50 protein-coding genes and 1 pseudogene (1 of these 51 only partly in view) are annotated in these 57,051 nt (G+C 72.0%); 34 read left to right on the plus strand and 17 right to left on the minus strand.

Annotated elements, in window-relative coordinates; all coding sequences use genetic code 11:
• A protein-coding gene (locus tag AB0J76_RS41965) for a hydroxyacid dehydrogenase (protein WP_352323977.1) crosses the window boundary here: on the minus strand, positions 1-617 show its 5' portion. 403 nt of this gene lie to the left of the window's left edge; only the first 617 of its 1,020 coding nucleotides appear in the window; the start codon lies at positions 615-617; its stop codon lies beyond the left edge, outside the window.
• 189 nt (positions 618-806) lie between these two features.
• Here AB0J76_RS41965 and AB0J76_RS41970 point away from each other — a divergent pair, with 189 nt between their 5' ends.
• From AB0J76_RS41970 to AB0J76_RS41995, 6 genes are read left to right on the plus strand one after another with little or no spacing between them, the layout of a single operon-like run.
• Entirely contained in the window at positions 807-1,787 is a 981-nt protein-coding gene (locus AB0J76_RS41970; protein WP_352323978.1) for an ABC transporter permease subunit, read from the plus strand.
• Complete coding sequence (locus tag AB0J76_RS41975; RefSeq protein WP_352323979.1) at positions 1,774-2,661, plus strand: carbohydrate ABC transporter permease; 888 nt, start codon at positions 1,774-1,776, stop codon at positions 2,659-2,661. The genes AB0J76_RS41970 and AB0J76_RS41975 overlap by 14 nt, the downstream gene beginning before the upstream one ends.
• Before the next feature lie 26 nt (positions 2,662-2,687).
• Entirely contained in the window at positions 2,688-4,355 is a 1,668-nt protein-coding gene (locus AB0J76_RS41980; RefSeq protein ID WP_352323980.1) for an extracellular solute-binding protein, read from the plus strand.
• A gap of 2 nt (positions 4,356-4,357) precedes the next feature.
• Positions 4,358-5,728, plus strand: coding sequence for a M1 family metallopeptidase (locus tag AB0J76_RS41985; protein ID WP_352323981.1), 1,371 nt, complete (start codon positions 4,358-4,360; stop codon positions 5,726-5,728).
• On the plus strand, positions 5,725-7,932 hold the full coding sequence (locus tag AB0J76_RS41990; RefSeq protein WP_352323982.1) for a right-handed parallel beta-helix repeat-containing protein: 2,208 nt from the start codon (positions 5,725-5,727) through the stop codon (positions 7,930-7,932). The genes AB0J76_RS41985 and AB0J76_RS41990 overlap by 4 nt, the downstream gene beginning before the upstream one ends.
• Positions 7,929-9,146 (plus strand): alpha-L-fucosidase, encoded by a 1,218-nt coding sequence (locus AB0J76_RS41995; RefSeq protein ID WP_352323984.1) that lies wholly within the window; start codon positions 7,929-7,931, stop codon positions 9,144-9,146. Before AB0J76_RS41990 ends, AB0J76_RS41995 begins: the two co-directional genes overlap by 4 nt.
• A gap of 58 nt (positions 9,147-9,204) precedes the next feature.
• On the opposite strand, the gene AB0J76_RS42000 is transcribed toward AB0J76_RS41995, so the two are convergent.
• Positions 9,205-9,963 carry an SDR family NAD(P)-dependent oxidoreductase gene (locus AB0J76_RS42000; RefSeq protein ID WP_352323985.1) on the minus strand — a complete coding sequence of 253 codons (759 nt, stop codon included), beginning with the start codon at positions 9,961-9,963 and terminating at the stop codon, positions 9,205-9,207.
• A 190-nt stretch (positions 9,964-10,153) separates the two neighbouring features.
• Between AB0J76_RS42000 and AB0J76_RS42005 the strand changes: the two genes are divergently transcribed.
• Positions 10,154-11,032: a helix-turn-helix transcriptional regulator gene (locus AB0J76_RS42005; protein ID WP_352323986.1), complete on the plus strand. Its 879-nt coding sequence runs from the start codon at positions 10,154-10,156 to the stop codon at positions 11,030-11,032.
• A gap of 47 nt (positions 11,033-11,079) precedes the next feature.
• On the opposite strand, the gene AB0J76_RS42010 is transcribed toward AB0J76_RS42005, so the two are convergent.
• The 3 genes from AB0J76_RS42010 to AB0J76_RS42020 all read right to left on the minus strand — a co-directional run bounded on the left by AB0J76_RS42010 (position 11,080) and on the right by AB0J76_RS42020 (position 12,524).
• Positions 11,080-11,418 carry a hypothetical protein gene (locus AB0J76_RS42010; RefSeq protein ID WP_352323987.1) on the minus strand — a complete coding sequence of 113 codons (339 nt, stop codon included), beginning with the start codon at positions 11,416-11,418 and terminating at the stop codon, positions 11,080-11,082.
• Positions 11,419-11,427: 9 nt separating this feature from the next.
• Positions 11,428-11,871, minus strand: coding sequence for a VOC family protein (locus AB0J76_RS42015; protein ID WP_352323988.1), 444 nt, complete (start codon positions 11,869-11,871; stop codon positions 11,428-11,430).
• A 233-nt stretch (positions 11,872-12,104) separates the two neighbouring features.
• The gene (locus AB0J76_RS42020) at positions 12,105-12,524 is read right to left on the minus strand and encodes a nuclear transport factor 2 family protein (protein WP_352323989.1); all 420 of its coding nucleotides are present in this window, start codon (positions 12,522-12,524) and stop codon (positions 12,105-12,107) included.
• A 409-nt stretch (positions 12,525-12,933) separates the two neighbouring features.
• Between AB0J76_RS42020 and AB0J76_RS42025 the strand changes: the two genes are divergently transcribed.
• Entirely contained in the window at positions 12,934-13,890 is a 957-nt protein-coding gene (locus tag AB0J76_RS42025) for a LysR family transcriptional regulator (protein ID WP_352323990.1), read from the plus strand.
• 79 nt (positions 13,891-13,969) lie between these two features.
• Here the strand turns inward: AB0J76_RS42025 and AB0J76_RS42030 are convergent, their stop codons facing one another.
• A complete protein-coding gene (locus tag AB0J76_RS42030; RefSeq protein WP_352323991.1) occupies positions 13,970-14,923 on the minus strand; it encodes a hypothetical protein in 954 nt (317 codons plus the stop codon).
• An 84-nt stretch (positions 14,924-15,007) separates the two neighbouring features.
• On the minus strand, positions 15,008-15,160 hold the full coding sequence (locus AB0J76_RS42035; protein ID WP_352323992.1) for a hypothetical protein: 153 nt from the start codon (positions 15,158-15,160) through the stop codon (positions 15,008-15,010).
• Between the two features lie 25 nt (positions 15,161-15,185).
• On the opposite strand from AB0J76_RS42035, the gene AB0J76_RS42040 reads away from it, so the two are divergent.
• Both AB0J76_RS42040 and AB0J76_RS42045 read left to right on the plus strand, forming a co-directional pair.
• The gene (locus AB0J76_RS42040) at positions 15,186-16,229 is read left to right on the plus strand and encodes a zinc-dependent alcohol dehydrogenase family protein (protein WP_352323993.1); all 1,044 of its coding nucleotides are present in this window, start codon (positions 15,186-15,188) and stop codon (positions 16,227-16,229) included.
• A 315-nt stretch (positions 16,230-16,544) separates the two neighbouring features.
• A complete protein-coding gene (locus AB0J76_RS42045) occupies positions 16,545-16,775 on the plus strand; it encodes a hypothetical protein (protein ID WP_352323994.1) in 231 nt (76 codons plus the stop codon).
• Positions 16,776-16,805: 30 nt separating this feature from the next.
• Here AB0J76_RS42045 and rph read toward each other — a convergent pair whose 3' ends face one another.
• Positions 16,806-19,403 carry a rifamycin-inactivating phosphotransferase gene (rph, locus tag AB0J76_RS42050; protein ID WP_352324001.1) on the minus strand — a complete coding sequence of 866 codons (2,598 nt, stop codon included), beginning with the start codon at positions 19,401-19,403 and terminating at the stop codon, positions 16,806-16,808.
• Between the two features lie 588 nt (positions 19,404-19,991).
• Here rph and AB0J76_RS42055 point away from each other — a divergent pair.
• From AB0J76_RS42055 to AB0J76_RS42070, 4 genes are all read left to right on the plus strand, one after another.
• A complete protein-coding gene (locus AB0J76_RS42055; RefSeq protein WP_352323995.1) occupies positions 19,992-20,522 on the plus strand; it encodes an EF-hand domain-containing protein in 531 nt (176 codons plus the stop codon).
• Positions 20,523-20,574: 52 nt separating this feature from the next.
• Positions 20,575-21,645: an isocitrate/isopropylmalate family dehydrogenase gene (locus tag AB0J76_RS42060; protein WP_352323996.1), complete on the plus strand. Its 1,071-nt coding sequence runs from the start codon at positions 20,575-20,577 to the stop codon at positions 21,643-21,645.
• A gap of 65 nt (positions 21,646-21,710) precedes the next feature.
• A complete protein-coding gene (locus tag AB0J76_RS42065) occupies positions 21,711-22,514 on the plus strand; it encodes an isochorismatase family cysteine hydrolase (protein ID WP_364393025.1) in 804 nt (267 codons plus the stop codon).
• The gene (locus tag AB0J76_RS42070) at positions 22,469-23,425 is read left to right on the plus strand and encodes an SAM-dependent methyltransferase (protein WP_352323998.1); all 957 of its coding nucleotides are present in this window, start codon (positions 22,469-22,471) and stop codon (positions 23,423-23,425) included. The genes AB0J76_RS42065 and AB0J76_RS42070 overlap by 46 nt, the downstream gene beginning before the upstream one ends.
• Before the next feature lie 205 nt (positions 23,426-23,630).
• On the opposite strand, the gene AB0J76_RS42075 is transcribed toward AB0J76_RS42070, so the two are convergent.
• Entirely contained in the window at positions 23,631-24,524 is an 894-nt protein-coding gene (locus tag AB0J76_RS42075) for a Gfo/Idh/MocA family oxidoreductase (protein ID WP_352323999.1), read from the minus strand.
• Between the two features lie 752 nt (positions 24,525-25,276).
• Between AB0J76_RS42075 and AB0J76_RS42080 the strand changes: the two genes are divergently transcribed.
• The 4 genes and pseudogenes from AB0J76_RS42080 to AB0J76_RS42095 form a co-directional block, all read left to right on the plus strand.
• Positions 25,277-26,701 (plus strand): amidase family protein, encoded by a 1,425-nt coding sequence (locus tag AB0J76_RS42080; RefSeq protein ID WP_364393028.1) that lies wholly within the window; start codon positions 25,277-25,279, stop codon positions 26,699-26,701.
• A 223-nt stretch (positions 26,702-26,924) separates the two neighbouring features.
• On the plus strand, positions 26,925-27,503 hold the full coding sequence (locus tag AB0J76_RS42085; RefSeq protein WP_352329530.1) for an RNA polymerase sigma factor: 579 nt from the start codon (positions 26,925-26,927) through the stop codon (positions 27,501-27,503).
• Positions 27,500-28,459 (plus strand): CU044_5270 family protein, encoded by a 960-nt coding sequence (locus tag AB0J76_RS42090; RefSeq protein ID WP_352329528.1) that lies wholly within the window; start codon positions 27,500-27,502, stop codon positions 28,457-28,459. Before AB0J76_RS42085 ends, AB0J76_RS42090 begins: the two co-directional genes overlap by 4 nt.
• Before the next feature lie 180 nt (positions 28,460-28,639).
• Positions 28,640-29,524, plus strand: a pseudogene (locus tag AB0J76_RS42095) (serine hydrolase domain-containing protein); the annotation flags it as partial.
• A 312-nt stretch (positions 29,525-29,836) separates the two neighbouring features.
• Here the strand turns inward: AB0J76_RS42095 and AB0J76_RS42100 are convergent.
• A complete protein-coding gene (locus AB0J76_RS42100; RefSeq protein WP_352329526.1) occupies positions 29,837-30,739 on the minus strand; it encodes an RDD family protein in 903 nt (300 codons plus the stop codon).
• Between the two features lie 216 nt (positions 30,740-30,955).
• Here AB0J76_RS42100 and lgt point away from each other — a divergent pair, with 216 nt between their 5' ends.
• Positions 30,956-31,792 (plus strand): prolipoprotein diacylglyceryl transferase, encoded by an 837-nt coding sequence (lgt, locus tag AB0J76_RS42105; protein WP_352329524.1) that lies wholly within the window; start codon positions 30,956-30,958, stop codon positions 31,790-31,792.
• A 14-nt stretch (positions 31,793-31,806) separates the two neighbouring features.
• On the opposite strand, the gene AB0J76_RS42110 is transcribed toward lgt, so the two are convergent.
• The 3 genes from AB0J76_RS42110 to AB0J76_RS42120 all read right to left on the minus strand — a co-directional run bounded on the left by AB0J76_RS42110 (position 31,807) and on the right by AB0J76_RS42120 (position 35,721).
• The gene (locus AB0J76_RS42110; protein ID WP_364393033.1) at positions 31,807-32,427 is read right to left on the minus strand and encodes a DsbA family oxidoreductase; all 621 of its coding nucleotides are present in this window, start codon (positions 32,425-32,427) and stop codon (positions 31,807-31,809) included.
• A 130-nt stretch (positions 32,428-32,557) separates the two neighbouring features.
• A complete protein-coding gene (locus AB0J76_RS42115; protein ID WP_352330726.1) occupies positions 32,558-34,543 on the minus strand; it encodes a right-handed parallel beta-helix repeat-containing protein in 1,986 nt (661 codons plus the stop codon).
• Between the two features lie 47 nt (positions 34,544-34,590).
• The gene (locus tag AB0J76_RS42120) at positions 34,591-35,721 is read right to left on the minus strand and encodes an ROK family transcriptional regulator (RefSeq protein WP_364393036.1); all 1,131 of its coding nucleotides are present in this window, start codon (positions 35,719-35,721) and stop codon (positions 34,591-34,593) included.
• A gap of 132 nt (positions 35,722-35,853) precedes the next feature.
• Here AB0J76_RS42120 and AB0J76_RS42125 point away from each other — a divergent pair, with 132 nt between their 5' ends.
• The 7 genes from AB0J76_RS42125 to AB0J76_RS42155 are packed head-to-tail and all read left to right on the plus strand — an operon-like array spanning position 35,854 to position 45,762.
• Entirely contained in the window at positions 35,854-37,131 is a 1,278-nt protein-coding gene (locus tag AB0J76_RS42125; protein WP_364393039.1) for a Gfo/Idh/MocA family oxidoreductase, read from the plus strand.
• A 5-nt stretch (positions 37,132-37,136) separates the two neighbouring features.
• A complete protein-coding gene (locus AB0J76_RS42130) occupies positions 37,137-38,432 on the plus strand; it encodes an extracellular solute-binding protein (protein ID WP_352328249.1) in 1,296 nt (431 codons plus the stop codon).
• Between the two features lies 1 nt (position 38,433).
• A complete protein-coding gene (locus AB0J76_RS42135; protein ID WP_352328248.1) occupies positions 38,434-39,384 on the plus strand; it encodes a sugar ABC transporter permease in 951 nt (316 codons plus the stop codon).
• Positions 39,381-40,274, plus strand: coding sequence for a carbohydrate ABC transporter permease (locus tag AB0J76_RS42140; RefSeq protein WP_352328247.1), 894 nt, complete (start codon positions 39,381-39,383; stop codon positions 40,272-40,274). The genes AB0J76_RS42135 and AB0J76_RS42140 overlap by 4 nt, the downstream gene beginning before the upstream one ends.
• A gap of 20 nt (positions 40,275-40,294) precedes the next feature.
• Entirely contained in the window at positions 40,295-42,640 is a 2,346-nt protein-coding gene (locus tag AB0J76_RS42145; RefSeq protein ID WP_352328246.1) for a discoidin domain-containing protein, read from the plus strand.
• Positions 42,641-42,662: 22 nt separating this feature from the next.
• The gene (locus AB0J76_RS42150; RefSeq protein ID WP_352328245.1) at positions 42,663-44,363 is read left to right on the plus strand and encodes a beta-galactosidase family protein; all 1,701 of its coding nucleotides are present in this window, start codon (positions 42,663-42,665) and stop codon (positions 44,361-44,363) included.
• A complete protein-coding gene (locus tag AB0J76_RS42155; RefSeq protein ID WP_364393045.1) occupies positions 44,356-45,762 on the plus strand; it encodes a glycoside hydrolase family 20 protein in 1,407 nt (468 codons plus the stop codon). The genes AB0J76_RS42150 and AB0J76_RS42155 overlap by 8 nt, the downstream gene beginning before the upstream one ends.
• A gap of 19 nt (positions 45,763-45,781) precedes the next feature.
• Here AB0J76_RS42155 and AB0J76_RS42160 read toward each other — a convergent pair whose 3' ends face one another.
• Entirely contained in the window at positions 45,782-46,270 is a 489-nt protein-coding gene (locus AB0J76_RS42160) for a hypothetical protein (RefSeq protein ID WP_352331306.1), read from the minus strand.
• A 2-nt stretch (positions 46,271-46,272) separates the two neighbouring features.
• Here AB0J76_RS42160 and AB0J76_RS42165 point away from each other — a divergent pair, with 2 nt between their 5' ends.
• On the plus strand, positions 46,273-46,560 hold the full coding sequence (locus tag AB0J76_RS42165) for a hypothetical protein (RefSeq protein ID WP_364393048.1): 288 nt from the start codon (positions 46,273-46,275) through the stop codon (positions 46,558-46,560).
• A 38-nt stretch (positions 46,561-46,598) separates the two neighbouring features.
• On the opposite strand, the gene AB0J76_RS42170 is transcribed toward AB0J76_RS42165, so the two are convergent.
• The gene (locus tag AB0J76_RS42170) at positions 46,599-46,775 is read right to left on the minus strand and encodes a hypothetical protein (protein ID WP_352330368.1); all 177 of its coding nucleotides are present in this window, start codon (positions 46,773-46,775) and stop codon (positions 46,599-46,601) included.
• 20 nt (positions 46,776-46,795) lie between these two features.
• Between AB0J76_RS42170 and AB0J76_RS42175 the strand changes: the two genes are divergently transcribed.
• The 3 genes from AB0J76_RS42175 (at position 46,796) to AB0J76_RS42185 (ending at position 48,141) form a co-directional block, all read left to right on the plus strand.
• Positions 46,796-46,960, plus strand: coding sequence for a hypothetical protein (locus tag AB0J76_RS42175; protein WP_352330370.1), 165 nt, complete (start codon positions 46,796-46,798; stop codon positions 46,958-46,960).
• Between the two features lie 3 nt (positions 46,961-46,963).
• Complete coding sequence (locus AB0J76_RS42180; protein ID WP_352330372.1) at positions 46,964-47,197, plus strand: hypothetical protein; 234 nt, start codon at positions 46,964-46,966, stop codon at positions 47,195-47,197.
• A 341-nt stretch (positions 47,198-47,538) separates the two neighbouring features.
• On the plus strand, positions 47,539-48,141 hold the full coding sequence (locus AB0J76_RS42185) for a TetR/AcrR family transcriptional regulator C-terminal ligand-binding domain-containing protein (protein ID WP_352330374.1): 603 nt from the start codon (positions 47,539-47,541) through the stop codon (positions 48,139-48,141).
• 6 nt (positions 48,142-48,147) lie between these two features.
• On the opposite strand, the gene AB0J76_RS42190 is transcribed toward AB0J76_RS42185, so the two are convergent.
• Positions 48,148-49,158, minus strand: a complete 1,011-nt coding sequence (locus AB0J76_RS42190) for a hypothetical protein (protein ID WP_352330376.1) — start codon at positions 49,156-49,158, stop codon at positions 48,148-48,150.
• Between the two features lie 114 nt (positions 49,159-49,272).
• On the opposite strand from AB0J76_RS42190, the gene AB0J76_RS42195 reads away from it, so the two are divergent.
• Entirely contained in the window at positions 49,273-51,072 is a 1,800-nt protein-coding gene (locus AB0J76_RS42195; RefSeq protein WP_364393054.1) for a hypothetical protein, read from the plus strand.
• Between the two features lie 151 nt (positions 51,073-51,223).
• Positions 51,224-54,760, plus strand: coding sequence for a S8 family serine peptidase (locus AB0J76_RS42200; protein ID WP_364393056.1), 3,537 nt, complete (start codon positions 51,224-51,226; stop codon positions 54,758-54,760).
• Positions 54,761-54,764: 4 nt separating this feature from the next.
• Here AB0J76_RS42200 and AB0J76_RS42205 read toward each other — a convergent pair whose 3' ends face one another.
• Positions 54,765-55,736 (minus strand): helix-turn-helix domain-containing protein, encoded by a 972-nt coding sequence (locus AB0J76_RS42205; RefSeq protein ID WP_352328209.1) that lies wholly within the window; start codon positions 55,734-55,736, stop codon positions 54,765-54,767.
• 189 nt (positions 55,737-55,925) lie between these two features.
• Here AB0J76_RS42205 and AB0J76_RS42210 point away from each other — a divergent pair, with 189 nt between their 5' ends.
• Both AB0J76_RS42210 and AB0J76_RS42215 read left to right on the plus strand, forming a co-directional pair.
• Complete coding sequence (locus AB0J76_RS42210; RefSeq protein WP_352328210.1) at positions 55,926-56,729, plus strand: NUDIX domain-containing protein; 804 nt, start codon at positions 55,926-55,928, stop codon at positions 56,727-56,729.
• 82 nt (positions 56,730-56,811) lie between these two features.
• Positions 56,812-57,033 (plus strand): DUF3072 domain-containing protein, encoded by a 222-nt coding sequence (locus AB0J76_RS42215; protein WP_352328211.1) that lies wholly within the window; start codon positions 56,812-56,814, stop codon positions 57,031-57,033.
• Positions 57,034-57,051: the final 18 nt, after the last annotated feature.

Below are 57,051 nucleotides of genomic sequence, written 5' to 3' on the forward strand. Positions count from 1 at the left end.
TCGACGGCCGTGCCGCCGAGCTCGGCGATCCCGGCGGGGTCGGCGTACGGGTCGTAGACCAGCACGTCCGCGTCGAGGCCGCCGAGCAGTTCCATGACGCGCCGGCCGATCCTGGACAGCCCGACCAGGCCGACCGTGATGCCGCGGGCGCCGAGCCAGGGCAGGCCGGAGAAGTCGCGCCGGGTGCCGCGCTCGCGGTAGCGGCGGGCCAGGGTGAAGGCCCGCTTGGCGCCGAAGACGATGGCGGCGAAGGTGAACTCGGCGACGGGCACCGCGTTGGCGTCGGCCGCGCTGCAGACCCGGACGCCGCGTTCGAGGACGGCCGGGTCGAGGAAGGTCTTGACCGTGCCGGCCGCGTGCGCGACGAGACGCAGGCCGGGGGCGTGTTCGAGCAGCCCGGCGTCGATCTTCGGGCAGCCCCAGCCGGTCACCAGGACCTCCGCCGCGGCCAGCGCGCGCAGGGCGTCCGGCGATCCGACCTCGTGCAGCACCTGGTCGTGGAGCTCGGTCAGCTCGCCGAGGCGGCGCAGGGCCGGGGGCCCGAACACCTCCTCGCGCACCCCGGGCGCCATCGCCAGCACGGCGCGCGGTCTCGGCCGGGTGTGCGGAGATCTCACCGGCGCCTCTTGTCTGCCCACGTCCATCTCCCGATAGTAAGCGCGTTCTACGCACTGCTGCGGCACGCTAGGGCGTCACCTGCGTAAAGGTCAAGAAGCCCGACTCAGAAAGGGACGACTTCCGGCCAGGGTCTTGACGAAGCATGAAAGCGCTTACTAGCTTCCTCGCCAACCGGAAGGACCCAGCGCATGACCGCTACCCTCGACGCCCCCCGTGCCGGGACAGCGTCGTCGTCCGGCGAGAGGCCGCGCAGGCTCTCGCTGTGGCGGCGCCTCCGGCGCGACCGGGTGATGCTCCTGCTGACGCTGCCCGGGCTGATCTATTTCCTGGTCTTCCACTACGGGCCGCTGTTCGGCTACGTGGTCGCGTTCAAGGACTACCAGCCCTACATCGGCTTCATCGACAGCGCCTGGGTGGGGCTGCGGAACTTCGCCGCCGTCTTCGGCGACCCCGGCGTCTGGAACGCCCTCGGCAACACCCTGAAGATCACCCTCACCCAGCTCGCGCTCTTCTTCCCCGCGCCGATCGCCCTCGCCCTGCTGCTCAACAGCGTGGTCAGCGACAGGGTGCGCAGGTTCGTGCAGAGCGTGGTCTACCTGCCGCACTTCATCGGCTGGGTGATCATCGTCTCGGTGTTCCAGCAGATCCTCGGCGGCGCGGGCGCGCTGCCGAACTTCCTGCAGAGCGCCGGCCTGCCGCGCTACGACATGATGACCGACCCCGACGTCTTCCCGCTGCTGGTGACGTTGCAGGTGATCTGGAAGGACGCCGGCTGGGCGACGATCATCTTCCTCGCCGCCCTGCTCGCCATCAACCAGGACCTGTACGAGGCCGCCGCCATGGACGGCGCGGGCCGCTGGCGCCGCCTGTGGCACGTCACGCTGCCCGGCATCACGCCGATCATCGTCCTGCTGCTGATACTCAACCTCGGCAGCATCCTGTCCGTCGGCTTCGAGCAGATCCTGCTCCAGCGCGACAACGTCGGCCCCGAGGCGGGCGAGGTGCTGGACACGTTCGTCTACTTCAACGGCGTCAAGGACGGCCAGTGGGGGCCCGCGGCCGCGGTCGGCCTGGTCAAGACCGTCGTCGGCACCGCGATGGTGCTCGGCGCGAACAAGGTGGCCCACCTGTTCGGCCACGAGGGGGTGTACCGCGGTGGCGACAAGTAGCCGGCCGGCCTGGATGGAGCGGCCCTCCACGCCCGGCCTGATCCTCAAGGGCGCGATCCTCACGACGGTCGTCCTGCTGGTGGCCTACCCCTTCGTCGGCGTCATCGGCACCAGCCTGTCGGCCGAGTCCGACATCGCGCGGGCGGGCGGGTTCGTGCTGGTCCCGTCCGCGCCGAGCCTGGCGGCGTACTCGACGATCTTCAGCGGCGGGGTGGTGACGCGGGCGCTGCTGGTCAGCGTGCTGGTGACGGCCGCCGGCACGCTCGCCAGCATGCTCGCCACCATCGGCATGGCGTACGGGCTGAGCCGCCGCGAGGTGACCGGCTCGCGCTGGATCCTGATGGTGGCCCTGCTGACCATGCTCTTCAACCCGGGCCTAATCGCCAACTTCCTGCTGGTCAAGCAGGTCGGCCTGATCGACTCGTTCGGCGCGCTGATCCTGCCGAGCCTGGTGAGCGCGTTCAACCTGGTCGTGCTGCGCTCGTTCTTCATGGGGCTGCCGCGCGAGCTGCTGGAGAGCGCCCGCATCGACGGCGCGGGCGACTTCGGCATCCTGGTCAGGATCGTGCTGCCGCTGTCGAAGGCGGTGCTCGCGGTGATCTCGCTGTTCTACGCCGTCGGCTACTGGAACGCCTTCTTCAACGCCCTGCTCTACCTCGACGACTCCGACAAGTTCCCGCTCCCGCTGATCCTGCGCACGTTCGTCCTGCAGGGCCGTTCGATGGAGACCGTGACGGCCGCCGAGGCGCCGGCGCCCGTGCAGGCGGTCCAGATGGCCGTGCTCGTGGTGGCGATCGTGCCGATCCTGCTCGTCTACCCCTTCCTGCAGCGCTACTTCACCAAGGGCGTGCTCACCGGCGCCGTCAAAGGCTGACCCCCCAACCCCCCAAGGAAGATCCCATGAGAGAAAGCGTCTCGCGCCGAGGATTCCTGCGGCTCGGCGCCGCCACGGCGGCGGGTGTCGTCGCCTCCTCCGCCCTGGCGGCCTGCGGCGGCGGGTCCGCCGCGCCCGCCGCCAAGGCCCAGGGGCTGACCATCAAGCTGCCGACGTACACGCCGCTCGCCGGCACGCTCACCCCCGACCTGCCGGGCAGCCCCACGGGCGTTCCCGAGGGCTACTTCACCTATCCGGACAAGCTGTTCAGGGCCGTCGCCAAGCCGCCCATGTCGGGCGGGACCGTGAAGATCGCGGTGCAGACGTTCCTGCCGCCGCCGCCCGGCCGCGCGCAGAACCCGGCGTGGCAGGAGGTGGAGAAGCGGCTCGGCGGGACGGCCGACGTGCAGGCGGTCTCCTCCGACGACTGGCCGACGAAGTTCAACACGATGGTCGCGGGCGGCACGTTGCCCGACATGTTCACCTACATCCAGTCGCAGGGGGTGAACAACCTGCCCGCGTTCGCGGCCAGCCAGTGCACCGACCTGACGGCGCTGCTCGGCGGGGACGCCGTCAAGCAGTACCCGAACCTGGCGGCGATCCCGCAGGTGTTCTGGAAGCAGGGCATCGTCGGCGGCAAGCTGTACGGCATCCCCATCCCGCGCAACATGGTCGGCGGCCTCGGCTTCTACCGGGCCGACATGTTCGCGAAGGCGGGCGTCACCGACCTGTCGCAGATCTCCGACATGGACCGCCTGTTCGAGCTGCTCAAGGAGGTGACCAGGCCCAAGGACAACCAGTGGGGCGTGCTCACCATGGTCGGCGGCGTGTACGGCCTGTCGATCTTCTCGCAGCTGTTCGGCGCCCCCAACGCCTGGCGGCTGGAGAACGGCAAGCTGGTCCACGCCATCGAGACCGAGGAGTACAGGGCGGCCGTCGAGTACGTCCGCAGGCTCCGCGAGGCGGGCGTCGTCTACCCCGGCTCGGAGGGCTTCGACGGCCTCAAGCGCAAGAACGAGTTCAACTCCGGCCACGCCGCGATGGTCTACGACGGCCTGCCCGCCTACCTCGGGCCCACCGGCTACCTGCAGACGTCCAAGAAGATCGACCCGGCGGCCGATCCGCGGCCGCTCACGCCGGTCGGCCCGAAGGCCAAGGCGTTCCTCAACAACATCGTCGTCTCGATCACCATGCTGAAGAAGAGCGACGAGCAGCGGGCCAAGGAGCTGCTGCGGGTGGCCGACTTCTTCGCCTCGCCGTTCGGCAGCGAGGAGTACACGCTGCTCAACTACGGCCTGGAGGGCACCGACCACACGCGCGACGCCAAGGGCGCGCCGGTGCTGACCGAGCAGGGCGGGCGGGACACCGCCGTGCCGTGGAAGTTCGTCGCCGCGCCGACGCAGGCGCTGTTCGACTCCTCCTCGAAGGAGGCCGTGAAGATCATGCACGACGCGATCGGCAAGATGATCGCCGTGGGCGTGGAGGACCCGACGGTCGGGTTGTACTCCCCCGCCAACGAGAACAAGTACGAGTCGCTGTACACCATGCGCACCGACCGCGTGACCTCCATCGTGGCCGGGCGAGCGCCGCTGAGCGACCTGGACAAGCTGGTCAAGGACTGGCGGGCGCAGGGCGGCGACCAGGCGCGCGCCGAGTTCCAGGAAGCGATCGAGCAGTCTCCGAAGGCGGGCTGACCATGAAGCGGACCGTCCTCGCTCTCGTCGCGGCCGCGCTGCTCGGCACCGCCGCCGCCGTACCCCCGTCCCCGGGCTCGCCCGGCCTCGGCGACCCGCTCTTCCCGACGCTCGGCAACGGCGGCTACGACGTGCGCCACTACGACGTCTCCTTCGACTTCACCCCGGTCACCTACGACTTCTCCGGCGTCGTACGGTTCACCGCGAAGGCCACCCAGGCCCTGTCGTCCTTCAACCTCGACACCGACGGGCACGTGATCGACGCCGTCACGGTCGACGGCCGGCCCGCCGCCTGGGCGCTGTCCGCCGGGCAGAGCGGCCAGGAGCTGACCGTCACGCCCGCCGAGCCGCTGCGCGAGCACGTCCCGTTCGAGGCCGAGGTGCGCTTCCACGGCAACGGCAAGGCGCCGCGCGCGGGCCTGACCGGCTGGCGCTTCGGCCCCGACGGCGGGTTCGCCGCCGCCGCGCAGTCCAGCAGGGCCGACACGTTCTTCCCGGTCAACGACCACCCGTCGGACAAGGCCACCTGGACCTTCCGCGTCACCGCCCCCGAGGGGTACGTCGCCACCGCCAACGGCGTCCTGACCGGCCGCGACGGCGGCACCTGGACGTTCGAGGAGCGCGAGCCGATGGCCTCGGAGCTGATCGGCCTCGCCGTGGTCAAGGGCACGTACGTGTACGGCACCGGCCCGCACGCGCTGCCGCTGCGGCACGTCGTCCCGCAGGGCCAGGAGGCCAGGTACGCGCCGATCGCCGCCGAGACCGGCGCCCAGATCGCCTGGGCGGAGGCCAGGTTCGGCCGGTTCCCGTTCTCCACGTACGGGGTGCACATCTACCCGGGGTACACCGACGCGCTGGAGAACCAGACGCTGTCGCTGTTCGGCACCGGGTGGTTCGACCGGCCCGCGTACTCCAACACGATGGTGCACGAGCTCGTCCACCAGTGGTTCGGCGACTCGGTGACCCCGGCCACCTGGCAGGACGCCTGGCTGAACGAGGGCCCGGCCGTCTACTACGCGGCCGTGTGGGCGCAGGAGCACGGCGGCCAGCCGCTGGCCGACAGGATGCGCGGCGTGTACGCCAAGCTCGACGAGGTGCGCGCCAAGGACGGCCCGCCCGGCAGGCCGAAGGGCCTGGGCGGCTACAACATCTACGACGGCGGCGCCCTCGTCCTGTACGCCCTGCGCACCGAGGTCGGCGAGGAGACGTTCGACCGGATCATGCGCCGGTGGGTGCAGCGCAACAAGGACGGCAACGCCTCCACCGAGGACTTCATCGCCCACGCCGCCGCCACCGCCCACCGTCCCGCCCTGGACGGATTCCTGCGCGCCTGGCTCTACGGACCTCAGAACCCCCCGCTGGAGGGAATGTGAACGCCGCGATCGCCCTCGCCCTGGCCCTCTCCCTGACCCCCGCGACGCCCTCCGCGACCGGCCCGGCCCCGAAGGTCTTCCACGTCGCCCCGGACGGCCGGTCCGCGGCCTGCAACCAGGTCAACCCGTGCTCCCTGGAGACCGCGCGGGACAAGGTCCGCGCGGCCCTGGCCGGCGGCATGGACCGCGACGTCGAGGTCCGCCTGGCCGGCGGCGTCTACCGGATGGCCGCGCCGCTCGTCCTGGACCGGCGCGACTCCGGCCCCGAGGGGCACACGGTGACCTGGACCGCCGCCCCCGGCGCCCGTCCGGTGCTGTCCGGCGGCGTGCCGATCACCGGGTGGCGGCAGGAGGGACGCCTTCAGGTCGCGCCCGTTCCCGAGGGCCTCTCGCCGCGGCAGCTCTTCGTCGGCGGCGTACGCGCGATCCGCGCCCGCGGCGGGTCGTGCCCGGCCTCGACCTGCGACGCGACCAAGACGGGCATGACCGGCGCGGTGAAGAGCGGGGTCGCGGGCTGGGCCCACCCGGCGAACGCCGAGGCGGTCATCAAGGTCAGGTGGCGGAACTACCGCTGCCGCATCGACCGCGTGGACGGCGACGTGATCACCTTCGTCCAGCCGTGCTGGACGAACTCCGCGAGCGGCACCGGCCGCACCGGGCCCGCGTGGGACTCGACGACGGTCGACTCCTCCCGGTACTCCAAGGTGTCCTTCTTCGAGAACGCCGCCGAGCTGCTCGACGAGCCGGGCGAGTTCGTCTTCGACCGGACCGCCCGTACCGTCTCCTACCTGCCCCGGCCGGGCGAGCGGCTGGACGACGTGATCGCGCCCGCCACCGAGACGCTGCTGCGCCTGGAGGGCGCGAGCCGGGTCAGGATCGCCGGGCTGGGCTTCGAGCACGCCGCCTACCTGCAGCCGGACACCGACGAGGGGTACGCGGGCACGCAGGGCGGCCTCACCCTGACCGGCGCGACCGGCCCCGAGGACCACGCCGGCCGCTTCTACACCAAGCCGGCCGCGGCACTCGTCGTGCGCGGCGGCCGGGACGTGACCGTCGACGCAGCCGCGTTCGCGCACCTCGGCGGCGCCGGCGTGATCCTGGAGGGCGGCGCCAAGGACTCGACGGTCACCGGCTCGACGTTCACCGACCTGTCGTCGGGCGCGGTCTACGTCGGCGACACCGAGCCCAACCCTCCGGCCGAGCTGCGCGGCGAGCGCAACACGGTGGCCCGCAACACCATCACCTGGACCGGCCGCGAGTTCACCGACGCGGTGGGCGTCTGGGCGGGCTACGAGTCCGGGTTGCGCGTGGACCACAACACGCTGGAGAAGCTGCCGTACTCGGGCGTGTCGGTCGGGTGGGGCTGGAACCAGCCGGTGGCCCAGAACCCGGACATGCGCGACAACCGGATCACCGGCAACAGGATCGTGGACGCCATGATGGTCGCCGAGGACCAGCACGACGGCGGCGCGATCTACACCCAGGGCCCGCAGCCCGGCACGGTGATCTCCGGCAACTACCTCAACCGGTCGGCGTACGGCAACACCGAGCGCGACGGCAACGGCGTCTACCTCGACGAGCAGAGCTCCCACATCACGGTCGAAGGCAACGTGATCACCCGCGTCGGCTACAAGTGGATCTCCAACTGGGCCGGGTACGGCATCGACAACCTCGCCACCGGCAACTGGACCGACACCACCGCGCCGGAGCTGTCCGGCCGCGGCTCGCGGCAGGCGGACAACCACACCGCCCTGGAACGGCTGCCCGACGCGGCGCTCGCCGTCGCCGCGGCGGCGGGCGCGCGCCCCGGCCCGGTCGAGCAGCTCGAACCCGACCTGGCCAGGACGGGCACCGCGACCCAGTCCGCCACCGAGGGCGCCGCGGCGGCCGCGAACGCTCTCGACGGCTCCACGGTGACCGACACCAGGACGACGTCCGCGCCCGGCTCCTGGTGGCAGGTCGACCTGGGCGGCCAGCACCGGATCGGCACCGTGGAGATCTGGAACGACGCGTCCATGACCACGGCCGACGCCGAGCTGCTGGTCTCGGCCACCCCCGACTTCGCGCAGGCCACGCGGGTGCCGCTGCCGGGCCGGGCGCTGCGCCCGTCCGTGGTCGCGGTGGACGCCGAGGGCCGGTACGTGCGGATCCAGCGGACCGGCACCGGCAGGATCGGTCTGTCGGCCGTGATGGTGCACCCATGAGCTGGTTCACGCAGGCCCGGTTCGGCCTGTTCGTCCACTGGGGCATCTACGCGGCGGCCGCCCGCCACGAGTGGGTGCAGTCCTACGAGAAGATGGACGACGAGCGCTACCGCCGCTACTTCGACCACTTCGACCCCGACCTCTACGACCCGGCCGCCTGGGCCGACGAGGCCGTCAACGCCGGGATGAAGTACCTGGTCGTCACGAGCAAGCACCACGACGGCTTCTGCCTGTGGGACTCCGCGCTGACCGATTTCAAGGCCCGGCGCGACCTGCTCGCCCCCATGCTCGACGCCTTCAGGGAGCGCGGCCTGCGCACCGGCCTGTACTACTCCCTGCTCGACTGGCACCACCCCGACTTCCCCAACGACCTCTACCACCCCCGCCGGGAGGAGGACCTCGGCGAACGCGACATCACGAAATACGCCGACTACCTGCACGGCCAGGTCCGCGAGCTGCTGACCCGCTACGGCCGCATCGACACGATGTGGTTCGACTTCTCCTACGCCGGGCGCGGGTTCGGCGCCAAGGGCCCCGACGAGTGGCGTTCGGCCGAGCTGGAGCGGATGGTCCGCGAGCTGCAGCCGGGCATCCTCGTCAACAACCGGCTCGGGCTCGGCGGCGGCGACTTCACCACGCCCGAGCAGGTCATGCCGCCCGGCGGCGTGCCCGGCCACCGGCCGTGGGAGGCGTGCCAGACGCTCAACGGCAGCTGGGGCTACCACCGCGACAACCAGGACTGGAAGCCGGTCGAACTGCTGGTCAAGATGCTGGTCGACACCGTGTCCAAGGGCGGCAACATGCTGCTGAACGTCGGCCCGAACGCCCGGGGCGAGTTCGAGCCGCGGGCCCTGGAACGGCTGCGCGGGATCGGCGCATGGATGCGCCTGCACGCCCGCTCCATCCACGGGGCGGGGCCCGCGGAGTTCGAGGCCCCGCCCGACTGCCGCTACACCCGGCGCGGCGACCGGCTCTACCTGCACCTGCTGTCGTGGCCGATGCAGCACGTGCACCTGCCCGGCCTCGGCGGCCGGGTGGCCTACGCCCAGTTCCTGCACGACGCCTCGGAGGTGCCGTTCGTCGAGATCGACCCGAAGGAGCCGTTCCACCACTACCTGCGCGGCCTGCCGGAGGACACCCTGACCCTGCGGCTGCCGATCACCCGCCCCGACGTGACGATCCCGGTCGTCGAGCTGTTCCTGCGGCCCGGGTGACATGCGTCCACGGGCGCGTGCGGCAGGAGCCGGGCGACGACGCCTGGCCGGGACGCTGTCACGAGGATCGGGAGAACATGGCCAGGGCCTGGGAGCGCTGCGCGACGAGCTCGTCGTAGGTGCCGTCGCGCTCGGCCCAGCGGTGCATGAGGACCCGCTCGACCAGGATCTCGTCAGGGGTCGGGTCCTGGGAGAGCAACCGCGTGACCTCCTCGGCGAAGTCGTCGAGCGGCAGTGCGTGCGGGTTCACCTTCTCCTGGCCCGCCGTGGCGACGGCCGGGGGGACGAGTTCGACGACGCCGACGCCGGTGCCGTCGAGCTGCGCCCGAAGCGCCTCGGAGTAGGCGTGCACCGCGGCCTTCGAGGCGGCGTAGGTGGGCATGGGCGGGAACGGCAGGAAGGCGATCCCGGAGGTGACGGTGACGAACGTGCCGGCGCCGCGCCGCACCAGGTGCGGGGTGAAGGCGTCGATGACCCGGATGGTGCCGAGCAGGTTGGTGTCGATCGTCGTCCGCGCGGCCTCGAAGTGGGCGGGGTCGCGCAGATCTTCCAGGAGCATGACGCCCGACATGGTCACCACGGTGTCCAGCTCGGGGTAGCGGGCGAGTACGGCGTCGCGGGCGCGTGCGACGGAGGCGTCGTCGGTGACGTCGACGGCGAACGCACCCAGACCTTCGCCGGCGAGTTCCTGGAGCGACTCGGCGCTGCGGCCTCCGACGGCCACGGTGCTGCCCGCCGCGGCGAACCGCCGGGCCAGCTCCCGCCCGATGCCCGAGGTTCCGCCCACGATGAGAACGGTGCGGTTGGAGAGGTCCACGAGGTCTTCCCTTCGGTGGGGTGCGCCGCGGCGTTCGGGCCTGCGGCGCCTTCGATGACGGACGGCGTCACCGGGCGCGGCGGTGACGTCTCGAGTGTGGACGTCCTCCTGCGGGCCTGGCAGCGCCCCCGTCTTCCCTGGTCCTGACAGGACCCCCTCTGGGACGCACGCACCGCATTACGGTGTCGGTATGAAGGGCGATAAATCCGATAATCGGCTCGGCAGCTACCTTCGCGCACGCCGTGAGCTGGTGACCCCGGAGCAGGCCGGCCTCCCGTCCGGGGGCAACCGCCGCGTCCCCGGACTGCGCCGGGAGGAGGTCGCCCTGCTCGCCGGGATCAGCGCCGACTACTACCTGCGCCTGGAGCGGGGCCGCGACAAGAACCCCTCGCCCCAGGTCCTCGAATCGCTCGCGCGCGTCCTGCGACTCGACGACGTCGAGCGTGCGTATCTGCTCGGCCTCGCCGCGCCCCGCCCGAGAACGCGCCGCCGCAGGCGACCCGAGCACGTGCCGGCACGGGTGCACGAGCTCCTCGCCCATCTCCAGATCCCGGCGTTCGTCGAAGGACGCGCCTTCGACGTCCTGGCCTCCAATCCGATGGCCGTCGCGCTCTCCCCGCGGTTGAGGCCCGGCCAGAACCGGCTGCGCTCCTTCTTCCTCGACCCCGAGGAGCAGGCCTTCCACCGGGACTGGGAGAAAGCCGCCGCCGGCTTCGTCGCGACCCTGCGCACCAGCGTCGGAGACGACACCGACGATCCCCGGTTCATCGACCTCGTCGGAGAACTCGCACTGTCCAGTCAGACGTTCCGCACCCTGTGGGCCCGGCACGACGTCCGCGCCCTCGACGGAGGGACCGCCGTCGTCGACCACCCCGTCGTCGGTGAACTACGGCTGCACCGCGACAAACTCCCCGTGGACGACGTCATCCTCGTCCTCTACTACCCCGACAAGGACAGCGACAGCGACGAGAGACTGAGGCTCCTCGCCGCCCTGTCGCACACCGCCCACCGGGAGCACCCGGAGCACGCGGAGGCAGTCCGCCCCGGTCGGCTCCATGATGACCCGTGACGCACCTGACAGACCTGGCAGGCGCTGATCGACCTGGCTCAGGTCGTTCATGCGGGGAGGGCGTCTCCGGGGAAGCCGTGGCACGGGTGCACCTCGTAGCGCATCATCCCGGCCTGCACGCAGGGGTCCCCGGCCATGATCTCCGAGGCCTCCTCGGCCGGCACGGTCATGATCGCGACGCCGGCCATGGTGTCGGAGGCGACCGGGCACAGGATCGCGATCACCCCCTCGGCGCGCAGGGACACCATGCGTCGCTGGTGTTCGAGTTCGATGGCGTCCGCGCCGTCCCTGGTGCGGTCCGGCCCCCAGTGCAGGAGCGCCAGGCTGTACGGCTTCGCGGTCGCGGCCAGAGCCTGGATCTGTTCGTCGGTCACGGTCGTGCTCATGCTGTCCCCTTACTTCTCGATGCGTTCGGCCAGCGAGACGCAGATGCCTTCGGGCCCGCGGACGTAGGCCATCCGCCACCCGCCCTCGTATTCGCCGACGCCTCCCACCAGCCCGTAGCCCTCGGCTGCGGCGTGGTCCACCGCGGCTTGCAGGTCGTGCACCTCGAAGGCGACGTTGCGCAGGCCCAGCTCGTTGGCGGGCGCGGCGGGCGAACCCGGGAGGTGGTCCGGGCGCGTGAAGCTGGAGAGCTCCAGTGTCGTGCCTCCGCCGGGCGGTCGCAGCATGACGATCTCGGTGCGGGCGCCGGTCATGCCGATCACCGTGTCCAGGAAGTCGCCTTCGACGGCCATCTTCGGATCGGCCTCCAGACCGAGGCTGACGAAGAACGCCGTCACGGCGTCGAGGTCGGCGACGGTGATGCCGACGTGGTCGAAACGCCTGATGAATGTCATCGGATGCCTTTCAGGGTTTCTTCAAGAGACGCATGAGCAAGGTAGCACTCTAGGTTCCGTAAGGGAACCCCACTTGCTGGGGACCGGCCTCGGCTTGAGATCCGATGCATTGCCCGGCCCTGATCTTCCCGGCTTCCCGGCCTCCCTTGCAGGTGCTCAACCGCGCGGACCTCGCGAACGGCGAGGAGGCGCTGGAGCGTTTCGTCCGCGGCGGCTCGCCCGGTCCCGACGGGTCAAGGGGTGGAGTGGTGGGGGAAGAGGGCGGCGGCGACGTGCTGGGTGTCGGTGTACTCGATCACCGAGGTGATCTTGCCGAGGTGAACGGTGCAGACGGCGATGCAGCGGTTGTCGTAGGCGGTGTCGTGGACGGTGGTGGCCTTGGAGGTCCATTCGGCGACCACGTGCTCACCCTCGGCGATCGTGCTGACCAGCTCGATCTGCAGAGTTCCCGGGACCAGGATCCTTCCCATGCCGCCCAGGAAGTCGTTGACGATCGCGTCGCGCCCCCGCCACACCTTCGAGATCGGCAGATCGCCGGGATAGTGCCAGGTCGCGTCGTCGGCGAAGCTGTCGTGGACGACGTCCGCATCGCCATCCCGGACGGCTTCGACGTAGCGGATGACGACGGCTCGGGGGTCGGTGACGGCGTTCATGATCTGCGCTCCTACGGTCGGGGGTCTCGTGGTGGGCAAGGGGGGCGTTCAGGGGCGCGGAAGTGGCGGATGACGGCTGGCTCGGGCCCGTCGAAGAAGGCGAGGAAGGCCGGCGGCGACGGTGTCGCGCAGCACTGCGAGCGCCGTCAACCGGCACGGCGACGCACTCCGCGCAGCCCCCCGCCATCGCGTGACCGACGACCCGCTCGATGCAGGCCGGGCCGCTGGGATCGGCTCGGGGACGTCGGCGAGCGCGACCGGTTCTGCCGGATCGCCTGCGGGAACGGGCACCTTCATCCCTCTGCCTCCCCGGTGGTTTTTGCGACCAGTTCACCGGAGGGGGCAGTGACGAGGCCAACAACGCGCCCGCCCGGCCGACAACGCCTGGTTGTCGCCTATGGTCGTAGGCGTGGATCTCGACCTGACCTTGGTCCGCGCGTTCGTCGTGACCGCCGGGACACTGCACTTCGGGCGCGCCGCCGAGCGGCTGGGGACCAGCCAGCAGGCGGTGTCCAAGCGCATCGCGCGGCTGGAGGCAGTGCTGGCGGTACGGCTGTTCGAACGCGAGGGCGGCATCCGGCTGACCGAGGCGGGCGAGCGGTTCCTGCCGGCCGCACGCGAGGCCCTGGCGGCGGCCGAACGCGCGGTCGCGGAGGTGACGGGAGCCGGACCAGTCGTGCGCATCGACACCTGGGGCCACCTGTACGCGCCGATGCGCACCGTCGCTCAAGCGGTGCAGGCGCTCAGCACGGTCCGGCTGGAGCCCGGCCCGGGACGCGACTGGCCCTCGGTCGCAGCGGCGTTGCTGCGCGGCGACACCGACGTGGGCTTCGGCCGGGTGCACCCGCTGCCGGGCGGCTCCGACGTGGGCCTCACTCAGCGGCTGGCGCGGCTGGAACCGGTCGACGCCGTGGTGAGTACGTCGCACCCGCTGGCCGCCGCCACCACACTGCGTCCGGCCGATTTGCGCGACAGCACCCTGTGGTGCCCGGCCGAGCTGACTCGCCTGGACTTCCTGCGCCGTTTCGCCGACGAGTTCCAGATCACGCGGCGACAGGACGGCCCCAATCTAGGCTTGGACCACCTTGTGCAGCACCTCCGCGCCGACGTCTCGTGCTTCACGCTCGTTCCCGCCGACGCGCCGCTCCCCGGCCACGCAGGTCTGCGCTCCATCCCGCTCGTCGAGCCGACCCCGCTGTACGCGTGGTCGCTGGTCTGGCGCACCTCCCACCGGCATCCGCTGCTCGAACCCCTGGTGCGCGGTTTCGCCGACACCGGCCGCGCCCACCGATGGCTGGACTACACGCCACAGCGGGACTGGCTCCCTGACGCCGACCACGCCAGGCTCATGGCCGAGCACGTGTGATCACTACCTCTTGGACGCGCCACACCGCGTCCAAGAGCGTCGACCCCGGTCTGACCTCGGCCGCAGCGCAGGAGCGTCCCTAGGAGAACCAGCTTCCGCCGAGTTCCTGGACGGCCTTGCCGCCCTTGGGCACCAGCACCGCCTCGCTCAGCACGTTGGTGACGCTCTTGGTGTCGTTGAGCAGGGCGAACAGGAAGAACATGCCGCCACTGGCCGTACGGAAGCCGAAGACGGAGCCGTGGCCGGCGAACCCGACGTACAACCCCTTGTTGACCTCGGGGAACGCCTTGCGGCTGTAGCTGTCCTTGGCCAGGCGGTAGCCGGAGTCGCCCTCCTTGTCCTTGTCCCCGTTCCAGAAGTTGCGGTACTCCTCGGCCACGGCGGCCGCCATCGCGTCGTCCATGTCCGTGACGTAGCCGTCGGCGTCGAGCAGCGGCTCGGGCATCCGCTGTCCCCAGTGCACCGGGGTCACGACGGCCAGCCGGAAGGACTGCCCGGCAGAGCGCAGGAACCCCAGCAGGTGCGGACGGCTGTGGCCCTTGGTGTCCCGGTAGGTCGCCTTCGCGATGAACCAGTCCCCGGCCGGTGGCTGCCGCTCCGGCCTGGGCACATAGATCGTCGGGGTGCCGGTCGGGTTGATCGGCCGGTGCGCCGGCTTCCATCCGAGCTCCTCACGGCTGCGTTCGAGCACGCCCTCGTACAGGGCGCCTTCGACGAACAGCGCGTCGAGCCGGGCGTTCGACCGCCACCACTTGCGCTTCCTGAGCGCCGCGTTGTACGTGGCCAGCCACGTGCGCATGGCCGTCCGGGCCCGGGCGACGGTCAGGGCCTGCGCGGTCGCCGTGGGAGCCGGGGTGGCGCTCGCGGACGGCGCGGCGTCCGGCGACGGAGCCCGAGACGGAGACGGTGAGGCGGCGGGCGAGGCGGCGCGACTCGGCGTCGGCGGGTCCGCGGGCCGATAGGGCAGTCCCGGGATCGCACCGCAGCCGCCCAGGCTCAGCACGAGAGCCACGATCAGCGGTAGTGCGCGCACACAACTCCCCCAACACAGCCCAAAGACCCGACAAACAAGAACATATCGGATGCATCCCGCCACACCGGAATGCGAACGACCCGTTCAGCGGGACGGATCGGTGGAGGGCGGCTCCTGGGGATGGGTGGCCGCCAGGCGTGACGCGCCCGCCCTGGCCTCCGCCTTGAGCGTGTATGGCCAGGTCAGACGGGGAGGAGCCAGGAAGCCGGGACGCTCGGGCCCGCTCGCGACCACCACGCAAGAACGAATCGGAGAACTCCTGATGCGCGCAACCCTGATGTACGGTGCCGGCGACGTCCGCGTCGAGCAGGTGCCCGATCCGGCCGTCCAACTGCCCACCGACGCGCTGGTCCGCGTCACCGCGTCCTGCATCTGCGGCAGCGACCTGTGGCCCTACGGCTCGATGAAACCGCAGGACGGACCCGCCCGGATGGGACACGAGTTCATCGGCATCGTCGAGGACGTCGGCTCCCAGGTGACCACCCTCGCCCGGGGCGACCTGGTCGTGGCGCCGTTCGCCATCTCCGACAACACCTGCCGGTTCTGCCGCGAGGGCCTGCACACCTCCTGCGCCGACCCGCAGGCCGGCTTCTGGGACGCCGAACCGGACGAGGGCGGCCAGGCCGAGGCCGTACGCGTCCCGCTCGCCGACGGCACCCTGGTCAAACTGCCCGTCGAAGCCGACTCGCCCCTCATGCCGTCCCTGCTGACACTCGCGGACGTGCTCGGCACCGGCCACCACGCCGCCGTGGCCGGCGGCGTCGGCCGGCGCACCCGCGTCACCGTCATCGGCGACGGCGCCGTCGGGCTGCTGGCCGTGCTGTCGGCCAGGCGCCTGGGCGCCGCGCAGATCATCCTCATGGGACGCCACCAGGCCCGCACCGACCTCGGCCGCGAGTTCGGCGCCACCGACGTCGTGGCCGCCCGCGGCGAGGAAGGCATCGAGCAGGTACGCGACCTCACCGGCGGCGACGGCACCCACGTCGTCCTGGAAGCCGTCGGCAACATGCCCGCCTACCAGCAGGCGCTCGGGGTCGTCCGGCCGGGCGGCGTCATCAGCCGCGTCGGCGTGCCGCAGTACGACGACGCGCCGATCGGCATGGACAGCCTGTTCCGCCACAACCTGCGCCTGGCCGGCGGCCCCGCCCCGGTCCGGGCCTACATCGAGGAGCTGATGCCCGACATCCTGAACGGCGTCATCGAACCCGGCAAGGTCTTCGACGCCACCACCGACCTCGACGGCGTCCCGGCCGGCTACCGGGACATGGCCGACCGCAAAAGCCTCAAAGTGCTCATCAAGCCCTGACCTTCCGAAGCTCCCCCGAAGCGCCGGCCGTAACAGGCAAAGCCGCGATCGACGCCGGAACGCCACCCGCGGGCGAAGCCGCTGCCAAGCGGGAGGAAGGAAACAACCCCGCGAGGAACGATCCTCAGCCCGTCACGCCACCCCGCCCGCCCCTCCCCCGCGCGCGGTCGCCATACTGCAGAAGGCGCACGGTGAAGAGCCCCCTGGTGGCCTGAGCACAGACCACCACGGCACCTCCCGCCGACCCGGTGCTCCGGAGCCGCCATCGGCCCGGAGCACCCGCGCCCACGACATCCACGACGTCGAAAGGCCCTGATGACAGCCGACCAGCCCATCTGCTGCCCCACCTGCAAGGGAGTCCTCCCCGGCCGGCAGCGCAGCGACTACACGGCCGCCCGCGGACGCCTCGTCGTCGTCAACGGCTACTGCCAGGGCCAGTGCCCGGCCCCCGAACAGCGGCCCCGCCTCCAGGCCCCCGCCGAGCACCCCGCGCCCGCCGACCACGGCACCCCGCAGCCGCTGAGCGTACCGGCGCCGGCGCTCTGACCTCGGCACGCGAGACAGGGCCGCCGCGGCTCAGTCGAGGAGCTCCACGTACCCGTCGGTCCCGTGCACGCGGATCCGCTGCCCGTCCCGGATCAGCCGGGTGGCCCCCTCCACCCCCACCACCGCCGGCAGCCCGTACTCCCGCGCGATCACCGCTCCATGCGTCATCAGGCCACCCACCTCCGTCACCAGCCCGGCGATGCCCACGAACAACGGGGTCCAGCTCGGGTCGGTGAAGGCGGTGACCAGGATGTCACCCGCCGCCAGATCGGCCCGCGCCATGTCCGGCACCACGCGGGCACGTCCCTCGACGGTCCCCGCCGACACCGCCAGGCCGGCCAGCGCCCCCGGCGGCACGTCCTCGCGCTGGTACCGGCCGGCGAGCACCTCGCCGTCCGAGGTGATCACCCGCGGCGGGCGCAGCGTCTCGTGCCACCGGAAGTCCTCCCGACGCCGCCGGACGAGCTCGCCGTCGGCCTCGCCCGTGCGCACGACCTCCTGCAGCTCCTGGAACCGCAGGTAGAAGACGTCCTCCCGGTCCCGCAACACCCCCGCCCGGACGAGCCGATCGGCCTCCCGCCACAACGCCTGCTTGTAGGCCAGGTAACGGCAGACCATGCCGTATTTGGGGAACTCCCGATAGCCCGCGAACGTGCGCACCCGGGCGATCATCCGCTCGGTCTCCGCCGCCTTCCGCTCCCCGTCGGGCAGGGCCCGCAGGCGCGCCAGCACGTCCCGCTCCTTGCGCAGGGCCTCCTGACGTCCCTGCTCGAAACGCCGCGCACCGGCACCCGCCTCGAAATTCCGGACATTGCCCAGCATCACCGGAACCAGCATGGCGGGCCGCTCACTCCAGCGCGTCCGGGTGATGTCGATCTCTCCCGGGCAACGCATGCCGTACCGCTCCAGGAAGCCCCGGACGGCCTCGGCCGCCTCCCGGCCGCCGGGCAGCTCGCCCAGCTCCTCCAGGAAGCCGTCGCCCTCCCGATCCTCCGCCGCCACCCGCTGCAGGAACGCCACCACCTCCGCGTGCGGACGGATCACGTCCGCCACGTTCAGCAGCGCCAGCCCCATCTCCGACGTGACGTTGTGCGGGACGGACTGCGTCAGCACATCGGCCACGTTCCGCTCACCCAGCCATTCCTCCAGGTGATCGTTCAGCCACCAGGCCGCCTCCATCCCCGCCATGATCGCCTGGAAGCTCCGCGGGCCGAACAGCAGCCGCCTCAGCTCCGCGATGTCGGCCAGGATGAACTCGAACAGCTCCGGCCCGGACAGCTCCTCGATACGGCGCCGCAACACGGCCACGGACTCCCGGCCGTCCCGGACCAGCTCGGCGACCAGCTCCGGATCGGTCTCGATCGGCGCGGGCGGAGCGGCGGCGGGCGCGACGCCCGACTCCTCCTCCGGCACCGCGCGGATGAAGTCGCCCCGGTCCACCACCGTCTGCAACGCGTCCCGGATGAGCGGATCGGACTTCCCCAACGTCCCGATGAGGTTCGCCCGGCCCGCCGCCGTCGCCAGAACCGGGGCCACGTCCACGAACAGCCGCCCGCCCGCCTCCGCCATCGGCCGCGACGTCGTCAACTGCCAGAAGGACAACCCCAGCGGCTTCATCGCGTCGGTCATCATCTGCTGATGCCCCACGGAGACGTAGACATGGTTGTCCTGGTCGTCGGCGACCGGGACCGGGAACAACGTCGTGATCGGCCGGCTCTGGACGACATGGAACTCCTCACCGGACAGACACCACTCGATGTCCTGCGGCCGGCCGAACCACGCCTCGATCCGCCGTCCCAGCCCCACCAGACGAACCGCCTGCTCATCGGTCAGAGCCCGCCGGACCGACCGCTCGGCCTCGACCGGCCCCTCCTCGGTGCCGCCCGCCGGCGAGGCCCGCACCACCCGCGCCTTGTCCCCGACCGACACGTCCACGACCCGCTCGTCCCGCACCGTGTAGACGTCCCCCGCGACCACGCCCGAGACCAGCGCCTCACCCAGCCCCCACACCGCCTCCACGACGGCGGTCCTGCGGTCCGACGTCACCGGATCCGCGGTGAACAGGACCCCGGCCGCGTCCGGGAACACCATCCGCTGCACGACCACCGCCATCCGCACCCCGCGGTGGTCGAACCCGTTACGACGCCGATAGACCACCGCCCGCTCCGTGAACAGCGAGGCCCAGCACCGCCGCACATGCGCAAGCACCTCCGCCGGCCCCACGACGTTCAGGTACGAGTCCTGCTGCCCGGCGAAGGACGCCGTCGGCAGGTCCTCGGCCGTCGCGCTCGACCGCACCGCGCAGGCCGCCTGCTCCCCGAGCCGGGCCAGCGACTCCCCGATCGCCGCCACCACGTCGTCGGGCACCGGCGCGCCCTCGATGACGGCGCGGATCTCCGCGCTCAGCGCGCGGACCGCCGCACGGTCGTCCGGATCCACCTTCGCCAGCAGCTCCAGCTGGGCGTCGAACGACGGCACCGCGGACACCACCCGCTGGAAGGCCTCGGTCGTGACGCAGAAGCCGTCCGGCACGCGGACGCCGTCGATCCGCGAGAGCTCGCCGAGGGCGACGCCCTTCCCGCCGACGTCCGCGATGTTCGCCGCGTTGATCTGCCCGAACTCCAGCACGTAACCCAATTCCGTCGCTCCATCCATCGTCGGGTTGGTTCGCAACGGGCAGTATGAACGACTTCTCGAGGTCTCATGAGGGGCGGGGATCCGCTATAAAGTGAAAGTGAGGGGACGTTCGTTTCCCCAGCATCCAGCCCGACCGCCGCTGCCGGACGGTCCGTGGGGCCGTTCGCCTCGGAAGATCACTTTCGCTGTCGCCTTTACATTGTAGATCTTGCCACGAGACGGCGACGACGCAATCACCTAAAAGCCGCCAAGGCTACCCCCATCCGGGCCACCCCCGCCCCCACCATCACCCGGAGACATGAAAAACTAGCTTCCGGGCTACAGAATCACGGCGCCCTCGAACCGCAAGTCACAAATCCCCATATAATCGGAAATATCCCCAGCTTCCCGGCGGTCCCCGCCTGCCACGGGTGCGAGAATCGTATGACTTCTCCACCTTTGTCGCCCATTGAGGCTTTCTGGCGAATTATTCCAAATGCGGGATTTTACGTTTCCGTCAGCGCCAAAGACCTGGTCACCCACGCGTCTGGTTCCGTTATAGAGTCTGCACCCGGACCCCGCCGAAGAAAGGTGTCAGGCATGCAAGACGCGGCCATCGACCGAGTAAAGCTCATCTTCACCCTGTTCGACGCCGACGGCACCGGTTACCTTGAGGCCGAAGACTTCGACCGCATGGCCAACCGCGTATTGGCGGCCTCCCCTCGTTCCACAGAAGCCGCCAAGAGCGCGATCAGTGACGCTTTCCGTCGTTACTGGACGACTCTTGTCGAGGAACTCGACAAGGACAAAGACGGCCGCATCAGCTTCGAGGAGTACAGCGCGTGCGTCCTGTCCCCCGAGCGCTTCGACGACGCGCTCACCGACTTCGCCGAGGCGCTGGCCGAGCTGGGCGACCCCGACGGCGACGGCCTCATCCACCGCACCGATTTCATGGCGCTCATGACCGCCATCGGCTTCAAGCGGCGCAACGTCAACACCCTCTTCGACGCGTTCGGCCCCTCCCAGGACGACCAGGTCAAGGTCCCGGTCTGGGCCGAGGGCATCAAGGAGTACTACAGCCCCGAGAAGGCGGACATCGCGGGCGACCTCCTGCTCGGAGAGTCCAGCTGACGGCCGCCACGAGCCGGCGCGTCCGGTCTTCGACGACGAAAAGGGAGCAGTAGTGGAACCAGTCATCGGACTTGCCATCGGCCGGGGAACGGGCCCCGAGCTCGCGGCCGTCTTCGAGCGGGTGCTGGCCGGGATCGCCGACGCCTGCGGCACGAAGGTGGCCCTCACCCGCTCTGAGCGGATCTATCACTCCTACGTGTCCTTGAAGGCCGGCGCGGAGGCCGAGGAGATCCGCGAGAGCACGCGGCAGGACGCCGACCACTACACGCGCTTCTGCCGCTCGCTGGCGGCCGCCGGCGTCCCAGCCGTCTTCCGCACGGCGATCAACGCCCAGTCGCTCTACCTGGTCCGCCAGCGCCTCCAGGCGGTGAAGATCGACGCCATCACCACGGCCGGGGCCTCGCTGCTGCTGGTCAGAGACCAGGCCCAGGGCTTCTACACCGGCGAGAACGTGCATCTTCCCGGCGCGCTCGTCCGCACGATGACCTTCAGCAGGGAGATCACCGAGAAGGTCATCGCGCTGGCCGTGCGCCGGGCGCGCCAGGAGTGGCCCGACGGCCGCATCGACGAGATCGTCATGGCCTACAAGTTCCACCTGCTCGACGGCGCGCTCGACGAGTGGGTGGCCGAGAGCGCCGCGCGCCACGGCGTGCAGATCGGCCTGTTCCAGCCCGACACGGTGAACCGCAACCTCATCGAACGCGGCCCGCGGCCCCGCACGGTGATCATCGCGGGCAACGAGTGGGCCGACATCATGCACGTGGTGCTGCTCGACCGCTTCGGCTCCGAGCGGCAGGAGAACCGCTGCACCGAGAACGTCTACCTGCATCCCGACGCGTGCGGCCTGGTCGAGTACCAGACCGTGCACGGCTCCGCCGACGACCTGGCGGGCACCGGGAGGGTCAACCCGGTGGCCACCGTCCGGGCCGCGGCGGCCATCGCCGAGCGGCACGCGGGGTGTGCCGGAGCGGTGCGGATGGTCGAACGCGCCCTGATGGCGCTCGGCCGTCACGGCGTCGCCACCCCTGACGCCGGCGGACGCCACTCCACCACCGGCGTGGTCGATGCCCTCCTCGACGCCCTGGAACCCGCGGCCCAGCCGGTCCTGATGGCGGACTCATGACCGGCGAGCAGTCACCGTCCCGCAAGGAACGTTCCATTCAGGTCACCGGGGAACATCAGGAACATGTGGCCGTCCCGGCTGCCGAAGGCCACCGGCCCGTCCAGGAACGTGCGGCCGTCCCCGCCGAAGGGCACCGGCCCGTCCAGGAACGTGCCGGTCTGGCCGGCGAGGAGCACCTGCCCGGCACCGAGCGTGCGGCCCTGGTCGTCGTCGACCTGCAGAACGACTTCTGTACCGGCCCCACCGCCCGTGCCCGTTACGCCGGTGACCCGGCGGCTCTGGAAACAGTCGCGGCCAACACGGCCAGAGCCCTCGCATCGGCGCGAGCCCGCGGCATGGACGTGGTGTTCGTCCGGTTCGTCGGTGACGCCGAGCATCAGGGGCCGAGCTGGCGGCGGCGCGACCTCGCCCAGGGCAAACCCCTCAAGTGCCTCGAAGGCACCTGGGGTGCGCAGTTCCACAAGGTCGAGCCCGCGCCCGGGGAGCCGGTCTTCACCAAGTGGGCCTGCTTCGACGCCTTCCTCAGCGAGGGCTTCGAACGGCACCTGCGCGGGCGCGGCATCGTCCGTCTGGTGTTCGCCGGCCTGTACACCGACGTCTGCGTGGACTCCACCGCACGCACCGCCTTCCAGAAGGGCTTCCACATCACGGTGCTGACCGACTGCACCGCCAGCCGCTACCTGCCCGACTCGGAGATCCTGCGCTTCATGGCCGCCCTCTACGGCGCCCATCTCACCTCCCACGACGTCCCTGGCTCGTGGATCCCGGAACAGGAGACCGCCGCGGTGTCAGCGGCCGGTCGACCGGCCCGAGAGGAGAGCACGTGCCGGACAACCGACAGCTCCAGATCGACACCGGCGTCGGCCTGACCGCGCTCATGGTCGCCGCCGCGCGGGCGATCGAGACCCACCGCCCCGACTCCCTGGCCGCCGACCCCTACGCCGAGCACTTCGTCCGCGCCTCGGCCGCCTCGGCCGCCTGGCCGACCCGTCCGCAGGACGTGCCCGGCGGCGACGCCAACCCTCTCTGGGGCAGGCTCGGCCGGTACTTCGGTCTGCGTACCCGGGTCCTCGACGACTTCCTGCTGCGCGCGGCCAAGGGGGGCATCCGGCAGGTCGTCCTGCTCGGTGCGGGGCTCGACACCCGGGCTCTGCGGCTCGCCTGGCCTCGGGGGCAGGTCGTGTACGAGATCGACCGGCCCGGTGTGCTGGCGTTCAAGGAGCACGTGCTCGACTCGCTCGCCGTCGAGCCGTCCTCCCCGGGCCGGGGCGTCCCGGCGGCACGGCGTCGGGTGGTCGCGGCCGACGTGGGCGACGACTGGGCCGGCGCGCTGCTGGCCGCGGGTTTCGACGCGAGCACACCGACCGCTTGGCTGGCCGAGGGGCTTCTGCTCTACCTGGATCCAGCGGTCGAACGCCGGCTCCAGCGGACCATCGACGTCCTGAGTGCCGAAGGAAGCGTCCTGGCGTTCGAGGCCAAGCTCGGGCTGGGGTCGCCGGCGGTCCGCGCCAACCCGGTCTACGCCTCGACCAAGGCACAGATCGGCGTGGATCTGCTCGCGTTGTTCGACAGGAAGCCGCGTCCCGACTCCATCGGGCTGCTGAGGGGGCGCGGCTGGTCCACCACCGTCCGTACGCCCTTCGACTTCACCCGTCAGCACGGTCGAGGTCCCCTTCCCGAACCGGACGACGCCTTGGCCACCAACCGCTGGGTGTTCGCCGACAAACCACGACAAAGTCACGTCTTGGGCGTCTCGGTACCCACGTTCCGCGACTGCTGACGGCCGGCTCCCGGGCCAGCCGCAAACAGACGGCGAGACTCCCTTGGCTGCCCCGACCGGTGGCGACCGCGAACGGTCGGAGAGCGGGGCGGCCCAGGTGGCGGGGCCGCGAATGGTGCCATGCGTGGCTGTCGGGGCTCTGGTCCGGCTCGGGGGCGGGGCTTGGGGGTTGGTGTCTGGGGGCGGTTGATGGTCGGGGTGGTTCTCAGGTGGTGGGAGCGTGTTCTCGTGCTGAGATCAGGATGTCCAGGATTGCGAGGGTTTCGGCCCATGGCACTGGGTTCGGGGCGCCGTCCACCATGCTGAGGAACGCCTCCATTGTCCGCACGTATCCCAGGTTGTGGACGGGGTCGGGGCCGCTTTCGATCACGATCGACTCGCTGCCGTGCCGGCCGTGGAGGGTCACCGTGTAGGCGTTGTCGTCCGAGACGCCCAGGATTTCGACCGTTCCGACTATTCCGTTCGCCCACTGCAGTGCCAGGACGCCGGTGTCCTCGGAGCTGAGTGTCCGGTAGTGGCGCCTGGTTCCGGCTGCCCCGACCAGGCGTACGTCCGGGCCCAGCAGGGCGACCAGCGGCTCGACGCCGTGGATGCCCATGGTCACGATCGTCCCGCCGCCCTCGCCGGGCGTGTCCTGCCAGGCGTTGTAGCCGTCGGCCCACTGGCCCACGTCGTGCCGGACCGTCGCCCGTACCGACAGCACGTCCTGCACGTCGGCGCGGACCTCGGCGAAGGCGGGCGCGAAACGCAGCACCGAGCCCGACATCACCCGATCGTGCACCGGCAGCCGGCGCAGGGCGTCGAGCTGCTTTCTGGTCGCGGCGGCGGGCTTGTTCACGAAACACGGCACGCCGGTCTCCAGCACCCGGCCGAGGGCGGCGGGCACGTCCGGGTTGGGCAGCGTCAGCACGACGCCGTCCGGGTTTCCCGCCAGCAACTCGTCGAGGTCGCCCGCCACCTTCGCCCCGGGATGCTCCTCGGTGAAGCGCCGCAGCCGCTCGGCGTCGGGTTCCCAGACGGACAGCTCGGCGTGGTGGGCGAGGGTGCGGGCGTCGGTGTACGGATGGCTGGTGGCCAGCCCGGCGAGCGCGATGCGCACAGGTTTACTCCAAGTGGGCGATATTTCAGGAAATGATCCACATCATGTCAGGACCGCGGGAACCGCTCCGGGCCCTCCGAAGCTGGATTCCGGGCACGAGCCCATTCCAGGGGCACCAGGGCAATCCCCGTTCCTGGCCGCCAGGAGCGACGCCATCTCCGGAGCACACAGGCAGCCCCACTGCCGCTCTCCAGAACCGAAGCCGTTGCTGGAGCGCAAGGGCACTCCCCTTCCCGGTCCCCAGGGTCGAAGTCGTTCCTGGAGCACACGGCCACTCCCCCTCCTGGTCCCCAGGGTCGAAGCCGTTCCTGGAGGGCACGGGCACCCCACTCCCGGTCCCCAGGAGCGGAAGGTGCGCCCCGGGCTTCGGTTCGGGAGCGGTCGTGGAGAGGCGGGCCAGGGGCGTGTAGCCGGACCGGGCCGTAGCTTGTGGTTTCCGGGCGTGGTGGATGGGCTGCTCGGCGTGGACGGGTAGTTGTGGGCGGCCGTCCTGGTGTCCGGTCCGAGTGTCAGCGTCCTGAGCGAGGTGGTCGTGTTGCGGCCATGAGGGCCGTGGCCCCCCGGCGGAAAACTCGGTGGACCGAAGGGCCGGTCACTGCGAGCATGGCCGGTGATGTACCGAGCGTAGGAACACGTCGATCACCGGCAGGGGGACGGCCCAGGAGCCGTCGCTCCCTTGTCGGCAGCTCTCGGACTCTTTCCTCAGACGATCGACGTGCGGGCGCCCGAGCGCGCCCGGAGAAGGGCTTTCCATGGACATCCATGAGTACGCCAGGTACGACGCCACCGGCCTCCGCGACCTGATCAGGACGGGCGAGGCCGACGCCGGCGAGGTCGAGACGGCGGCCCGCCAGGCGCTGGCGCAGGTTGACGAACACGTGAACGGGCTGGCGCTGCCGGTGTTCACGCCGGCGCTCGGCCGCGCGACGGACGGCCCCTTCGCGGGGGTGCCGTTCCTCATCAAGGATCACGGGCCGGTGGCCGAAGGGGTGCCGTTCACGCTGGGCAGCCGGGCCTATCCCGGCGTCCTCGCCCGGCGCGACACCGACCTGATGACGCGGTTCCGCGCCGCCGGTCTGGTCACGCTGGGCCTGACCACGGTGCCCGAGCTGTGCGTCAGCTTCACCACCGAGCCCGTGCGCTACGGGCCCGTACGCAACCCCTGGGACCTCGGCCGCACCGCGGGCGGGTCGAGCGGCGGCGCCGCGGCGCTGGTGGCGGCCGGGGCCGTTCCGGTCGCGCACGCCAGCGACGGCGCGGGCTCGACCCGGATCCCGGCCGCCTGCTGCGGGCTGGTCGGGCTCAAGCTGAGCCGGGGGCGCGGCCCCTGCGGCCCGGACGCCGGCGAGCTGGTGCTCGGCATGGCGGACGAGTTCGTGCTCACGCGTACGGTCCGCGACGCCGCGGGCCTGCTGGACGCGGTCCACGGGCCGGGCGTCGGCGACAAGTACACCGCCCCTCCGCCCCGCGGGTCGTACACGCGGGAGCTCGTGACGGAGCCGGGCCGGTTGCGGGTCGCGCTGACCACCACCTCCTGGATGGGCACGGACGTGGACCCGGAGGTCGCCGCGGCGGCGGTCGCGACGGCCCGCGTGCTGGAGCAGGCGGGGCACGTCGTGGAGGAGGCGAGCCCGGCGGTCGACCGGGAGGACGCCATGAGGGCGTGGATCATCGAGGCCGTCGGGGTCGCCTCCCCGTGCCTGCTCGCGCCGCGGCTGCCCGACGAGGCCAGGATGGAGGCGGTCTCGCGGGAGTTCCTGAAGGCGGCCAGGCAGGCCACCGCGCTGGACATGCTGGCGGCCTTCGACGCCCAGAACCGCGTCACCCGGTCGGCGGCGGCCTTCTTCACCGGGTACGACCTGCTCGTCACGCCCACCCTGGGCCGTCTGCCGGTGCCGCACGGCACGTTGCGGTACGACGATCCCGGCCAGACGCTGCGGGGATGGCTGGAGACGTTGTCCGGGTTCGGGCCGTTCACGCAGTTGTTCAACACCACCGGGCAGCCGGCGATCAGCCTGCCGCTGGGGCGGAGCGCCGGCGGGCTGCCCGTCGGCGTGCAGCTCGCCGCCGCGTACGGGCGCGAGGACCTGCTGTTCCAGGTTGCCGCCTACCTGGAACGGGCGATGCCGTGGCGGGACCGGGTTCCGCCGATCTTCGCGGGCGGCCTGTCAGGGTGATCGGGAGGCGGCCGCTCTGAAGCGGCGGGTGAGGGAGGCTCGGCTTCGAGCGGGGGACATGGTCATACCCGGTCGAGGTCGTGGCCGCCCTTGCGGCCGGTTCAGGGCGGTCGCGCCATCGCGAGCCGACTGTGGGTGCCCGCGGACGGGCGCGTCGCGTGAACTCGATCGCCGGCTCGTGTGAAAGACGGGCGACACTACTTCCTTGCAAAGGCTCAACCACATGCCGCCCAGTACGACTCTGTCCGACGCCGCCCTGATCGAACGGTCGTGGCGAGATCCCGAGGACTTCGCCTTGCTGTTCGACCGGCACGCAGGACACATCCACCGTTATGTGGCCCGCCGGCTCGGCGACGACACGGCCGACGACGTCGTCTCCGAGACGTTCCTCGCGGCGTTCAGGCGGCGCCGGGACTACGACACCGCCCGTCCGGAGGCCCTGCCCTGGTTGTACGGCTTCGCGACCAATTTCGTCCGCCGGCACCAGCGGGCCGAGGTCCATCGCTACAAGGCGTACGCGAAGGTGGGCGCGCTGCCGGACGCGGACGACGCCGCGGAGCAGGCACTTGAGCGAGCCAGCGCGCAGGCCGTGCGCCGCCCGCTCGCCAGGGCGCTGGCCTCGCTGAAGGCCCGCGACCGTGACGTGCTCTTACTCGTGGCCTGGGCCGACCTCACCTACGAGGAGGTGGCCAACGCCCTGTCCATCCCGATCGGAACGGTTCGTTCCCGCCTCAGCCGCGCGCGGGCCATCGTCCGCGACGCCCTCGGCAGCACCGACCCCACGATGGAGCAGACCTCATGAACGACCGGACCGAGCTGACCGAGCTGCGTGACCTGTTCGCCGGCAAGCCGTACCCGACGGCGGATCGCCTCGCCCCCGCCCGTGCCGCGCTCCTGGCCGAAGCCCGTACCAAGCGCCGGCTCCGGCTCCGGGCGGCCCGGCTGCGGCGGCTGGTGCCGGCGGCGGGCCTGGCCGCGGCGATGGCCGCGGGGGTGATCGTCGTCCAGACGGTCAACTCCTCCGCGCCCGCGAACGCCGCCGAGGTGCTGCTCCTGGCGGCCGAGGCCGCGACCGCCGCGCCCTGGCCGCAACCCCGCGACGACCAGTACCTCCACTACGAGCGCATCGCGGTGGCACGCAGCGAGAAGGGGGTCCGCAACGTCGTTCCGCGCCACAACACAGGCGAGGTCTGGCAGTCGGTCGACGGGTCCCGCACAGGGCTCCACTGGCACAAGCCGGCGATGACCGTCCCCCGAGGGGGCGAGTACAAGGAGCTCCTGATCCGGTGCCCCGAACGCGGCGTCAGGCGTCTCACCTACGCCGACCTCCGCGACTGGCCGGTCGACCGGGAGCAGCTGCGGCGCAAGCTGGCCGAACGCGGTAACGAGATGCTCCCCGGCAAGGACACGGCGACCCGGATCTGGTACGGCGTGAGCTCCGTCCTCGGCAGCCCGGTCCCGCCCGCGCAGCAGGCGGCCATCTTCGAGATCGCCGCGACCCTGCCGGGCATCGAGATGGAGGAGCTCAAGGACGCCACCGGCAAGCCGGGCATCGCGGTGACCCGGGTGGACGATCTGGGGCCCGGGGGTACCGTCTCGCGGGAATCCCTGATCTTCGACAAGGCCTCCTACGTCCTGCTGGGCGGGCAGGACTTCGTGCCGGGGCAGGGGCGTGAAGTGTGGTCCGTCAGCCGCCCGCAGGTCATCGACGCCCTCCCGGCCTGGTCCAAGTCGGTGACGCGGAAGGCCTGCGCCTGAGCCGCGCCCGGCGGACCACGGACGGACCGCAGGGCGCGACCGCCTGGCGGCGGGCCCAGTGGACCGGTTGCGGAGTACTCCCGGGGTCGTAGCCGGCCGTCCACTGATCCCCCGGCGGTAGCGGCAGGTCACTCCGCCGGCAGGACGCCACCGGACGGCGGCGCGACCATCATGGCGGGCATGAGATCAGCAGTGAGTGAGCGGGAGAGGTCGGAGGTCCTGGATTCCGCGCTGGACGCCGTGCGTCGCGCGGGGGTGCCGGGCGTGTACGCCGAGGTGCGCGACGCCGGCCGGGTGTGGCGGGGCGCCGCCGGGGTGGCCGACGTGGAGAGCGGACGTCCCGTCGAGGCCGGGATGGTGCAACGTGTGGGCAGCATCACCAAGACCTTCGTCGCGGCGGCCGTCCTGCAGCAGGCCGAGCGGGGCGACCTGCAGCTGGACGCGCCGATCGGCCGCTACCTGCCCCGGCTGGTGCCGGGCGGACGGGGGCAGCGGATCACCGTCCGGATGCTGCTCAACCACACCAGCGGCATCGCCGACTATCTCCCGGCCGCGTTCCCGTCGCTGGGCGGATTCCCCTCCCTTCCGCACGTCTCGCCGGAGAGCCTGGACGGCAACCGGTTCACGTACTTCCCGCCGGCCGAGCTGATCAGGATGGGGCTCGCGGCGCCCCCGACCGGCGAGCCCGGCGGCTCTCCCGGCGTCTACTCCAACACCAACTACATGATCCTCGGCCGGCTCCTGGAGCACGTGACCGGCACCACGGCCGAGGGGTACGTCACCCGGCACGTCATCGAACGCGCCGGGCTGCGGAACACCGCCTTCCCCGGCGGGCCGAGGATCGAGGAACCGCACCCGCGGATCTACGAGTCGTTCTTCGGCATGATCGACCCGCCCCGCGACTACAGCGTGTACGACATGTCCTGGGTGCGGACGGCGGCCTCCCTGGTGTCCACCATGGAGGACCTCAACACCTTCTACGGCCTGCTGCTCGGCGGCGAGATCGTCGGCCTGTCCCTCCTGGCGGAGATGCACCGCACGGTCCCGGTCCGCGCCCACACCGGGGAGATGCTCGACTACGGCCTCGGCCTGCAGAGGGTCGAGATCCCGGGGGGCCGGCGTCTGCTGGGGCCACGGCGGCACGGTCTGGGGAGCCACGACGTTGTCGCTGACCCGCGACGACGGCAGGCGGCAGATGTCCATCACGACGAACCTCGCGAGATGGAACAGGCCGGACTCCTCGGGCAGGCCCCAGCCCCATCCGATCGACGCCGCCCTGGCCGCCTTCGGCCGGCAGGTCATGGGTCCTCGCAAGAGCCGCAGCCGTGCGTGAATTTTTCATCGGCGTGCCCGCCTTTACAACGTAGATTTATTCCGTCAGGGCCGATCGCGGACGACCCGGGTGCCGGCCAGGCGGTCGCGCAGGGTGCGCCCCGCCGGGTCCGGCACCGCCCACAGGCCGTCCACCAGCAGCACGATCAGCCCGAACTCCGGCAGGCAGACGAGCACGGGGAACACCAGCGCCCGGACGGCCGCCCGGCGCAAGCCCGGCCAGTGCCCCGTGGTGTCGCAGACGACGCGTAAACGCAGGAGCTGCTTGCCGAACGTCCGTCCGCTCAGGACGTACACGAACATGGCGGCGACGGCGAGCAGGGGCATCGGCTCGTCGAGGCGCAGCCAGTTCCGCAGCCCGAAGTCCAGGCGGCTCCACCCCGGTTCGAGGGCGGCCAGGAAGGTCACGAAGAACCCGTAGTCGATCGCGAAGGCCACCGCCCGGCGACCGGTGAGCCCGTACGGGACGGGCCGCCCGCCGGTCCCGGTGGCCGCCAGAACCAGCAGGGCGGACAGCAGGAGGGCCGACTCGTAGGGTCCGTACGCGTTCGCCACGGCCGCGAACCAGTCGTTGGTCAGCACGGGGACGGTCGAGCAGCCGTCCGCGGCGGTGTGGAACGGGCTGAGCGGCCCGGCGACCGCGAGCAGGGTGAGCAGGCCGGCCACGCGGCGGCCGATCAGGGCTTGGTCGCGGGTGCCGGCCGACATGAGCCATCCCGCCAGAACGGTGATCGCGGGCACTCCCCACCGCAGGGCCGAGTAGGCCAGGCCGTAGGCGTCCGCCAGCGGAGGGGAGACCAGGTCCGCGAGTTCGTGGCCGTGGGCGGGGAAGGCGGCCACGCAGCCGTGCAGGGTGTACTCGCCGTCCTCGGGGTGGTGGAGGTCCCACGTGGGGTAAGCGGCGGCGGCCAGGGCGGCCAGCCAGGCGAGCAGGGTCGATCGCGACACGAATGATCTCCGTTTTTCGCGACACCCTAACGCTGACGTTCCGGATCGCTCGCGCGGTGGGGGCGCGGGATGGTCGCGGATGGGGCGGGGGTGCTCGTGGAGTGCTCGCGGGGTGGTCGCGGGTGGGGCGGGGGTTGCTCGCGGGGTGGTCGCGGATGGTTCGCGATCGGGTCACGGGGACGGCCTGGCGGCCGTTCGTCGGCTAGCGTCACCGGCATGCCCCTCGCCTCGATTCCCAGCCCTTCCCAAGGGGTCTGGCATCTCGGATTCGTCCCGATCCGGGCCTACGCGTTGTGCTTCATCGTCGCCATCGGGTTCGGCATTTGGCTGAGCGAGCGGCGCTGGCGGGCCCGGGGCGGCGAGCGGGGCACGATCGGCGACATCGCGATGCCCGCGGTGATCCTCGGGCTGGTCGGCGGCCGTCTCTACCACGTCCTCGTGGACTGGCAGACCTACTTCGGCCCGCGCGCGATCAAGGAGCCGTACCAGGCGCTGTTCGTCTGGGAGGGCGGGCTCGGCATCTGGGGCGCGGTCGCCCTGGGCGGCGTGGGCGTGTGGCTGGCCTGCCGCCGCCGGGGGCTGCCGCTCGGGCCGGTGGCCGATGCGATCGCGCCCGGCATCGCGTTCGGGCAGGCCATCGCCCGGTGGGGCAACTGGTTCAACCAGGAGCTGTACGGCAGCCCGACCACCCTGCCGTGGGGCCTGGAGATCGACCAGGCGCGCGGCGGCCTGCCGGGCACGCTCTACCACCCGACGTTCCTGTACGAGTCCCTGTGGGACGTGGCGCTCGGCTTCGCGCTGATCCTGGCCGGCCGGCGGCTGAGGCCGGGCCGCGGCCGGCTGTTCGCCCTCTACGTCGCCGGTTACACCGCCGGACGGTTCTGGATCGAGGGGTTGCGGATCGACCCGGTCGGCGGCGTGGACCACGCGGTGACGCTCCTGGGCCTGCGCATCAACCAGTGGACCTCGATCGTGCTGTTCGCCGGCGCGCTGGTCTTCCTCTGGGCGACTCGCCGCAAGGAGGCCGAACCGGCCCTGGAGCACAGCCGCTGACGGCCGGGACGGCGTCAGCCGGTCGGGGCGCCCAGCAGTCGTCGCAGGTCGGCGACGGGCTGGACCCCGGAGACCGGCGGGCGGCCGTCGATCACCAGGCTGGGCACGCCGGTGACGCCGTGCTCGGCCGCGCGGCGCCGGTCGGCGCGCACCTGCTCGGCGTACTCGTCGCCGGCCAGGACGGCGCCCGCCTCGGCGTCGTCCAGCCCGGCCTGGCCGGCCAGGCGCCGCAGGACCTCCGGGTCGGCCACGTTGAGCCCTTCGGTGTGGTAGGCGTACAGCAGCGCCTCCAGCATCTCCTCGGCCCGGCCGCGGCCGGCGGCCAGCTTGACCAGCCGGTGGGCGTCGAAGGTGTTCACCGGCCTGGCCAGGTGCAGGTTCAGCTCCAGGCCCTCGGCCGCGCCCACCTCCCGGATGTGGGCGACGCGGGCCGGAGCCTGCTCGCCCCACCAGCCCGCCATGGCCTCGGCGGCGGTCGGGCCGGGGGTGCGGCCCTCGTCGGGCGCGAGTTCGTGGCTGCGCCAGACGATCTCGACGCCGTCGCGGGCGGGGTGCCCGGCCAGCGCGCGGGACAGGCGTCGCTTGCCGATGTAGCACCAGGGGCACAACACGTCGGCGTAGATCTCGAGCTTCATGAACGTCCTGTCCTGATCGGGGGAAGCGGTCGGGGGCCAGGACATCGTGCAATCTCAACCGCGCTTGAGGTCAACCCGGCGGCGGGAGGTCGCGCCGGGGATCCCGGCGCGACCTCGGTGAGGGAGGGGCTCAGCGGGTCGTGATCTCGCTGACGGACAGGTTGCCCCAGGTGTGGTTGGCGGCCTTGACGACCAGGCGCACCTGGGTGGTGGTGACCGGCGCGGGCAGCGGCACCGACCGGCGTTCGACCGTGGCGGTGTTGCTCGCCCAGCTGATCGCCGCGCCGGCCGTCCGGGTCACCCAGGCCGAGCCGTCCCAGGTCTGGACGTCGAGGGAGGTGATGCCCTGGCCCTGGCCGAAGTGGGTGGCCAGCACGACCTCGCCGACCGTCCTCGCGTTGGGGAAGGTGAGGGTGACGGTGCCCGGATAGGTGACGCCGGAGGACGGGCTGGCCCAGGTCGTGTAGTCCCAGCCGTCGGTGAGGGCGGCGGGGGTGGTGCTCTGGCCGTTGCCGAAGGAGGTGGTCACCGTCGCGGCCGGCTCGGACAGGCCCGCGCCCGCGGTCCGCTGGACGGCGCCGAGGTCGGGCATGCCCGAGGGCAGGGCCGTGCCGGAGACGTCGCGGCCGCCGTCGGAGGCGATCTCCAGGCCCTGCCGCAGGACCGGGGAGGACGCCGTCGGGAGGTAGCCGGACAGGTCGGCCGGCGTGGTGGCGGCGCCGGGAGCGGTCAGCAGCGGGTTGCCGGACAGGGCCGCCCGGTCGCCGCCGGGGACCGGCCCGGAGTAGTAGAGGTTGCGGTCGTACTGCACGGCGCCGCCGTCGTTGTAGGGCAGGTTGGCGCCGTTGTGGATGACGTTGTTGCGCAGCCGGATGTTGCTCACCGAGCTGCTCCACACCTTCACCAGGCTGAACGAGGCCCGGTCCGGATGGTTCTGGATGAACGGCGTCAGCGGCACCCAGACGGTGTTGTTGTAGGCGTCGATGTTCCTGGTGTTGGCGGAGAAGGCGAAGACCTGGTTGGCGTCGTTCTGGCTGACGTTGTAGCGGATGGTCGCCTCGGCCGGTCCGGTGCCGGTCGAGACGGCGATGAAGAAGCCGCCCTCGTTGTCGTGGCTGAAGTTGTACTGGACCAGGCTGCGGTGGACGGAGGCGTCGGCGTCGAAGGCGTTGCCGTCGCTGGCCAGGCCCCAGTACTTCGTCCCGGACACCTCGTTGAACTGGACCACGGTGTCGTCGGCCCCGGCCCACCAGATGCCGACGTTGCCGTGGTTCTGCGCGGTCCTGGCGACCCGGTTGCGTTCGATGAGCGCGCCCTGGGCCTGCATGACGGTGATGCCGCCCGCCGAGATGTCGTGCACGTCGTTGCCGCGGACGACCACGCCCGTGCTCGGCGTCCAGGGCCGGTAGTCGGCGGCGGGGATGCCCATGAGGTCGCTCCACAGGGACGTCCAGCCTTCGCGCTGCATCCACTGCGACCAGGTGACGATCCCGTACGAGCGGGAGTCGGCGACCTCGTTGTCCTCGATGAGCAGGTCCTGGTAGTAGGTGGCGGTGTTCTTGCCCAGCGCGCTGACGATGATCCCGCCCGCCGACGGGTTGGAGGACTGCGATCCGGAGGTGGCGCCCTGGATGGCGTGCACGTAGTTGCCGCGCACGGTGATCCGGGGGACGGCGCCGAGGTCGGTCGCGGTGACCGCGATGCCGATGCGCGGCGTGCTCCCCGACCCGGTGTTGGTCACCTCGAAGCCGTCCAGGACGACGTCGTGCAGGTCGGCCAGCTTGACGGTCGCGTCCACGACGCCGCCGCCGGCGATGGACGGCCGGGCGCCGGCGCCGTAGGAGGTGAAGGTGACCGGGCTGCCGGCCGAGCCCGAGCCGCGCGGCGCGAGCCGGCCGGTCCACTGCCCGCCGGCCTTGAAGCGGACGGTGTCGCCGGGCTGGAACGTCTGGGCGTTGACCTTGTCCAGGGTCCGCCACGCGGTGGACGGGGAGTGCCCGTCGGCCGCGTCGTTCCCTGCGGGGTCGACGTAGTAGGAGGTGGCGGCGTAGGCCGGGGCAGGCGCGGCTGCGAAGGTCAGGACCAGCGCGGCGCACGGTAAGAGAACTCGGAACACGGCAACTCCTTGGGAGGTGACGGTCGGGCGCCCGAGTTACTAATTAATCAAGGTTTAATATCTTGCCTGAAGAGGGTCAGGTCAAGAGGGAGATCCACGTCGTAGAGAAGCTCGTCCACGTGGTTGAGCGCGTGCCGTACGGCGCCGAGCACGACGGCCTGGTCGGCGAGGGTGGAGATCTCCAGGGCGGGCGGTTCGAGGCAGAGCGGGTCCAGGTGGCGGCGCAGCGGCTCCATGAGCACGTCGCCCGAGCGCGAGACGCCGCCGCCCACCACCACCAGGTCGGGGTCCACGGTCAGCACGATGGCGGCGATGCCCTCGGCCAGGTCGTGCGCGTACTGCTCGACCGCCCACCGGGCGGCGGGGTCGCCCTCTCTGGCCGCGGCGAAGACCAGCCCGGCCACCTCCTCCGGCGCGGCGCCGGGGGCGAAGCGCGCCAGGTGGTCGGGCGCGCGGTGCCAGCCGACCAGGTGCAGCGCGCCGATCTCGCCCGCCATGCCGCGCCCGCCGCGGTGCAGCTCGCCGCGCACCAGGATGCCGGCGCCGGTGCGCACGCCCGACAGCACGAACACCACGTCGTCCACCTCGCGGGCCACGCCGGCCCACCGTTCGGCCAGGGCGGCGAGGTTGCAGTCGTTCTCCACCAGGACCCGGCAGGGGTAGTCGCGGCCCACCTCGGCGGCCAGGTCCAGGCCCGTCCACTCGGGCAGCCCCACGCACAGGCGGACCGTCCCGGACGGGCTCACCACGCCGGTGGTGCCCACGGCCACCGACAAGACCTGGTCGGCGGTGACGCCGGCCTCCCGCAGCGCGGCCGCCATCGTCGCGCGGACGGCGGCCAGCCGCTCGGCCCTGCCGTAGTCGGCCTGGACGCGGGTGAAGCCGAGCCCGACGGGCTCGCCCTCCAGGTCGGTCACCTGGGCGCGGACGCTGGAGGAGCCGATGTCGACGCCGACGACGTAGCCGGTCGTGGCCCGGAACCGGTAGAGGCGGGCCGGCCTGCCCATCTGGCCGGCCTCGGGGGCGACCTCCTCCAGCCATCCGTGCCCGTGCAGCTCCTCGACCAGGCCCTCCACGGTCGGCCTGGACAGCCCGGCGCGGCGGGCCAGGTCGGTGAGCGGGACGACGCCCGCCGCGCGGATCGCCCGCAGCGTCGCGATCATGTTGATCCGCCGCAAGCGATGTGCGTCGCTTCCTTGGAGCGCGACCTTCCGCATGGACCCCCCTTGACAGTGCTGCCTGGCGACCAATACAAACAGGGACTAATAAAAACAGCTTTAATTACTAAGTGGCAAACCGGAAGGACATCGATGTCGGAACCCGTCGTCACGCTCGCCGTCGCGGGCGCGGGGCTGCGGAGCACGCTGTACGCCCGCCGGGCCCTGACGACCGGCCGCGCGAGGATCGTGGCCGTCGCCGAGCCTGATGCGCGACGCCGCGCCGCCTTCGCCGCCGAGCACGGCATCGCACCCGGCAACGTCTTCGCCGACTGGGCCGACCTCGTCGCGGCGGGCCGGCTGGCCGACGCCATGATCATCGGCACCCAGGACCGGATGCACGCCGAGCCCGCGGTCGCCGCGGCCGACCTCGGCTACCACATCCTGCTGGAGAAGCCGATGGCCCCGACCGAGGAGGAGGCCGCGCGCATCACCGAGGCCGCCGAGCGCAACGGGGTCATCCTGGCCGTCTGCCACGTCATGCGGTACACCGACTACACGCGGGCCCTGAAGTCGCTCGTCGACCGGGGCGCCGTCGGCCAGATCATGAACATCCAGCACCTGGAGCAGGTCGGCTGGTGGCACCAGGCGCACTCCTTCGTCCGCGGGAACTGGCGCAACGAGGCGGAGTCGGCTCCGCTGCTGCTGGCCAAGGCCTGCCACGACCTCGACTGGATGGCCTACATCAAGGGCAGTCTGCCGCACCGGGTCTCCTCCTTCGGCGATCTCGTCTATTTCCGCCAGGAGCAGGCCCCGGCCGGCGCCACGGCCAACTGCCTCGACTGCCCGGTGGAGGCCGCCTGCCCGTACTCGGCCAAGCAGCTCTACCTGGGCTGCCTCGGCGACCCGGACAAGGAATGGTGGCCGCTGTCGGCGGTCACCGCCGACCACACGGAGCAGGGCGTGCTGACCGCGCTGCGCGAGGGCCCGTACGGCAGGTGCGTGTTCGCCTGCGACAACGACGTGGTCGACAGCCAGGTGGTGAACCTGGAGTTCGCCGACGGCGCCACCGCCTCGTTCACCGTCACCGCCTTCGCCGCCCTGGAGCACCGCAAGACCCGGATCTTCGGCACGCACGGCTCCATCGAGGGCGACGGCGTGCGCCTGCGCCTGCACGACTTCCTCACCGACCGGATCACCGAGATCGACACCCGGACCGGCGCCGGGGCCTCGATGGCCGGCGGCCACGGAGGCGGCGACGACGGCCTGATGGACGCCTTCCTCGACGCCGTGGCCTGCGGCGACCCGGCGATGATCCGTTCCAGCGGTCACGAGAGTTTGGCCACGCACCGCGTGGTCTGGGCGGCCGAGCGCGCCCGCCTGTCCGGCACGGTGATCACTCTCGCCGAGCCCTCCCCCCTTGAAAGGTGACAACCATGACCAACGTCCTCTCCCGGACGGCCGCGCTGGTGGCGGTCGGCGCGCTCGCGTTCGGTGTGACCGCGTGCGGCAACAAGAACAGCGGCGGCCCGGCCGGGCAGACCGGGCAGAAGTCCCTGGTCTACCGCTCCTCCTGGGGCGAGCAGGAGCCGCAGGCCAAGATCTTCAAGGCGATTCTGGACGACTTCGCCCAGCAGAACAACGTCAAGGTGGACGCGAAGTTCGTCGGCCGCAAGGGCACCGAGAACCTGCCCACCGAGATGGCCGCCGGCCAGGGCCCCGACCTGTTCGACGTCGCGACCGACAACCTGCCCGGCTGGCGGGCCCAGAACCTGAACGCCCCGCTGGACGACCTGCTCACCAAGCAGGTGCCCGGCGAGGGCAAGACCGTCGGCGACGTGCTGCCGGAGTCGGTCCGGCAGGCCGCCTCCGACGACAAGGGGCTGGGCTTCCTCCCGCACACCGTGATCTCCACCGCCGTCTGGTACGACGCCGCCAAGCGCCCCGAGCTGGCCGAGAACCCGCCGCGCAGCTGGGCGGACCTGATCGCGTTCCTCGACAAGGAGAAGGCCGCCGGCCGGACCGGCATCGGCCAGGACGGCACGATCCCGTTCTACAACGTCTACTGGTTCTACTCGGCCCTGGTCCGCGCCAACGGCGCCGGCAGCCTGCTGGCGCTGTCGAAGGACGCCGCCGCCTGGGACAAGCCCGAGGTGCTGGCCGCCGCCAAGCAGGTCGAGCAGCTCACCAAGGGCGGCTACTTCCAGAAGGACCACATGGCCACGAAGTACCCGGCCGCGCAGGACGACTGGGCGCAGGGCAACTCCGCCCTGAACATCAACGGCACCTGGCTGGCCAGCGAGGTCAAGACGAAGACCCCGGCCGGCGCCAAGATCCGCTCCTTCCAGCTCCCCGTCGGCGGCAAGAACTCCGTCGAGGTCGGCACGCTCGGCTGGGGCGTCAACGTCAAGGGCAAGAACGTCGAGACGGCCAAGGAGTTCCTGGCCTTCGCGCTGCAGAGCAAGCACCTGAGCCGCATCTCCACCGAGGCGCTCAACATCCCCTCCCGGCCCGACATCCCCGCCCCCGACTTCCTCGCCGACGTGCAAAAGGCGATCGCCGAGGCGCCCGCCGTGCACAAGACCTACGACACCCTGGCCGCCGACAAGGCCTACTGGGTCGACCTCCTGCTGCCCCTGGACGACCAGCTCCTGGCGGGCAAGATCGACGCCGCCGAGTTCGTCGCGCAGGGCAAGAAGAAGACCGCCGACTACCTCGCGAACAAGGGCTGACATGGCATACGGCTCCCTCGTTGCGGAGACGGCGCTCCCGTCGCGGGATCCGTACCGCGGCAAGATCCTGCGGCCGGCGCGGGAACGGGCCTTCTGGCCCTTCCTGCTGCCCGCGCTCGCGCTCTACACGCTGCTGTTCGTGCTGCCCTCCTTCTACGGCGTGTGGGTCAGCCTGTACCGCTGGGCCGGTCCCGGCGCCGAGATGGAGTGGCGCGGCCTGCGCAACTACCTGGCGCTGCTGCGCAACGACGCGTTCCTGCAGTCGTTCGCCAACACGTTCCTCCTGGCGGTGGCGGGCGGCGCGCTGGTCTTCGGGATCACGTTCCTGTCGATGATGGCGCTGCGCCACCTGAAGGGACGGGCCTTCATCCGGTCCGTCGTCTTCCTGCCGATGATCATCTCTGCGATCGCGGTCGGCGCCGCGGTCGGGTTCCTGCTCAACCCCGGCGGCGTCGTCAACCAGGTGCTGGGCTGGGCGGGCATCGACGGGCTCCCCTGGCTCGGCCCCGACCTGGTCTTCCGGTGCGTCATCGGCGGGCTGGTCTGGTCCTCCACCGGCTTCTACATCGCGCTGATGATGTCGGCCGTGGACGGCATCCCGCCCCACCTGTACGAGGACGCGGTGCTCGGCGGCGCGACCAAGTGGGAGCAGTTCCGCCACATCACGCTGCCGCTCACCTGGGACGTGTTCGCGGTCGCCGCCGTGTTGTGGGTGGTCAACAGCCTCAAGGTGTTCGAGATCGTGATCGCCTTCACCACCGGCGGCACGCCCGGCGCCCCGCCGCTGCAGGCCAGGACCGTGGCCGTGCAGCAGTACACGGTGATCACCGGGGGCGGCGTGCCCGAACTGGGGTCCGGCGCCGCGATGGGGGTGGTGGTGACCCTGATCACCATCGTGCTGATCGTCCTGGTGCGCCGCATCACCCGCCGAGAGAGCGTGGAGCTGTCATGACGACCGTCCCGGTGAGGCGTCCGCTGGCCCGGCTGCTGGGCGACCTGCTGGTGCCCCGGCTGACCGCCGTCGCCCTGTGGGCGTGGGTGGCCTTCAACCTGGCCCTGGTCGCCTGGGTCGGCCTGCAGTCGCTGAAGTCCTCCGGCGAGGTGTGGCTGCACCCGTTCGCGCTGCCCGACTCCCCCGCCTGGGAGAACTACGACTCGGCCTGGCAGGCCGGTCAGTTCTCGATCGCCGCGCTCAACAGCGTCGTGCTGACCGCGCTCGGCGCGTTCCTCATCGTCGCGATCGCGGCGCCCGCCGCCTACGCGCTGTCGCGGTCGTCGCGGCGGATCGCCGGGCCGATCACCGGGTTCTTCGCCGTCGGGCTGAGCATCCCGCTGCAGACCATGGCGATCCCGATCGTGGTGGCCAAGCTGTCGGTCTACACGTTCATGGAGGACTGGGTCACCGGCTGGTGGGACAACCGCATCACGCTGCTGGTGTTCGAGGTCGTCCTGTCGCTGCCGTTCGCGGTGTTCGTCCTGACCGGCTACTTCCGGTCGCTGCCCAGGGAGGTCGAGGAGGCCGCCGAGCTCGACGGCGCCGGGCCGCTGACGGCGTTCGTCCGCGTGATCGCGCCGCTGGCCCGGCCGGGCCTGACCACCGTGCTCGTGCTCAACGTGATCGGCCTGTGGAACTCCACCCTGCTGGTCCTGCTCATCACCCCGCTGCCCGAGGAGCGCACGCTGCCGGCGGCCCTGCTCAACCTGTACTCGACCATGCAGTACAGCTCCGACTGGGGCGGCCTGTTCGCCGGGATCGTGATCCTCATCTATCCGATGGTCATCCTCTACATCTGGCTCGGCCGGCGGGTCGTCGAAGGCATGACGGCCGGTATCGGCAAATGACCTGGAAAGGACGCCCGCTCTTGCGCGTCATCGTCACCGCTTTAACGCTGTTCGCCGGACTTCTGGCCGCCACCCCCGCGCAGGCCGCGACCGGCACCACCTACTACGTCGACGCCTCGGCCGGCGACGACGCCGCCGACGGGTCGAGCCCGGCCACCGCCTGGCAGAGCCTGGACAAGGCGAGCGGGCTGAGCCTCGGCCCCGGCGACCGGCTGCTGTTCCGGGCCGGGCAGCGCTGGACCGGCCGGCTCACCCTGAAGGGCGCGGGCAGGCCCGGCGCCCCGGCGACGGTCGGCTCCTACGGCCAGGGTGCCAAGCCGCTGATCGAGGGCGGCGGGCTCGACGGCGCCGCCGTCACGATCGCCGACGTGCACGACTTCGTCGTGGACGGCCTCCAGGTGACCAACGGCGACGGCCGGGCCGTCTACCGCACCGGCGTCAACCTGTACGCCAAGGACTCCGGCAGGCTGGCGAACGTCACCCTGCGCAACCTGGACATCCACGACGTGGACGGCGCCGGCGGCCACAGCGTCGCCACCGCCGGGCTGCTGATCTCGATCCGGGGCAACCGCACGCCGACCTGGTTCGACCGGCTGGTGGTCGAGAACAACGAGATCTCGAAGATCGGCTCCTACGGGATCATCATGTGGTCCACCTGGTCCCGGCGCAACGGCATGACCAGCCTCTACCCGGTCGAGACCGGCATCCCCGACAGCGAGGTGGTCACCTGGACGCCGAGCACGGGCGTCGTCATCCGCGGCAACCGCGTCCATGACGTGACCGGCGGCGGCATCACCCCGATGCACACCAAGGGCGCGCTGGTCGAGGGCAACAAGGTCGAGCGGGCGGTGACCGGCCGCACCAAGCCGACCGGCGGCAACGTCGGCATCTGGTGGCAGGGCAACGACGACCTCGTCGTCCAGCGCAACGAGGTCAGCGGCACCGGGTTCAACGGGCCGGGCTCCGACGGGCACGGCTTCGACTCCGACGCCGACAACAACCGCAGCATCGTGCAGTACAACTACAGCCACCACAACGACGGCGGGTTCTTCATCGCGGTGTCCTTCGCCGGCGCGCCCACCCGCGACACCGTGGTGCGCTACAACGTCAGCGAGAGCGACGGCTACGAGGTGTTCGGGCTGTCCACGGCCACCCACGGCACCGACATCCACCACAACACCGTCTACGCCGACGGCCGGGTGGTCGAGGTCAAGCCGCCGCTGGCCGGGGCCGGCCGGTATCCGCTGGGCAAGGTCGTGCGGATCTACAACGACGCGGCGGGCGTCACGGTGCGCGACAACGTGTTCCTCAACGCGGCCGGCGCCGGGTTCGACGGCAAGAACGGCGCGATCTACGACCACAACCTGTACTGGGGCACGCCGCAGCCGCCGACGGGGCCCGACCACAAGGCGATCGTGGCCGACCCCCGGCTGGCCTCGCCCGGCTCCGGCGGCCTGGCCGGTTACCGCCCGCTCGGCGGCTCGCCGGTGTCCGACGCGGGCGTGAGCGTGCCCGCCGTCTCCGACCTGGCCGGCACGCCCGTCCCGGACGCGGCGCCCGACCTCGGGGCGTACCAGCGGGCCGTCCCGCTCCCCGACGTGCGCAGCACGTTCACGCCCCAGGGCCACCTGGAGCGGCTGGCCGACCGCGACCCGGCCACCTTCTGGCAGAGCGGGCCCAAGCCGCGTTTCCCCGGCAACGTCGACCTGACCTACGCCGTGCCCCGCACGTTCAGCCGGGTCGAGGTCAGCGGCTCGCCGGACATCGTGTTCGATGTCCAGACCTCCGCGGACGGCCGTACCTGGCAGACCAGGGCGAGCGGCGCGAAGCAGGCGGTGACGCTGCCCGCGGAGGTCACCACGCGCCGGGTGCGGCTGGTCGTCACGGGCGAGGGCCGCTTCCGGATCGGCGAGGTGCGGCTGAGCGTGCCCGCCGCCACCGAGCCGTACCTGCCGCCCGGCGGCGTGCCGGTGGCCACCTCGTCGTTCGTGTCGGCGTCGGCGCTGGAGAACCTGATCGACGGCGACCCCGGCACGCCGTGGGCCTCGGCCTCGACCGGGGTGACCTTCCCCGGCGACATCACCGTCGACTACCGCACGCCGCGGGCCGTCTCCGAGGTCACCCTGCACACCGCCTGGGCCAAGGGCCAGGGCATCACGGACGTCTCGCTCCAGACCTGGGACGGCGACTCCTGGGTCACCCGGGTCGACCATCACCTCATCGACTGGCCGTCCAGCAGCGCCACCGTCGAGACCAGCACGATGCGGCTGCCCGCGCCGGTGTCCACCCAGAAGATCCGGCTGATCGTCCACAAGGCGAACCTCGAATGGGGCAACCTCGCCCTCTACGAGATCGTCACCCGCTGACCAGATCAGGAGAATTGAAGGCATGACTCAGGTGCTGTCGGGAGCGATGCACTACTTCCGGGTCCTTCCCGAGCAGTGGCGGCAGCGCCTGGCCATGCTGCGGGCCATGGGCCTGGACACCGTCGAGACGTACGCGGCCTGGAACCTGCACGAGCCGCGGCCCGGCCGCTTCGACTTCACCGGCCGGGCCGACCTGGGCCGCTTCCTGGACCTGGCGGCCGAGGAGGGGCTGCGGGCGATCGTGCGGCCGGGGCCCTACATCTGCGCGGAATGGGACAACGGCGGCCTGCCCTGGTGGCTGCTCGCCGACCGGGACGCCCGGCTGCGCTGCCACGACGAGACCTTCCTCGGCCACGTCGGGCGCTTCTTCGACGAGGCGATCCCGATCGTCGCCGCCCGGCAGGTCACCCGCGGCGGCAACGTGATCATGGTCCAGGTGGAGAACGAGTACGGCTCCTACGGCTCCGACCGGCGCTACCTGGCCTGGCTGGCCGACGGGCTGCGCGAGCGCGGCCTGGACGTCCCGCTGTTCACCTCCGACGGCGCGATCGACCACATGCTCTCCGGCGGCGCCCTGCCGGGCGTGCGGGCGACGGTGAACTTCGGCTCCGACCCCGAAGGCTCCTTCGCCGAGCTGGCCCGCTTCCGGTCCGAGGACCCGCCGGCGTGCATGGAGTTCTGGAACGGCTGGTTCGACCACTGGGGCGACACCCACACCACCCGGGACGCCGCCGAGGTGGCCGGCATCCTGGAACGCATGCTGGCCGCGGGCGCGTCGGTCAACCTCTACATGGCCCACGGCGGCACCAACTTCGGCACCTGGGCCGGCGCCAACCTGGGCGGCGACCTGCAGGACGGCGCATACCAGCCGACCGTCACCTCCTACGACTACGACGCCCCGATCGACGAGCGGGGCGCGCCGACCGAGAAGTTCTGGGCGTTCAGGAAGGTGCTGGCCGCCCACCGGGAGGGCCAGGTGCCCGAGCCGGCGCCGCTGCCGCCGACGCTGCCGCCCGGCGCCGTCGAGCTGACGCAGTCGTTGCGGCTGTTCGACGCGCTCCCGCCGGTCGCGGGCCGCTCGGCGCGCCCGCCGACGTTCGAGGAGCTCGGGCTGGCCCACGGCCTGGTGCTGTACCGGGCCACCGTGCACGGGCCGCGGGGTCCGTACGAGCTGCACGTCGACGGCCTGGCCGACCGGGCCCACCTGTTCGTGGACGGCGAGCCGGTGGCGGTGCTCGAACGGGACCGGCTGACCGGCGTGCCCGTCGCGGTGCCCGGCCCGTCGGCGGTGGTGGAGCTGCTGGTCGAGTCGATGGGCCGGGTCAACTACGGCCCCCGGCTGGGCGACCGCAAGGGCATCGTCGGCGGCGTGCGGCACGAGCGGCAGTACGTGCACGACTGGGAGGCCGTGCCCATCCCGCTGGACGACGTGTCCGGGCTGCCGTGGGGCCGTACCGGCGCGACGACCGGGCCCGTCTTCCACCGCGGCACGCTCACCGTGGCCGAGCCGCGCGACGCCTACCTCGCCCTGCCTGGCTGGACCAAGGGGTACGTCTGGGTCAACGGGTTCTGCCTGGGCCGCTACTGGGACCGGGGCCCCCAGCGCACCCTCTACCTGCCCTGGCCGCTGCTGCGCGCGGGCGGCAACGAGCTCGTCGTCCTCGAACTGGACGGCTGCCGGGCGCCGGTCGTGGAGATCCGGGAGGAGGCCGGCCTTGGGTAATCCGTGCCCGGTCGTCGTCCCCCGGCTGCAGCAGTGGGACGGCGGCGCCGGCGTGCTCCCCCGGGCCGCGCTGGCCAGGGTCGTGAGCGACGAGACCGCCCTGCGCGACCGGCTGGCCCGGGAGATCGGGCAGGTCACCGGCCTGACCCTGACGGCGGCCGGCGGGCCGGCGGGCGCCGGCGACGTCGTCCTGACCCTCGACCCGGCGCTGACGTGCGAGGCGGGCGGCGCCCGCTTCGCCGAGGAGGGCTACCTGCTCGCCGTCACCGGCGAGCAGGTGCGGATCTCCGCGCCCACGCCCACCGGCCTGTTCTACGGCACGCGCAGCCTGCTGCAGATCCTGCGCACCACCGCCGGCCTGCCGGTGGGCGCCGCCGCCGACTGGCCCGACTACCCGGTGCGCGGCTTCATGCTGGACGTGGGCCGCCGCTTCTTCACGCCGCGCTTCATCCGCGAGCAGCTGGCCGTCATGGGCTGGTTCAAGCTCAACGAGCTGCAGCTCCACCTCAACGACAACGGCTTCCTGGCCCCTGACGGCACCTGGTCGCAGGTGCAGGCGGGCTTCCGGCTGGTGCCGGAGGATCCCGCGCTGGCCGGGCTGGCCTCGGCCGACGGCGCCTATGACCGGGCGGACTGGGACTCCTTCGAGGAGGCGGCGGCGGCCGAGGGCGTCACCCTTGTCCCCGAGATCGACGCGCCCGCCCACTCGCTGGCGTTCGTCCGGTTCCGTCCCTCGATCGGGCTGGGCGACGACCACCTGGACCTGTCGAAGCCGGAGGCCACGCAGTTCGTCAAGGACGTGTTCACCGAGTTCGTCCCCTGGTTCCGCGGCCCGCACGCGCACTTCGGCGCCGACGAGTACCTGGCCGACGAGCCGCGCTACCGGGAGTTCTTCAACGCGATGGCGGCCCACCTGCGGGCGCTGGGCAAACGTCCGCGCGCGTGGGGCAGCCTGACCAGGATGGCGGGCGGCGTCCCCGAGGGCTACGACCGGGACGTGGTGATCAACTGCTGGGCCACCGTCTGGTACGGCCCGCACGAGGCCGGGCGGGACGGCTACTCCTTCGTCAACACCAGCGACTCCCTGCTCTACATCGTCCCGGCCGCCACCTACTACCACCCCGACGGCCTGGACGGCGAGTACCTGTACGACCACTGGGCGCCGCATGTCTTCCCCGACGGCCAGAGCGTGGCCCCCGGCGATCCGCGGCTGCTGGGCGCCATGTCGGCGGTGTGGAACGACATCACCGCGGCGCCCTACACCGAGGACGACGTGCGCGACCTGGTCGAGCCCACCTTCGCCGTCCTGGCCCAGAAGATGTGGAGCGGCGCGGGGGGCATGCCGTACCGCGCCTTCATGGACGCCGTGCGGGAGGCCGGCGGGCCGGCGCGCCCGTAGCGGTGGGGGGCGGGTTCCCTCAGGGACGGACGGCGGGCACGATGCGCCAGTCCCGCTGGAAGACGAGGTTGTGCAGGTCGGCGGCGGCGATGGCGCGCAGGACGGGGACGAGCTCCGCCGCCTGCGCCGCGTCCGCGACGTTGAGCGGCCACTCCCCGAGGGTGGCGCCCCGCAGGTGCGGATGGTGGAAGCCGGCGCCGTAGTGGGCGGTCAGGGTGATCGGCGTGAGGCCGGCCGCCCGTTGCGCCGGCCACGACAACGTCCAGGAGGCGAAGCTGCCGCCCGCGGCGTCGGCCCGGGGGCCGGTGGCCTCGACGGCGCCGGCGCCCAGCAGGAGGTGCCGGTCGAACTCGGCCAGCACCTGCCGGGCGGGCGCGTCGAGGAGTTCGGCGGCCCGGCGGAAGGCGTCCTGCTTGCCCTGGCGGGTGACGTGCCCGGCGTGGGTGCCGTCGCGCAGGTCGGCGAAGTGGCGGACGAGCGCCTCAAGGGGCGCGGGTGGAAGGTTCATCGGTGGTCCTCTCGATGGTCGGACGGGCCCGGCCCGCGCAGAGCCCGCGCGAGCAGCCGGAGAAGGGGACGGTCGGGACGCAGCACGTCGCCGTGGACGGCGCCCGGCGGGCGGAGCAGCCGCACCGGGACGCCGTGCCGCCGTGCGCCCAGACCAGCAGCCCGGCGGGCGGCAGGTCCTGCGGCCGATGGACGCGGACCGGCACGGGAGGCGAGCCGGGCAGGACGAGAGGTGACCACGACGGCTCCCGTCGTCCGCCGGTCTCGGCGATCACCGTGTCGCTGGGCTGAAGGTCCATGATGTGCTCCGCGAGGACGGGGACGGCGGGTCAGGCGTGCGCGCGGTCGCGCCGGCCGCGCAGGAAGATCGCCGCGACCAGGACGCCGACCAGGACGAGCGCCGCGTTGACCGCGATCGCGACGGTGACGCCGTGCAGGACGGCCGCGCCGGTCACGGCCCCGGCCGTCGCGGCGGTGACGATCGCGGACATGATCGGGGTGCCCATGGTGATGCCGATCTGCTGGGATGCTGACCGCCTGCAGCAGCCCGCCGCCGACCAGCACGGTCACGGTCGAGGTGCGGGCGATCGCCTTCGGGGCGAGCAGGCCGCCGGCCACGGCGCCGAGTCCGAGCACGCCGAACGACAGCCCGGCGGCCAGGGCGGTGAAGCCGAGGGTCTTCTGCAGGTAGAGGGTGAGCAGGTACACCAGGGACGTCTCGGTGACGAAGGCCAGCAGGCCGAGCAGGTTGCCCCAGGCCACGGTCGGCTTGCGCAGGACGTGCAGCGGCACGAGCGGCGCGGCGTTCGACCAGGTGGAACAGGCCGAGCAGGACGGCCCCGGCCAGCAGCCCGGTCAGGGCGAGGGGGTGGGTCCAGCCGTGCTCGCCGGCCTGCGTCAGGCCATAGACGACGCCGAGCAGCCCTAGGGTCACGGTGAGCGCGACGGGCAGGTCGAGCCGGGGACGCTCGGCGGGCCGGGACTCGGCGATGTTCAGGATCGAGAAGTCGACGGCCAGCATGAACTGGGCGACCAGGAGCACCGCGAGGACGAGGCGCAGGCGGCCGGTCAGACGCCGCGGCGGAGCCTGGGCGGTGGACGCGGGCAGGGGTGTGGTGGTGGTCATGGCAGGGCTTTCCCTCGGGCGTGCCGGTCGGCATGCCGCCACAAACGGTTCTTTAGTTCCGTTAAGATGCGAGAACAGTAGCACCGGAACCGACGCTAAGGGAACTGTGGTTCCGATAAGGGTTCGAACGAGGAGGAGTCCGCATGGCCGCCGTCCCATCGCCGGGTGCCGTCCGTCCTGGGGGGCGTACCGCCCGCGTCCGCGAGGCCGTCCTGCGGGCGGCCGGCGACACCCTGGTCGAGAAGGGCTTCGCCGGGCTCGACCTCGCCGACATCGCCCGCCTCGCGGAGGTCGGCAAGACCACCGTCTACCGCCGCTGGGGCACGCCCGGCGCGCTCGCCGCCGACCTCCTCAAGGACATGGCGGAGACCTCGCTGCCCCGCGCCCGCAACGGCGACGTGCGGGCGGACCTGCGCGACAACGCGCGCCTGGTCGTGAAGACCCTCACCGACCCCCGCCAGGGACGCCTGTTCAAGGCGCTGATCGCCGCCTCGCTCTGCGACGGGGAGGCCGCCCGCGCGCTGCAGCGGTTCTACGCCGTCCGCATCGAGGAGTGGGCCGGCTGCGTCACCGACGCCGTCGCGCGCGGCGAGCTGCCGCCCGGCACCGACCCGCGCCGGGTGATCGCCGCCGTGTCCGCGCCCCTTTACTACGCCCTGCTCAACACCGGGGAGGCCCTCGACGAGGCCGCCGCCGACCGGGCCGCCGCGGCGGCGCTGGCGGCGGCCCGTGCCGGGGCCCTGTGAGCCTCGTCAGATCCTGAGCTCGGCGTAGACCGTGTCGAGGTAGGCGGCGAAGTCCGCGGTGTACTCCCGGTACCGCCCGCGCCAGCGCTCCAGGTCGGCGGCCGACACCGAGGAGCCGAGCACCGCCGTCAGGTGGGCGATGAGGAAGGTGTCGTCCTGGCCGGCCTCGAACCGCACCCGGCTCTCGACGATCTCGAAGCGGCGCATGAGGTCGAGGCGGAGCAGCTGGTAGAGGAAGGACTCGGCGGCGAACCTGAGGGACTCCGGCATCTCCTTCGAGATCGACTGCGGGCCGTGGTACCAGGAGAGGTAGACGGCGTCGTCGAAGATCTCGAACCGGTAGGTCGCGGTGTCCTCGATGTAGGCCAGGTCCACCGGGCAGATGTGCCGGTAGTCGAACAGCGCGACCGTGCTCATGATGAGCTCCTCGCGCAGCTCCTCCGACAGGGTGGAGTTGTCCTTGCCCGCCAGCCTGGCCCAGGTGGTCCGGTCGGTGGCGCGGCGCGAGATGGCCAGCCGGTCGCCGGGGTTGAGCATCGCGACCCGGACCTGGTGGGGGAAGTGGCGGGACCTGGCCAGCCGGGCCGACACGTAGCGGGCGCTCGGGCCGCAGAAGGCGTAGAAGCCGGTGGCCTCCAGGCTCGTGGTCACGTCCTTGTTGAAGGCGTCCCCGTACGTGCCGTCCACCGGGTCGAAGGACGGGTAGACGGCCGTCGGCATGAAGCCCTTGTGCATCGAGGCCACCTCGGTGCGCAGCCCCGTGGCCAGGTCGTCCAGGTGCTGGGCGATGTTCTCCTCCATGCTGCGCTGCTGCACCTGGGAGCTCAGGACGGAGAACACGACGGCGAAGGCGACGGACGCGATCAGGTTGAGGCCGATCGAGGAGAGCACCGCCGCCCTGGTGAGGGCCGGGTCGAAGAAGACCATGAGCACCGCGGCGAGCAGGGTCACCGCACAGGAGAGGCCGAAGGCGTACCAGCTCAGGGTGTTGCGAAGCTTGCGCGGGGGCGTTGACATGCAGAGATCTCGCTTCGTCGCCGAGTGTCGCCATGATCCCCGATCCCGTTCCATGCTAACCGCGCCGGCGGCCCGGCGCGGAGTGCCCGGAAGGCGTGCCGGCCGAATATGATCATGCGCATCGCCGCCTTCCTCCGGGCCGTCGCCCGCCACCGCTACGGGCGTCCGGCCGCCGTCGCCGTCGCGCTCTACCTGACCGGCGCCGCCGTCACCGCCTGGTACGACGGCGGGCGGTGGTTCGTCGCCGTCGCGACGGCCGGCGTCCGGCCGGGGGATGGCGAGGCGCGGCTCCTGCCCGCGGCGATCTGCGTGCTCAACGCGTGGGCGCTGTGGCAGATCCTGCGCGGGCCCGTCCGGGCGGGCGCCGGGGCGTTGCCGCGTGACGTGGTGTGGCTGCGGCGCCTGCTCTACGCGGACGTGGCCGGCGACCTGCTGCTCTGGGACCTCCTCGACCGCCTGTCCGGCCTCGCGGAGTACGTCGCGCGCTGGGCCGTGTGGGCCGCCACCATGCTGCTGCTGGTGCGGGTGCTCACCGGGGTCACGGCCCGGTTCCGGATGATCGCGCTCGGGCTCGGCCTGGCCGGGGTGCTGGGTGCGGCGTTGCGGCCGTTCACCGAGATCCCGCTGCTGTCGCTGTCGGTCCCGCTGGTGCTGGCGACGCTGGCGTGCAAGGCGATGATCATCGCCGGGCAGGGGCGCGACGGCCGGTTCGGCGCCGTCACGCTCGCCGTCGGCTGGACGGCCCTGCTGGTGCCGCAGGCGTACTCGCTCCTCCAGGCCGGGCGGCTGACGTTCGACGGTCTGTCGCTCGTCGTGCAGGCACTCGACGGGCTGCTCGTCGTGTGGGCGGCGCGCACCGCGCACGAGCTCGCCGTGCCCCGCCAGGACGCCCCCGTGGCCGGAGCCGGGCAGGCGCCGCGGCTGCTCGCCGCCGCCGCGGTCCTGCTCGTGCTGCCGATGGCGGTCGTCGGCGCGGAGCGGGACGCCCGGCTCACCTACACGGCCGCGGACGAGGGCTGCCGCGACCGGCTCCGGCCCGCGACCGGCCTCGGCCCGGAGGAGCGGCGGCGGTCGTTCCTCTGCCTGGCCAGGAGCGACACCTTCGCCGCGGGCACGATGTTCCCCGGACGGCTGCCCGACCAGCGCGTCCTGGCCTACGGCGGACAGCTGTGCGCGCTGCCCGGCGACCAGGAACGGCTCGCGCTGCACGGGCGGGCCGGCGGCATGGGGGACGCCATCGAGCTGGCCGCGGCCCTGGAGTACCTGTGCCCCGGCATCGTCGCCCGGCAGACCGCCGACGCCGACCGCCGCCAGGCCGAGCACGACCTTCAGGAGGCCAGGTGGAAGGCCGAGGCGAACGCCCGGTGCACTGACCCGTGGCCCCGGGTGCGGGCCAGGCGGCAGGGCACGGCTGCGTACATGTTGTTCGAGGGCGGCGGCTACGCCGTCTTCGACGACCGCGACGACAGCGCGGGCGACCCCGGTGACATCTTCGACGGCGGCGAGGAGGCCGCCGACATCTTCGACGCCGTCCAGGACGGGTTCATCGACGCCGCGGGCAGCGGCGCCGCCATCGTGACCGCCGAGGAGAACGCGCCGATGTGCCTGACGGTCAAGGCGTTCGACCGCGCCCCGCCGCTGCGGCTCGCCGGCTGGGACCGGGTGGTCGAGGTGGGCATCGCCAGCCGCAGCGGCCGCCTGGTGGTGCCGGCCTACCCCGAGGGCGGCGACAGCGGGGCGGCCGGGCCGCTGCCCAGCCTGGCCGTCGCCGGTCCCGGCCGCTACCGGCTGCGCGTGCACGCCCGCACGGTGCCCTGGGACGAGGACGACCCCGACGCGCCGCTGGAGGAGCACCTGATCGTGGTCTATCCCGGCCGCTCGACGGAGAAGGTCGTCCACCGCCCGCGCGGCTGACCTCGCCGGATCCGGGCGTCGTGGGTGAACGTCGGCACCGTGTCGCAATCACGACATGGCAGACAAACGGCACGGGTGACACCTGGCGCTCCGCGCGTCCGATCACCCACTCTCGTGTGCACTGGTTGTTGCTACGAGAGGTTTCACCCCCATGCACTGGTCCGCCCATGTGACGGTGGCAGGAGTCACCACGGCCGCCCTGTTGAGCTCCCCCTTAGCGGCGGCCTCGGCCGCGGCCGAGCCCGGCGGCGGGAGCGTCCACCGCGTCACGCTGATCACCGGGGACGTGGTGACCGTCAGGCAGGCCGAGCCGGGCAGGCAGGCGGTGGAGGTGAAGCCGGGGCCGGGCCGCGAGCGGATGGCGTTCAGCACCACCGAGGAGAACGGCGAGCTGCGCGTCCTGCCCAAGGACGTCGTGCCCCTCCTGGCGGCCAAGCGGCTGGACCCGGCCCTGTTCTCGGTCACCCGGCTGATCGCCCAGGGGTACGACGACGCCAGGTCGGACAAGCTGCCGCTGCTGTTCCTCTACGACGGCGCCGCGCCGAAGAGCGCGTCCGCACCCGAGCTGGAGAGCGTCAACGGCCGGGTGGTCGCCGCCGACAAACGCACGATCGGCGGGTTGTGGAAGTCGCTCGACGGGCAGCGGGCCACGCTGTCGCAGGGCGTGTCGAAGATCTGGCTGGACGCCAAGGTCAAGGCCACCCTCGACCACAGCGTGCCGCAGGTGGGCGCGCCGGAGGCGTGGCAGGCCGGGTTCGACGGCAAGGGCGTCAAGGTCGCCGTGCTGGACACCGGCGTCGACGTCACCCACCCCGACCTGGCCGGACGCGTCAAGCAGAGCAAGGTGTTCACCGGCGAGCCGAGCGTCCGGGACGGCAACGGGCACGGCACCCACGTGGCCGCCACCATCGCCGGCGGCGACGGCCGGAAGGGCGTCGCCCCCGGCGCCGAGCTGATGGTCGGCAAGGTGCTCGGCGACGACGGCTCGGGCACCCTGTCCGGCGTCATCGAGGGCATGGAGTGGGCCGCCGCCGAAGGCGCGTCGGTGATCAGCATGAGCCTCGGCGGCAGCCCGACCGACGGCACCGACCCGCTCAGTGAGGCCGTGAACACCCTCACCGAGCGCACCGGCGCCCTGTTCGTGGTCGCCGCGGGCAACGACGGCGCGGCCTACTCCATCGGCACGCCCGGCGCGGCCACCTCGGCGCTGACCGTCGGCGCGGTGGACGGCAAGGACGCGCTCGCGGAGTTCTCCAGCCGCGGCCCGCGCCTGGACGACGCGCCCAAGCCCGACCTGACCGCCCCCGGCGTGGCCATCGTCGCGGCCCGCGCGGCGGGCACCAGCATGGGCGAGCCGGTGGACGAGCGTTACACGGCCGCGTCCGGCACCTCGATGGCCACGCCGCACGTCGCCGGGGCCGCCGCGATCGTCAAGCAGCGCCACCCCGCCTGGACGGCCAGGCAGATCAAGGACGCGCTGATCGGCTCGGCCAAGCCCGTCCCCGGCCAGCAGATCGACGACGCCGGCGCCGGCCGCCTGGACGTGGCCCGCGCGGTGCGCCAGGGCGTGACCGCGACCGGCGTGGTCGACCTCGGCAAGCACCAGCAGGACCAGGGCCCCGCCACGGCCGAGGGCACCATCACCTACGCCAACGGCACGGCCGCCCCCGTCACGCTGGAGCTGGCCGCCACCCTCGACAAGGCCGAGCTCAGCGCCAGATCCGTGACGGTCCCGGCGGGCGGCACCGCCGACGTCAAGGTCACGGTGGACCTGGCCGAGCTCTCCTTCGGCCGGTACGGCGGGCTGGTCACCGCCACGGCGGGCACGGAGCAGGTGCACACCACGCTGGCGCTGACCTGGAAGGGACCGCAGCACAAGGTCCGCTTCACCGCCGTCGACGCCGCGGGCAGGCCGACCGGCGCCGACACGCTGTCGATGTTCGGCGCGTCGCAGCAGGACGACCTGTTCACCTGGCTGCCCCAGGAAGGGCTGACCGTGGAGGTGTCGGAGGGCACCTACATGACGCAGTCGCTCAACCTGGGCGGCGGCTGGGGCCGCACCCACCCGCGGGACGGCATGGTCGTCATCCCCGAGCTCAAGGTCGACCGCGACCTGGACGTGGTGCTCGACCTCCGCAAGACCACCCCGGTGACCATCAGAACCAGGGAGCCCGCCGAGCAGGTGGGCATCTACACCTACTTCACCCATCGCGCGTTCGGCTCGCGCAAGATCTCCCAGGGCGTCATGAACTTCGACGTCATCGAGGGGCTCAACGTCTCGCCGACCCAGCCCGTGCGGGACGGCTCGTTCGAGTTCGCCTCGCGCTGGCAGCTCGTCGCGCCGAAGCTCACCGCCCGCATGCCCGGCTCGGGCGAGCCGTATCCGATGGGCTTCCTGGGCAGGTCGCCGGGCGTGGACGGGCGGCACATGTGGCGGCTGTCCGACGGGGTCGCCGGATCCAAGGGCAAGGCCGCGGTCATCCGCAGCGAGGACATCGACTGGTCCGACCCGTCCGGGGCCGCGATCAAGGCGGGCGCGGTCGCCGTGATCCTGGTGCTGTCCCCCGACGACGCGTTCGGCCACGACTGGAAGCCGGTCGGGGCCGACCTGCCGATCCCGGCGCTGGTGATCGCCGGCGACGACGGGCAGCGGATGCTGGAGCGGATGCGGAAGGGCAACGCCAAGCTGGAGGTCACCGGGCAGATGGACTCGCCCTACCTCTACGACGTCATGCAGGTCTCCGGCGGCCGGGTGCCGGACAAGATCGTGCACGAGGTGAACGACGGCAACACCGCCCGGGTCACCACGACGTATGCCGACAACGGCGGCTTCGGCTGGGCCAAGGAGCAGCGCTTCGGCTGGCGTCCCTGGCAGTCGTACGCGCTGGGCCAGCAGATGGAGACCCAGCGGATCGTCAGGACCCCGCTGCGCCGCACCGAGTACGTCAGCGCCGACGGCTCCTACTGGCAGCACCTCGTCAACCACCAGTACGTCTGGGACGAGATGGGCCGCCTGCTCGACGGCATGACCGAGCAGCCGCGCACCTACCAGCCCGGCGCGCGGATCAGCGAGAGCTGGCACGCCCCGGTGGTCCGCCCGGCGATCCCCGGCTGGCTCAAGCCGTCCACCCGGGAGGGCGACACGATGGAGATCCGCGTCCCCGAGTTCGTGGACTCCTCCGGGCACGTCTCCCGCGCGGGCGTCGACAACGACACCTCCTCGGCCCGGTTCTTCCGCGACGGCACGCTGGTGGCCGAGCGCGACGCCGCCTGGGGCGCGTTCCCCGCGGCGCCGCAGGAGGCCGCCTACCGGCTGGAGCTGTCCACCAGCCGCACCTCGCAGGAGTGGACGACGGCCGTCGCGACCGAGACGGCCTGGACGTTCCGCTCCAAGCCGGGCGACCGGGTGCTGCCGCTGCTGCAGGTCGACTATGACGTGCGCCCGGAGCGCCCGGGTCTGGTGGGCTTCGCCGTACGGCATCAGGAGGGCGTGACCGGGGCGCGCGCGAAGGACCTGAAGCTGGAGCTGTCCTACGACGACGGCGCGACGTGGCGGCGGCAGCCGGTGATCGCGCTCGGCGGCGGCCGCTACGACGCGATCGTGCTGCGCCCGCACCCGTCGCTGCGGGTGACCGCCACCGACTCGGCCGGCAACACGGTCCAGCAGACGGTGATCAGGGCCTACTGATCGGTCAGAGCCAGTTCTCGCGGGCGGCGTGCCAGGCCAGTTGCATCCGGGTCTGCGCACCCGCCCGCTCCATCAGGTAGGCGATCCTGCGCTGCACCGTCCGCTGGGAGATCTTGAGCTGGGTGGCGATCGACTTGTCCGGGACGCCGGCGACCAGCAGCGACAGCAGGTAGAGGTGGTCCGCGTCGAGCGGGCTGCCCGGGTTGGTGAGGCTGACCGGGGTGGCCCGCTCCCACAGGCTCTCGAACAGGGCCTTGAGGGCGTCGAGCAGGCTGCTGGGCCGGATCAGCGCGGCGGTGAGCTGGGTCAGGCCGTCGGTGTGCTGGATGAGCGGGAGCACCCCGAGCTCGCCGTCCGCGATGAGCATCCGCACCGGCAGGACGGGCAGCGCGCGGGCCTGTTCCCCCAGCGTGATGCCGTCGGCGAGGTTGACCAGCATGCCGGGTTCCTCCAGCAACGCCCCTTCGTAGATGACGCGGTAGCCGACGCCGCGCCGCAGCGCCGCGAGCTCCTCGTCGTTCTCCTGCGAGCTCATCGCCACGTGCCCGGCCCGGCACAGGCTGAGCACCTCGTGCCGGGCGCCGTCCTGCAGCAGCCGGAGCTGCTCGCGCAGCGCCGCCCGGCTGGTGATCACCTCGATGAGCTGCGCGGCCTCGCGCCGCCTGGCGTGCGCCAGGTACTCCCCGGTGAGCTGTTCCATGGCGTGCCGGGCCCGGTCGACCTCGGCCTGCCGCCGGTGCAGCCGGGCCGCGAGCGCGACGTCGGGGGCGACCGCCGTGAACCGGCCGGGCTCGCCCGGGACGGCTCGCGCCAGGCCCTTGGCCAGCAACGAGCCGAGCGCCTGCCGCGCCACCTCGGCCGCCACGCCCAGTTCCTCGGCCAGGGCGTCGGACTCCACCTCGGTGGTCCTGACCAGCAGCCGGTAGGCGGCCTCCTCCTCCGCGCCCAGCCCCGCCGCGCTCAGCACGTGCCGCACACGGCCCGATCCAGATTCACCCGGCCATTGTAGAGAGCGGCCGCCGGGGCGGTGCCGGCGTCCGTCACGTCACGAGTTCGGTGCGCGGTTCGCGGCTGTCGTCGGGGAGTGGGATCGCCGGGCAGTGGCGGCACTGCTCACGTACGGAAACTTCCCTGCCATACTCGGTGATCGGGATCCGGCACACCCATGGCGAAAGGGCGACATGACGGCAAGATCGGCACGACAGCCCGCTCCTGTCCGCGCGGGCAGGACGGCGGAGATCCCCACGGCGGGCGCGTCCGCCGGGCGTGGACGGTCGTCGTGACCGCGGGCGTCGACGTGCCCGACGGGCGCGGCCGTACCGGCCTGGACCAGGCGGGACGCGACCTGACCGGCAACCCCCGGGTGCGGGTGCGCGACGTGCGGCTGCTGGCCTGCAACTGGTACGTGCTGCGCACCACCACCTTCGACTACCAGCACGCCGACGGCCACTGGAGCACCCAGCAGCGGGAGACCTACGACCGCGGCAACGGCGCCACCGTGCTGCTGTACGACCCCGACCGCCGCACCGTCCTGCTGACCCGGCAGTTCCGCTATCCCGCCTACGTCAACGGGCACCCCGACGGGATGCTCCTGGAGACCGCGGCCGGGCTGCTGGACGACGACGCGCCGGAGGAGGCGATCCGGCGCGAGGCCGCCGAGGAGACCGGCCACGCCATCGGCGAGGTCGAGCCGGTCTTCTCCGTCTACATGAGCCCGGGGTCGGTGACCGAACGCCTGCACTTCTACGCCGCGCCGTACAGCGCCGCGACCCGCACCTCGGCGGGCGGCGGGGTCGCGGCGGAGGGCGAGGACATCGAGGTCGTGGAGCTCGGCTTCGACCACGCCCTCGACCTGGTCGGGCGGGGTGAGATCGCCGACGCCAAAACGATCATGCTGCTGCAGTGGGCGGCGCTGAGCGGCCCCTTCTCCCCCGCCCGCACGCCGGACCGGCCCGCGACGCGGCCGTAGGGGCCGTCGCCTCGCGTTTGCGGCGCGCTCCTGCGGGCACAGCGTGCTGACCCAGGAGAACGTGAGTTCGAGGAGAGTCAGCATGAGTCACGGACCGGTGGAGAAGGACCCCGACGAGTGGACGACCGGTGACGAGCCCATGACCGGCCCGCAGGAGTCCTACCTGCACACCCTGGCCAGGGAGGTGGGCAGGGAGGTGCCCGGCGGGCTGAGCAAGGCCGAGGCGTCCCGGTTGATCGACGAGCTCCAGGAGAACAGCGAGCGCCTGCGCGCGTCCGGCAGCCGGCCGGAGGGCGCCGGCTGATCCGCCGGGCGCTGCCCC

The organism is Nonomuraea sp. NPDC049624 (genome assembly GCF_040675255.1).
Classification (GTDB): Bacteria; Actinomycetota; Actinomycetes; order Streptosporangiales; family Streptosporangiaceae; genus Nonomuraea.

Coding starts and splice junctions, on each gene's coding strand:
- AB0J76_RS41970 (WP_352323978.1), top strand. CDS start 807: ATGACCGCTACCCTCGACGCCCCCCGTGCCGGGACAGCGTCGTCGTCC.
- AB0J76_RS41980 (WP_352323980.1), top strand. CDS start 2,688: ATGAGAGAAAGCGTCTCGCGCCGAGGATTCCTGCGGCTCGGCGCCGCC.
- AB0J76_RS41985 (WP_352323981.1), top strand. CDS start 4,358: ATGAAGCGGACCGTCCTCGCTCTCGTCGCGGCCGCGCTGCTCGGCACC.
- AB0J76_RS41995 (WP_352323984.1), top strand. CDS start 7,929: ATGAGCTGGTTCACGCAGGCCCGGTTCGGCCTGTTCGTCCACTGGGGC.
- AB0J76_RS42005 (WP_352323986.1), top strand. CDS start 10,154: ATGAAGGGCGATAAATCCGATAATCGGCTCGGCAGCTACCTTCGCGCA.
- AB0J76_RS42010 (WP_352323987.1), bottom strand. CDS start 11,418: ATGAGCACGACCGTGACCGACGAACAGATCCAGGCTCTGGCCGCGACC.
- AB0J76_RS42015 (WP_352323988.1), bottom strand. CDS start 11,871: ATGACATTCATCAGGCGTTTCGACCACGTCGGCATCACCGTCGCCGAC.
- AB0J76_RS42020 (WP_352323989.1), bottom strand. CDS start 12,524: ATGAACGCCGTCACCGACCCCCGAGCCGTCGTCATCCGCTACGTCGAA.
- AB0J76_RS42040 (WP_352323993.1), top strand. CDS start 15,186: ATGCGCGCAACCCTGATGTACGGTGCCGGCGACGTCCGCGTCGAGCAG.
- AB0J76_RS42045 (WP_352323994.1), top strand. CDS start 16,545: ATGACAGCCGACCAGCCCATCTGCTGCCCCACCTGCAAGGGAGTCCTC.
- AB0J76_RS42055 (WP_352323995.1), top strand. CDS start 19,992: ATGCAAGACGCGGCCATCGACCGAGTAAAGCTCATCTTCACCCTGTTC.
- AB0J76_RS42080 (WP_364393028.1), top strand. CDS start 25,277: ATGGACATCCATGAGTACGCCAGGTACGACGCCACCGGCCTCCGCGAC.
- AB0J76_RS42085 (WP_352329530.1), top strand. CDS start 26,925: ATGCCGCCCAGTACGACTCTGTCCGACGCCGCCCTGATCGAACGGTCG.
- AB0J76_RS42090 (WP_352329528.1), top strand. CDS start 27,500: ATGAACGACCGGACCGAGCTGACCGAGCTGCGTGACCTGTTCGCCGGC.
- lgt (WP_352329524.1), top strand. CDS start 30,956: ATGCCCCTCGCCTCGATTCCCAGCCCTTCCCAAGGGGTCTGGCATCTC.
- AB0J76_RS42110 (WP_364393033.1), bottom strand. CDS start 32,427: ATGAAGCTCGAGATCTACGCCGACGTGTTGTGCCCCTGGTGCTACATC.
- AB0J76_RS42125 (WP_364393039.1), top strand. CDS start 35,854: ATGTCGGAACCCGTCGTCACGCTCGCCGTCGCGGGCGCGGGGCTGCGG.
- AB0J76_RS42130 (WP_352328249.1), top strand. CDS start 37,137: ATGACCAACGTCCTCTCCCGGACGGCCGCGCTGGTGGCGGTCGGCGCG.
- AB0J76_RS42135 (WP_352328248.1), top strand. CDS start 38,434: ATGGCATACGGCTCCCTCGTTGCGGAGACGGCGCTCCCGTCGCGGGAT.
- AB0J76_RS42140 (WP_352328247.1), top strand. CDS start 39,381: ATGACGACCGTCCCGGTGAGGCGTCCGCTGGCCCGGCTGCTGGGCGAC.
- AB0J76_RS42150 (WP_352328245.1), top strand. CDS start 42,663: ATGACTCAGGTGCTGTCGGGAGCGATGCACTACTTCCGGGTCCTTCCC.
- AB0J76_RS42160 (WP_352331306.1), bottom strand. CDS start 46,270: ATGAACCTTCCACCCGCGCCCCTTGAGGCGCTCGTCCGCCACTTCGCC.
- AB0J76_RS42170 (WP_352330368.1), bottom strand. CDS start 46,775: ATGGGCACCCCGATCATGTCCGCGATCGTCACCGCCGCGACGGCCGGG.
- AB0J76_RS42175 (WP_352330370.1), top strand. CDS start 46,796: ATGCTGACCGCCTGCAGCAGCCCGCCGCCGACCAGCACGGTCACGGTC.
- AB0J76_RS42185 (WP_352330374.1), top strand. CDS start 47,539: ATGGCCGCCGTCCCATCGCCGGGTGCCGTCCGTCCTGGGGGGCGTACC.
- AB0J76_RS42190 (WP_352330376.1), bottom strand. CDS start 49,158: ATGTCAACGCCCCCGCGCAAGCTTCGCAACACCCTGAGCTGGTACGCC.
- AB0J76_RS42195 (WP_364393054.1), top strand. CDS start 49,273: ATGCGCATCGCCGCCTTCCTCCGGGCCGTCGCCCGCCACCGCTACGGG.
- AB0J76_RS42200 (WP_364393056.1), top strand. CDS start 51,224: ATGCACTGGTCCGCCCATGTGACGGTGGCAGGAGTCACCACGGCCGCC.
- AB0J76_RS42210 (WP_352328210.1), top strand. CDS start 55,926: ATGGCGAAAGGGCGACATGACGGCAAGATCGGCACGACAGCCCGCTCC.
- AB0J76_RS42215 (WP_352328211.1), top strand. CDS start 56,812: ATGAGTCACGGACCGGTGGAGAAGGACCCCGACGAGTGGACGACCGGT.